Annotated in this window: 41 protein-coding genes (2 of these 41 only partly in view); 16 read left to right on the forward strand and 25 right to left on the reverse strand. The window is 45.7% G+C overall.

Features of this window, described 5'->3' with window-relative positions:
* Positions 1–553, reverse strand: the 5' end (the start) of a protein-coding gene (locus QNI24_RS02355) for a serine hydrolase (RefSeq protein WP_283708470.1). 797 nt of this gene lie to the left of the window's left edge; only the first 553 of its 1,350 coding nucleotides appear in the window; its start codon is at positions 551–553; its stop codon lies beyond the left edge, outside the window.
* A gap of 198 nt (positions 554–751) precedes the next feature.
* Between QNI24_RS02355 and QNI24_RS02360 the strand changes: the two genes are divergently transcribed.
* From QNI24_RS02360 to QNI24_RS02370, 3 genes are read left to right on the forward strand one after another with little or no spacing between them, the layout of a single operon-like run.
* The gene (locus QNI24_RS02360; RefSeq protein WP_267175814.1) at positions 752–1,513 is read left to right on the forward strand and encodes a hypothetical protein; all 762 of its coding nucleotides are present in this window, start codon (positions 752–754) and stop codon (positions 1,511–1,513) included.
* 14 nt (positions 1,514–1,527) lie between these two features.
* Complete coding sequence (locus QNI24_RS02365; RefSeq protein ID WP_267175815.1) at positions 1,528–4,659, forward strand: VPS10 domain-containing protein; 3,132 nt, start codon at positions 1,528–1,530, stop codon at positions 4,657–4,659.
* Between the two features lie 42 nt (positions 4,660–4,701).
* Positions 4,702–5,160 carry a GNAT family N-acetyltransferase gene (locus QNI24_RS02370; RefSeq protein ID WP_267175816.1) on the forward strand — a complete coding sequence of 153 codons (459 nt, stop codon included), beginning with the start codon at positions 4,702–4,704 and terminating at the stop codon, positions 5,158–5,160.
* Here QNI24_RS02370 and QNI24_RS02375 read toward each other — a convergent pair.
* Genes QNI24_RS02375 through QNI24_RS02385 form a run of 3 tightly spaced genes read right to left on the reverse strand, consistent with a single transcriptional unit; the run spans position 5,140 to position 7,494 of the window.
* A complete protein-coding gene (locus QNI24_RS02375; RefSeq protein ID WP_267175817.1) occupies positions 5,140–6,360 on the reverse strand; it encodes a S41 family peptidase in 1,221 nt (406 codons plus the stop codon). The genes QNI24_RS02370 and QNI24_RS02375 overlap by 21 nt on opposite strands.
* On the reverse strand, positions 6,360–6,950 hold the full coding sequence (locus QNI24_RS02380; protein ID WP_267175818.1) for a hypothetical protein: 591 nt from the start codon (positions 6,948–6,950) through the stop codon (positions 6,360–6,362). The genes QNI24_RS02375 and QNI24_RS02380 overlap by 1 nt, the downstream gene beginning before the upstream one ends.
* The gene (locus QNI24_RS02385; RefSeq protein ID WP_267175819.1) at positions 6,943–7,494 is read right to left on the reverse strand and encodes a hypothetical protein; all 552 of its coding nucleotides are present in this window, start codon (positions 7,492–7,494) and stop codon (positions 6,943–6,945) included. The genes QNI24_RS02380 and QNI24_RS02385 overlap by 8 nt, the downstream gene beginning before the upstream one ends.
* A gap of 134 nt (positions 7,495–7,628) precedes the next feature.
* Between QNI24_RS02385 and ggt the strand changes: the two genes are divergently transcribed.
* Positions 7,629–9,269: a gamma-glutamyltransferase gene (gene ggt / locus QNI24_RS02390; protein WP_267175820.1), complete on the forward strand. Its 1,641-nt coding sequence runs from the start codon at positions 7,629–7,631 to the stop codon at positions 9,267–9,269.
* A gap of 365 nt (positions 9,270–9,634) precedes the next feature.
* Here ggt and QNI24_RS02395 read toward each other — a convergent pair whose 3' ends face one another.
* Genes QNI24_RS02395 through QNI24_RS02420 form a run of 6 tightly spaced genes read right to left on the reverse strand, consistent with a single transcriptional unit; the run spans position 9,635 to position 17,584 of the window.
* A complete protein-coding gene (locus tag QNI24_RS02395; RefSeq protein ID WP_267175821.1) occupies positions 9,635–10,273 on the reverse strand; it encodes a sulfotransferase family 2 domain-containing protein in 639 nt (212 codons plus the stop codon).
* Positions 10,270–12,795: a M14 family zinc carboxypeptidase gene (locus QNI24_RS02400; protein ID WP_267175822.1), complete on the reverse strand. Its 2,526-nt coding sequence runs from the start codon at positions 12,793–12,795 to the stop codon at positions 10,270–10,272. Before QNI24_RS02400 ends, QNI24_RS02395 begins: the two co-directional genes overlap by 4 nt.
* On the reverse strand, positions 12,792–14,042 hold the full coding sequence (locus QNI24_RS02405; protein ID WP_267175823.1) for a multifunctional CCA addition/repair protein: 1,251 nt from the start codon (positions 14,040–14,042) through the stop codon (positions 12,792–12,794). The genes QNI24_RS02400 and QNI24_RS02405 overlap by 4 nt, the downstream gene beginning before the upstream one ends.
* On the reverse strand, positions 14,039–16,024 hold the full coding sequence (locus QNI24_RS02410; RefSeq protein WP_267175824.1) for a transglycosylase SLT domain-containing protein: 1,986 nt from the start codon (positions 16,022–16,024) through the stop codon (positions 14,039–14,041). The genes QNI24_RS02405 and QNI24_RS02410 overlap by 4 nt, the downstream gene beginning before the upstream one ends.
* Before the next feature lie 2 nt (positions 16,025–16,026).
* Positions 16,027–16,683, reverse strand: coding sequence for an HD domain-containing protein (locus QNI24_RS02415; protein WP_267175825.1), 657 nt, complete (start codon positions 16,681–16,683; stop codon positions 16,027–16,029).
* Between the two features lies 1 nt (position 16,684).
* Positions 16,685–17,584 (reverse strand): recombination-associated protein RdgC, encoded by a 900-nt coding sequence (locus QNI24_RS02420; RefSeq protein WP_267175826.1) that lies wholly within the window; start codon positions 17,582–17,584, stop codon positions 16,685–16,687.
* Positions 17,585–17,746: 162 nt separating this feature from the next.
* Between QNI24_RS02420 and QNI24_RS02425 the strand changes: the two genes are divergently transcribed.
* Together QNI24_RS02425 and QNI24_RS02430 are read left to right on the forward strand one after the other, a co-directional pair.
* Positions 17,747–17,932 carry a hypothetical protein gene (locus QNI24_RS02425; protein ID WP_267175827.1) on the forward strand — a complete coding sequence of 62 codons (186 nt, stop codon included), beginning with the start codon at positions 17,747–17,749 and terminating at the stop codon, positions 17,930–17,932.
* 126 nt (positions 17,933–18,058) lie between these two features.
* On the forward strand, positions 18,059–18,226 hold the full coding sequence (locus QNI24_RS02430) for a hypothetical protein (protein ID WP_267175828.1): 168 nt from the start codon (positions 18,059–18,061) through the stop codon (positions 18,224–18,226).
* Between the two features lie 18 nt (positions 18,227–18,244).
* Here the strand turns inward: QNI24_RS02430 and QNI24_RS02435 are convergent, their stop codons facing one another.
* Together QNI24_RS02435 and QNI24_RS02440 are read right to left on the reverse strand one after the other, a co-directional pair.
* Positions 18,245–19,366, reverse strand: coding sequence for a saccharopine dehydrogenase NADP-binding domain-containing protein (locus QNI24_RS02435; protein ID WP_267175829.1), 1,122 nt, complete (start codon positions 19,364–19,366; stop codon positions 18,245–18,247).
* Positions 19,350–19,967 carry a DUF4166 domain-containing protein gene (locus tag QNI24_RS02440; protein WP_267175830.1) on the reverse strand — a complete coding sequence of 206 codons (618 nt, stop codon included), beginning with the start codon at positions 19,965–19,967 and terminating at the stop codon, positions 19,350–19,352. The genes QNI24_RS02435 and QNI24_RS02440 overlap by 17 nt, the downstream gene beginning before the upstream one ends.
* Positions 19,968–20,253: 286 nt before the next feature.
* Between QNI24_RS02440 and QNI24_RS02445 the strand changes: the two genes are divergently transcribed.
* The 4 genes from QNI24_RS02445 to QNI24_RS02460 all read left to right on the forward strand — a co-directional run bounded on the left by QNI24_RS02445 (position 20,254) and on the right by QNI24_RS02460 (position 24,339).
* Positions 20,254–20,802, forward strand: a complete 549-nt coding sequence (locus QNI24_RS02445; RefSeq protein ID WP_283708471.1) for an RNA polymerase sigma factor — start codon at positions 20,254–20,256, stop codon at positions 20,800–20,802.
* On the forward strand, positions 20,799–21,530 hold the full coding sequence (locus tag QNI24_RS02450) for a hypothetical protein (protein WP_267175832.1): 732 nt from the start codon (positions 20,799–20,801) through the stop codon (positions 21,528–21,530). The genes QNI24_RS02445 and QNI24_RS02450 overlap by 4 nt, the downstream gene beginning before the upstream one ends.
* Positions 21,531–21,540: 10 nt before the next feature.
* Positions 21,541–23,067 carry a HEAT repeat domain-containing protein gene (locus QNI24_RS02455; RefSeq protein ID WP_267175833.1) on the forward strand — a complete coding sequence of 509 codons (1,527 nt, stop codon included), beginning with the start codon at positions 21,541–21,543 and terminating at the stop codon, positions 23,065–23,067.
* 78 nt (positions 23,068–23,145) lie between these two features.
* Positions 23,146–24,339, forward strand: a complete 1,194-nt coding sequence (locus tag QNI24_RS02460; protein ID WP_283708472.1) for a HEAT repeat domain-containing protein — start codon at positions 23,146–23,148, stop codon at positions 24,337–24,339.
* Between the two features lie 133 nt (positions 24,340–24,472).
* Here QNI24_RS02460 and QNI24_RS02465 read toward each other — a convergent pair whose 3' ends face one another.
* From QNI24_RS02465 to QNI24_RS02475, 3 genes are all read right to left on the reverse strand, one after another.
* Positions 24,473–27,913 (reverse strand): efflux RND transporter permease subunit, encoded by a 3,441-nt coding sequence (locus QNI24_RS02465; RefSeq protein WP_267175835.1) that lies wholly within the window; start codon positions 27,911–27,913, stop codon positions 24,473–24,475.
* A gap of 15 nt (positions 27,914–27,928) precedes the next feature.
* The gene (locus QNI24_RS02470; RefSeq protein ID WP_267175836.1) at positions 27,929–28,930 is read right to left on the reverse strand and encodes an efflux RND transporter periplasmic adaptor subunit; all 1,002 of its coding nucleotides are present in this window, start codon (positions 28,928–28,930) and stop codon (positions 27,929–27,931) included.
* Positions 28,931–29,053: 123 nt separating this feature from the next.
* Positions 29,054–30,205 (reverse strand): GGDEF domain-containing protein, encoded by a 1,152-nt coding sequence (locus tag QNI24_RS02475; RefSeq protein ID WP_267175837.1) that lies wholly within the window; start codon positions 30,203–30,205, stop codon positions 29,054–29,056.
* Positions 30,206–30,379: 174 nt separating this feature from the next.
* On the opposite strand from QNI24_RS02475, the gene QNI24_RS02480 reads away from it, so the two are divergent.
* Positions 30,380–31,711, forward strand: coding sequence for an amidohydrolase family protein (locus QNI24_RS02480; RefSeq protein ID WP_283708473.1), 1,332 nt, complete (start codon positions 30,380–30,382; stop codon positions 31,709–31,711).
* A 52-nt stretch (positions 31,712–31,763) separates the two neighbouring features.
* Here the strand turns inward: QNI24_RS02480 and QNI24_RS02485 are convergent, their stop codons facing one another.
* The 8 genes from QNI24_RS02485 to QNI24_RS02520 all read right to left on the reverse strand — a co-directional run bounded on the left by QNI24_RS02485 (position 31,764) and on the right by QNI24_RS02520 (position 43,286).
* Entirely contained in the window at positions 31,764–34,514 is a 2,751-nt protein-coding gene (locus QNI24_RS02485) for an InlB B-repeat-containing protein (protein WP_267175839.1), read from the reverse strand.
* A 179-nt stretch (positions 34,515–34,693) separates the two neighbouring features.
* Positions 34,694–36,958 (reverse strand): winged helix-turn-helix domain-containing protein, encoded by a 2,265-nt coding sequence (locus QNI24_RS02490; RefSeq protein WP_267175840.1) that lies wholly within the window; start codon positions 36,956–36,958, stop codon positions 34,694–34,696.
* 156 nt (positions 36,959–37,114) lie between these two features.
* The gene (locus QNI24_RS02495) at positions 37,115–37,339 is read right to left on the reverse strand and encodes a TIGR02450 family Trp-rich protein (protein WP_283708474.1); all 225 of its coding nucleotides are present in this window, start codon (positions 37,337–37,339) and stop codon (positions 37,115–37,117) included.
* Entirely contained in the window at positions 37,336–39,747 is a 2,412-nt protein-coding gene (gene plsB, locus QNI24_RS02500) for a glycerol-3-phosphate 1-O-acyltransferase PlsB (protein ID WP_267175841.1), read from the reverse strand. The genes QNI24_RS02495 and plsB overlap by 4 nt, the downstream gene beginning before the upstream one ends.
* Positions 39,748–39,818: 71 nt before the next feature.
* Positions 39,819–40,655: a hypothetical protein gene (locus tag QNI24_RS02505; RefSeq protein ID WP_267175842.1), complete on the reverse strand. Its 837-nt coding sequence runs from the start codon at positions 40,653–40,655 to the stop codon at positions 39,819–39,821.
* 72 nt (positions 40,656–40,727) lie between these two features.
* The gene (gene hslU / locus QNI24_RS02510) at positions 40,728–42,044 is read right to left on the reverse strand and encodes an ATP-dependent protease ATPase subunit HslU (RefSeq protein ID WP_488192486.1); all 1,317 of its coding nucleotides are present in this window, start codon (positions 42,042–42,044) and stop codon (positions 40,728–40,730) included.
* Positions 42,045–42,063: 19 nt separating this feature from the next.
* Positions 42,064–42,615 carry an ATP-dependent protease subunit HslV gene (gene hslV, locus QNI24_RS02515; protein ID WP_458368000.1) on the reverse strand — a complete coding sequence of 184 codons (552 nt, stop codon included), beginning with the start codon at positions 42,613–42,615 and terminating at the stop codon, positions 42,064–42,066.
* Between the two features lie 155 nt (positions 42,616–42,770).
* The gene (locus QNI24_RS02520) at positions 42,771–43,286 is read right to left on the reverse strand and encodes a DUF1232 domain-containing protein (RefSeq protein WP_267175845.1); all 516 of its coding nucleotides are present in this window, start codon (positions 43,284–43,286) and stop codon (positions 42,771–42,773) included.
* Positions 43,287–43,382: 96 nt separating this feature from the next.
* Between QNI24_RS02520 and QNI24_RS02525 the strand changes: the two genes are divergently transcribed.
* Positions 43,383–44,054 (forward strand): M48 family metalloprotease, encoded by a 672-nt coding sequence (locus QNI24_RS02525; protein WP_267175846.1) that lies wholly within the window; start codon positions 43,383–43,385, stop codon positions 44,052–44,054.
* 104 nt (positions 44,055–44,158) lie between these two features.
* On the opposite strand, the gene QNI24_RS02530 is transcribed toward QNI24_RS02525, so the two are convergent.
* Positions 44,159–46,327, reverse strand: coding sequence for a malate synthase G (locus QNI24_RS02530; RefSeq protein WP_267175847.1), 2,169 nt, complete (start codon positions 46,325–46,327; stop codon positions 44,159–44,161).
* Between the two features lie 274 nt (positions 46,328–46,601).
* Here QNI24_RS02530 and QNI24_RS02535 point away from each other — a divergent pair, with 274 nt between their 5' ends.
* The 3 genes from QNI24_RS02535 (at position 46,602) to QNI24_RS02545 (ending at position 53,039) form a co-directional block, all read left to right on the forward strand.
* On the forward strand, positions 46,602–48,197 hold the full coding sequence (locus tag QNI24_RS02535) for an isocitrate lyase (protein WP_267175848.1): 1,596 nt from the start codon (positions 46,602–46,604) through the stop codon (positions 48,195–48,197).
* A 114-nt stretch (positions 48,198–48,311) separates the two neighbouring features.
* Positions 48,312–51,239, forward strand: a complete 2,928-nt coding sequence (locus QNI24_RS02540) for a serine/threonine-protein kinase (RefSeq protein WP_267175849.1) — start codon at positions 48,312–48,314, stop codon at positions 51,237–51,239.
* A gap of 93 nt (positions 51,240–51,332) precedes the next feature.
* Complete coding sequence (locus QNI24_RS02545; RefSeq protein WP_267175850.1) at positions 51,333–53,039, forward strand: autotransporter domain-containing protein; 1,707 nt, start codon at positions 51,333–51,335, stop codon at positions 53,037–53,039.
* A gap of 43 nt (positions 53,040–53,082) precedes the next feature.
* Here QNI24_RS02545 and QNI24_RS02550 read toward each other — a convergent pair whose 3' ends face one another.
* The gene (locus QNI24_RS02550; RefSeq protein WP_267175851.1) at positions 53,083–55,656 is read right to left on the reverse strand and encodes a phosphoenolpyruvate carboxylase; all 2,574 of its coding nucleotides are present in this window, start codon (positions 55,654–55,656) and stop codon (positions 53,083–53,085) included.
* 348 nt (positions 55,657–56,004) lie between these two features.
* Here QNI24_RS02550 and QNI24_RS02555 point away from each other — a divergent pair, with 348 nt between their 5' ends.
* Positions 56,005–57,671 carry the 5' portion of a M3 family metallopeptidase gene (locus QNI24_RS02555; RefSeq protein WP_267175852.1) on the forward strand. It continues 520 nt past the right edge of the window, so only the first 1,667 of its 2,187 coding nucleotides appear in the window; the start codon lies at positions 56,005–56,007; its stop codon lies off the right edge, out of view.

The following is a 57,671-nucleotide window of genomic DNA, read 5'->3' on the forward strand; positions in this document are numbered from 1 at the left end:
CCGCCATGCTTTCGCCCAACAGGCCGGCACCGAAATTAGAGTAAGCATAGCTGCTACCAGCTTGTTGTGGTTTGCTGGCCATGACGCCGTTGATCAAATCATTGCGGTCATAGCTGGCATAAGGGTCGGTACTGAATAAGTTGAGGTTGCTGGGTAAGCGGGGTAAACCTGATGTGTGTGTGGCCAAATGTTTAAATGTAACTGGTTTTTCAGCCTGGTCAATCAGCTGAAAGGGTTTTGGCCAATGGTCTTGTACGGAATCATTGATTGTAAAGCCATGGGTTTGGCTCAAACTGGCCAGCAGCAAACTGGTAAAAGTTTTACTGATGGAACCTATTTCGTAAATACTTTCTCTGGTTGCAGGAATCTTCGCGGCTCGGTTTTGCCAGCCATTGACATAATAGTGCGACTTACCCTGTTCGAACACACCAATCACAACAGACGCATTGAGTCCGTGTTGGACGCGCAAATCGACTTCTTTCTTCACATCATCAGGGATTTGAGCCAGACCCAATTGAGTGACTAATAATGCAATGAAAGTGATTGTTTTCAACATATATGCTCCGACTGGATTTGTTATTTTGATGATTTTAAATAAGTTTATTTTATGGCTGTAATGGCTCAATTGATATAGCCCATTAGGCAGTTTTACATACAGTAGTTGAAAGACAAATGTGACCAACAGCACTGTGTTTTGGCCTTGAGGTGGTTAAAATGTTTGTTTTCTTTGAATTGAAGTGGAGTGTAGAAGATGAAATTTAAATTATTAACTGCGGTAGCATTGTTGGGTACTTCAATGATGAGTTTAGCTGAGGACTTGAAATTAGATGATGTCTTGGCTGAATACATTGAAGCAAAAGGTGGTATGGAAGTGATTCAAAGCATGAAAACCATGAAAACCTCAGGAAAAATGATGATGGGTGTGATGGAAGCACCTTTTGAGTTCACTTACAAGGCACCAGATAAAGTGCACACCACCTTTGAGGTGCAAGGCATGAAGGGCATCCAAGCCTATGACGGTGAAATGGGTTGGCAAGTGATGCCCTTTATGGGCAAGGATGATCCAGTGGCACTATCAGCTGATGAATTGAAACAAGTCAAAGAGCAGTCAGACATCGAAGGCCCATTGGTCAATCATGAGGCCAAGGGAATTAAATTGGAATTGGTTGGATTAACTGAGATTGAAGGCACGCCAGTGATAGAAATCAAAGCAACTAAACCTTCAGGCGATGTGGTTGAGGTGTTTTTGGATGAAGAATACAAAATCGAAGTCATGACCCGATCAAAAATGAAAATGATGGGGCAGGAAGTTGAAGCAGAAACATATTTCAGTGATTACAAAGAAGTTGGTGAGGCCAGTGTGCCCGTGGCTCATTCGATGCTGGTAAAAATGAATGGTGTTGAAGCTCAAAATTTAAGCTTAGAACAAGTCGAAATCAACCTTGAAGTTGACGATTCACTATTTGAGATGCCGGTGGTTGCTGTCAAAGAGCCCGCTGAAAAAACTGAATAAGCGGAGTTGACCAGATGAAAATATCAACATTATGCTGGCTGGCGGGTTCCCTGCTGCCAGCTTCCTTTGTGGCGCAGTCTGCCAAAGTGGATTCATACACTTTTGGCGGACTACAAGCCAGGGCCATTGGGCCTGCTGTCATGAGTGGTCGCATCGCGGCACTGGATGCAACCAACAGTGATACCCCCGTGATTTATGTCGGCACGGCCAGTGGCGGGGTGTGGAAATCGAAAGATGGTGGCATTGGGTTTGAACCGATATTCGATGACTACAACCAATCAATCGGCGCCATAAAAGTCGACCCCAATAATGAGTCTAATGTTTGGGTGGGGACTGGTGAATCTTGGGTAAGAAATACGGTTTCAGTCGGTGATGGTGTCTATCTCTCGAACGATGGAGGCAATAAATGGCAGCATTTGGGTTTAGAAAAAACCGAACGCATTGCAGCCATTGAAGTCAGCAACCAATCATCCGACACGGTGTTTGTTTGTGCCACAGGTGCTTTGTGGAATGACGCCAAAGAACGTGGTGTATACAAAACATCTGATGCTGGAAAAACATGGCAACAAGTGCTTTATATCAATCAAAGCACCGGTTGTTCAGATTTGGTGATTGATCCCAATAACCCCAACATCATTTATGCGGGCATGTGGCAATTTCGTCGCTACCCTGACTATTTCACTTCAGGCGGTGAGGGCAGTGGTTTATACCGTTCTATCGACGGCGGTGATACATGGCAGGAAATGATCAACGGCCTACCGGCTGATGACAAAGGTCGAATTGCTTTGGCCATTGCGCACTCACAAAGTACGACGGTGTATGCCACGGTAGAGGCTGAGGAGACTGCCTTATATCGCAGTGATGACATGGGCCGATCATGGCAGCGCAAATCCGATGCGGGTATGGTGCAAATGCGGCCTTTTTACTTTGGTGAATTAAAAGTCGATCCCACTGACCCTGAGCGGGTCTACAAGCCCAGTTTCATCACGGTAACCAGTACCGATGGTGGCGAGACTTTCACTTCCATGTTTGGTGGTGGGTTCAATATCCCCATCCATCCAGATCACCATGCTTTGTGGATCAATGAGAACAACCCCAACCAACTGGTACTTGGAACCGATGGTGGCGTTTACATCAGCTACAACAAAGGTGGTAACTGGCGCATGGTGGGTACCTTGCCGGTCAGTCAGTTTTATCATGTTTCACACGATGATCAATGGCCGTACCATGTTTATGGTGGGTTACAAGACAACGGTTCTTGGGAAGGCCCGTCGCGCGCGGCTGGTGGTATCAAGCCTGGTGATTGGAATTCGATTGGTATGGGTGATGGCTTTTGGGCCTTTGTTGATAAACAAGATCACAACACCATTTACTCAGAATACCAAGGCGGCAAGCTGTTGCGTTTGAACCGAGAAGTGGGAGAGTTGAAGAACATTCCACCGGTGGCCGGTGACGGTGAAGAGGCTTTGCGTTTTAACTGGAACACGCCATTGTTGGTCAGTGAGGCCAATATAGGCACCATTTATTACGGCTCACAGTACCTGCATAAATCCACTGATCGTGGTGAGTCATGGCAAACCATTTCACCTGACTTAACCACCGATGACCCCAAGCGCCAGCGCCAAGCAAGTACCGGTGGCCTGACCATTGATAATTCAACCGCCGAGAACAACGCCACCATTTATACCATCGCAGAATCGATGCTTGATAAAAAATTGTTGTGGGTCGGTTCGGATGATGGTTTGATTCACGTTTCTAAAGATGCCGGTGACAGCTGGCAAAACGTCGGTAAAAACATCAAAGGCGTACCCAAAGGTACTTGGGTATCACGGGTCACAGCCAGTCCACACGAGGTGGGAACGGCTTTTGTTACCTTTGATGGGCATCGCACCGGTGACATGAAAACTTATACTTACCGCACCGATGATTTTGGTAAAAGCTGGCAAAAACTGGCGGCTGATGATTTGGGCTATGCTTGGGTGATAAAACAGGACCGAGTCAACCCAGACTTGTTGTTTTTGGGCACGGAATTTGGTCTGTATATCAGTTTAGATGCCGGTGCCAATTGGTCTCGTTTCAAAGAAAACCTACCTAAAGTCGCCATCCATGATTTGGTGATTCACCCCACTGAACATGATGTGATTTTAGCCACCCATGGTCGGGGTGTTTACATCATTGATGACATCTCACCATTGCGCGCATTGACCCAAGAAAACCTCACCGAGAACGTGGTGATGTTACCTTCACGTCCGGCTGTCATGGTTGAAGGTGGGGCGCTACAAAGCTTTGCTGGTGGCGATGATTTCATCGGCGCCAACCCTTCAGAGGTGGCAGTGATTACCTATTATTTGAAGAAGCGTCACATGTTTGGTGACATGAAAATCAACATCTTAGATGAAGATGATCAAGTCATCACTTCATTGGTGGCAGGCAAGCGCCGTGGGATCAATCGAGTGGAGTGGCCAATGCGGCTGAAGGCGCCTAAGTTTCCGCCTTCAACCTCGCTGGTGCCGGGTTTTGTCGGACCCAGGGTGGCAGAAGGCACTTACAAAGTCGAGTTGATAAAAGGCAAGAAGAAGTATTATTCAACGGTTGAATTGGTACCAGACCCAAGGTCTCAGCACACCCGCGAGGACCGCCAGGCACAACAACAGTTGTCGATGCAACTGTATGATGCCATCAACGATTTGACTTTCAGCTTAAGCCAACTCAAAGATGTGGTCAGCCAGTTAGAGTCACAGGCGGATCTTTCGGCTTCAGCACAGAAGAAAGTTGAGCGATTCAAGTTGTCCTATCAGGATTTGAATGCCCAGTTCACTGCCACCAAAAAAGGCATGATTACCGGCGAATCTAAGCTGCGCGAACAGTTGGGTACTTTGTTTGGTAACGTGGTGGGCTACAGCGGCCAACCGAGTCAGACGCAATACCAAACGGCAGCGCGTCTGATTGCTGAGGTTGCAACCGCACTTGATGCCGGACAAAACCTGTTAGATAAACAACTGCCAGGTTTGAATAAGTTGATGGATAAAGCATCACCTATTGAGTTGCTTGATCGAGCCACTTGGGATGAGAAAAATGGCATGGGATTGGCCACGCCACCAGTGAACAAAGCGTGGTTGGTCAATGGGGCTCATGTGCATCATTGATGATTGTTTGCACTTAAAAGGGGCCGATGGGTCCCTTTTTTTATGTCCTTAGTCATCCAGTCTGCCGACCCCAGCCAAAGCCGCTTGCTGAGTCGACTGGCACAGCGTTCTAAGGCTCACTGGGGTTATTCAGCCGAGTTCATTCAAGCCTGCAAGCATGAGTTAACTTACACCGCACAGTCCATCAACAAGGAAATAACTTTTGTGGCTTGGTGCGATGGGGAGATACTGGGCTTCTATCAGTTGGTGGGCATGAATCCATTAAAGGGCGAGCTGGAAGCTTTGTTTATTGAGCCCCAACAGATTGGTTCAGGTGTGGGGAAAAGGTTGTTTACGCATGCCATGAATCAAGCTGGACAAGCCGGTTTTAAACAGGTACTGATTCAGTCGGATCCTTATGCGGAAATGTTTTATCTCAAAATGGGTTGCGTCAAAGTCGGTGAAAAACCCTCTTTGAGTATCCCGGGGCGGGTTTTACCACTACTGATTTTTACTGTTTAAGTATGTGATGGCGGCAAGCAAAAGGTCATCGAATTCTTTCCCTTCGGCTGCTTGTAATATGTCTGGCTTGGCGGCCTCTCTTGGGGCGCCATCCACTTGGAATAATTGTTCTGTGGGCATTTGCATACTGAACCACACGCCGTGTAATTGGAATTGGTCAACTGCGCCTAGAAGGCCGGCCATCTCTGTGCCTATCCAAGTGGCCCTGCCCATGCCTTGTAGTCCAATGGTGATGCCTTCAGCCATGCTGCCGGTCCATGGGTTGGCTAATACCACCACGGGTTGGTTGTAATGGGGGGCTCTCGGTGAAACGTATTCAACCCAAGATCGGGTGACGCCCTCAGCATCGCCACGTTGTTCTATAAATTGGTGTTTCTGATAGGCTCTGGGCTGGTCTATCAAACGACCCATAATCGCTCTGGCCATGTAGGAATCGCCACCACTGATGGTGTTGCGCAAGTCCAGAATCAAACCGTTGGTATCCTGCATTTCATTGAGCGCTTGATCAAAGGCTTCAATCAAGTCTGTGTTGCCCAGAGCATCATTGATGCGGATGACACCGATGTGTTCTCTTATTTCATGATCCAATAAAGACTGGTTGGTCTTTGCTGTCAGTTTATCCAGGTCTACTGTGTAATAGTTGTTGTCTAGAAGGGTCAGCTTTCGCGTCTCAGCGTATACACCTGCCAGCGCTTTGTTGATAATCCATGTTTGATTTTTACGATTGCTTTTATCCAGGCAATTGGTCGGAAATTCAGTGATGATTTGTTGTGGTATTTTCTGGTTCAGCGCCACAAATTGAGCGCCCACTTTGATGGTCTTGGCCTTGTCTATTTGACTTTTCCTGACATCATACACCACATAATCATCGCCGTCAGCTCTCACCACAACAGGTGCGTCCAGCCGATAAGAATGGTTGTTATTGGTGTTTAATATCATGTGATTATCAGCAAACTCCAACATCAAATGTTCAAACGCCAGTAAGATGCTTTTGGCATCATTTGCTTGTGAAGCGCGCTCAAGATAAGTCTGTTCCAGACATGTCCATTCTAGTTTGCTTTCTTTCAGGTAGGCATGGTTTTGCTTAATCAAAGCCAAAGCCTGATGCATGGCTGCTTGGTAGTGATGGTTGTTGCTGGCTGTCACATGATTCCAATTGAGCAGTGCAAGTACAAGCCAGAAAAGAAATCTATTCACCATCAATACTCCAGCGCATCAAATTCTTGAATATTTTTCAGCAGAATCAACGTGTTCTTTTCTAATTTTTGGCGATCATTAGAGTCGGCCAAGTGGCGCATAGAATCCGTGATGGCAATCCACCAACGCATGTGGTTGGCACTGAGTTGAGCTGCCACCGGCACCAAATCTCTTACCAAGCCAAGAGAATGGATACAGGTTTTTTTCAAGTAAACCATACTCTCTAAATCCAACTCTTGGCTTTCTATTTGATTGATGAATCTTTGAATGATCTTGGGGTCTTTTTCCAGAACCACTGAAGGCATGGGCTCGGCATGTTGATCGAGAAAGCCAATGTCTAAATAAGACAGGAAGCTGCGCAATGATCCGCGCAAAGACAACCAAAGCTCATTTTTGCGTTGCATTTCTCGGGATTTTTGAAAGTAGGACAGCAGGCCAATCCAAAAAAAACCTTCTAAACAAAAACCAATCAGTTCTGGCACCAAGTTATCGCGAAAAGCAAACGGTTCATTTTGATGCATGAAGTATTGAAACAGGAAAAATGCGGTCAGGCCAAATACTGCCATTGGCGCATACATCAAGTATTTATTCATCGGCCGCTCCATCATCGCTTTGCACGTAGGCTTTGACCACGTTGACGATTTTATTGGCCTCGGTCTGGGTTAGGTTCAATGGCAGGCCTTGTAAATAAACAATCAACCCTTCACGCAGTGGTATTGGGATGATGTCATCTTGGGTGCCGGCATGGTGTAAGGCAATGGACTCAAGGGCTTTTTGTTCCTCGCTGTCGCGCTTTTGCACCTGCTTGACCGGTGCTAGATTACTGCCAGTAGAGGTGAATGATTCAGGACATTGGAGGTAATTAAAATAATCATCAAGGGCTGATTTTAAGCGGGCATTGTAGAGGTTCATGGCTTCTTCACGTATCGATGAGTCTTCGATTTTATGAATCCGTGAACACAACTCATCCACATCCAAGACCCTCAAGTTGATGCGCTCTTCTGCTGTGACATGATCCAACAGTTTTTCAGCGGCTGTTTTGCGGCTTCTGGCAACACCAGGATTCATGATGCCTGATACTGCTGATTCCTTAAGAAAATTCAATAGACCGTCTTTGCTGTAATTTTGCTGGGTCATCTTCACACTGCCTTTTAAATTCTAGATTATAATCTTAACGAATCAGATGAGCAAAAGTAACAGACAACATCATGCACAAACACACACACAAACTATTGATATGCGTAATTTTTATTCAATTCACGGTAGCAGTCATGGCTGCTGATCGAGTCACTGGCTTTGATTTTGCCACCCGTTCACCCGTTCTGGCCACTGAAGCCATGGCCGCAACTTCACAGCCATTGGCGACCCAAGTGGCTTTGGATGTGATGCGAAAAGGCGGCAATGCCATTGATGCAGCGATTGCTGCCAATGCCATGTTGGGTTTGGTGGAACCGACTGGAAACGGCATCGGTGGTGATATATTTGCCATTGTTTGGGATGCCAAAAGCAAACAGCTTTACGGTTTGAATGGCTCTGGCCGCTCGCCCAAGTCATTGTCCTTACAATGGTTCAAAGACAATGGCTATGACAAAATCCCATCTCATGGTCCGTTACCAGTCTCCGTACCGGGTACCGTAGACGGCTGGTTCATGCTCCATGATAAGTTTGGCAAATTGCCAATGAAGGAGGTATTACAGCCGACCATCGATTATGCCAACAAGGGCTTTCCGGTCTCGCAGTTGATTGCCTATTACTGGAACCGTTCAGTACCTATCTTGAGCAAATGGCCAGGATTCACTGAACAGTTCACCACCGATGGACAAGCGCCTAAAGAAGGTGAAGTTTGGAAAAATCCACATTTAGCCAAAACCTTAAAAGCCATCGCTGCAGGTGGTCGTGAAGCTTTTTATGAAGGAGAGATGGCACGAACCATTGCTGATTACATGCAATCCAACGGTGGTTTTTTAAGTTATGAGGACCTGGCTTCCCACCGTGGTGAATGGATCGACCCAGTGAGCAGTAATTACCGTGGATACGATGTGTGGGAATTACCACCCAATGGTCAAGGCATTGCCGCTTTACAAATCTTGAACATCATGGAACAACATGACGTGGCTGCCATGGGCCATGACTCCCCAGAATATGTGCACCTGTTCACCGAAGCAAAAAAAGTGGTTTTCGAAGACCGTGCCAAGTACTATGCCGATCCGGCATACAACGAAATTCCAGTACAACAGCTGATCAGCAAAGACTATGCCAAAAAACGAGCTGCGCTGATTGACCTCAATCGTGCTGGAAGTCATTACCCTGCAGGCAACCCTGCTTTGGACCATGGTGATACCATATACCTCACCACAGCGGATAAAGACGGCAACATGGTGTCCTTGATTCAAAGTAATTATCGCGGTATGGGTTCAGGCATGACGCCACCGGGTTTGGGATTTATTTTGCAGGACCGTGGTGAAATGTTTTCTTTACAAGAAGGTCACTTCAATGTGTTTGAGGGTGGCAAGCGACCTTTCCACACAATCATTCCGGCATTTGTCACCAAAAATGAAAAACCATGGATGAGTTTTGGCTTGATGGGCGGTGCCATGCAGCCTCAGGGTCATGCGCAAATCATCATTAACATGATTGATTTTGGAATGGATGTACAAGCTGCTGGTGATGCCCCAAGAATTCACCACACGGGTTCATCTGAGCCGACGGATGAGGTGATGAATGACGGTGGCATACTGAATTTAGAAACCGGTTTTTCCTACAGCACCATCCGCGCATTGATGCGCAAAGGCCATAAGATTCAATTTGCCAACGGGCCTTACGGTGGATATCAAGCCATCATGCGGGCTGAAAACGGTGTTTACTGGGGCGCCTCTGAATCACGCAAAGACGGCCACGCCGCTGGTTATTGATTGGTACGTAAGCTGATAAATGCGAATGGCACATGTGTTAAATCATTCGACTTGTCTTTAATGGTGTGACCAAAAATACCGTAAAACAGCCGTTTTGGTTGGGTTGAAGCCAAACCAATCCGACAAAGTTAATGGTTAGTTGGGTGATAAAGGATTTTGATTAAGATGCTGAATATTAAAAATAACTATATATATCAGTTATATAGGGCGTTTATCTAAAATATTTATTAAAATATTTGATTTAAAACTTGCATTAAGAATATTCTGTATGTTATTGTTTTACTTATCAAATGTGCCCTATAACCGATTTCTCAAACATTCGGTTTATACCTCTTAATCCCAAGTCTTCTGATTTGGGATTTTTTTTAGAACTCATAACCAAAAGCATCCAAGTCAGCGGCAAAGTGTTGTTCGATGATTTGTTTGGCACGGTTATCATAAAATGTTTGATAGGACACCGGTTTAGTAGGTTTTAAATGCGGCAAATCAGCGCTCAGGCCAAATTTCTTTTTGATGGTTTGGAAGTCTTCTTGCAATGACTCAAAGTGGTAAACCGCATCAACCATAATTTGTCCTTGTTCATCGCACAACCAATCAGTTTGTGGCATGAACATGCGTGGCTGATCATAATAAAAAGGTTTTTTTTCACCATAGCTCAAGGCGACCCAGTCACTGAAGGACAGTGGTTTGTCTTTCAGCTGAGTTTGGTTGGTCTTGACGCGGTAACGGTAGTGTGAACACACTTTATCAAAGGGGTTGCGCACGAATGAGAAAGTAAACTTATCTTGCCATTTTTGCATACCCACCTCAGCTTGCTTTTCCTGTGCGGTGAGGTGTTCAAATGGTAAATTAAGGGCTTTTTCAACACTGCTGCCGGCGGTTTTATTGATGTGGATAAAAATAAAGTCCGGCTCGTCATACCACAGCGGTAATGTATGTGACTTGCGTTTCAGTTTCCGTCGGCCCTGTTTGAGCGTCCTGAGAGCACGTTTGGCCCAATTCATCGTGCCGTTTTTCTGATCAAATCGGCCATGAAGACGCTGTTTATCATCCACCTTTGAGTGCCATACCAAAAAGCCCGAAAATTAGGATTAAAGCCAAACTTGATGAGGCTGCCATTGCCACTTCTTTCGGCCACCACCAATGGTGCCTCCTGTAACTTTTCCAGCCAGTAGTCAGAGACAAATCCAGCCGCTTTGATCTCAGCCGATACTTGCAAGGGGATGTTATAAATCTCTTGGTCATTTTTTGCATCTGGTTTTGATAACACAGAACTGCCTTTCATCAGCACGTGCTGGGTGTTTAAATGTGTACCAAAGGCCAATGGATGAGTGAGGTCTGCATCCGCACTGATGATGGCGCCGCCCAGTACTTTTTGTGCCCGATCGGCCTCAAAATCACCATAGGCCTTGCGCTTGGCTGTTGCTTTTTCCTGTTCATCGCCTGAGGCTTTTTTTGACTCATCAGTGGCTGTTTTTTGTAGGTTGTTCTCTACCCACGTGGCGGCACTTTGAATCGCCACCAAATGCCCACCCTTTTTAACCCATGTATCGATCTTTTTGGTCATGCGCTCATCAAATGCCGACTTGTAATTACCACTGGGCATAATGATGTGAGTGTATTGATTCAGGTCAACTCGACTCAAATTTGATAAACGAACTTTAGTCAGTGGCAGGTAAACTTGGGTATCAAACAAGTGCCAGAGACTGCCTGCTTGATAGGCATCAATGCCCATACCGACTAGCATCATTACTTTAGGTGTTTTGAGTTTTTGCACCGCTGGAGAACCCAAATCAACGCCTTTATCGGCCATCGAAGTACTCAAGGCATACCATTTGACCGAAAAAGCGTCGGTGATGGTGCTTAACAGTGAAAACAGTTCGTCTTCATTGGCGTTATTGGCAATTGGCAGAATGAAACTACCGGCTGGTACTTTGACCCCATTTATATCCAATGATTTACCCGTGATGAAAATTTCTTTGTTTTGTTGGGTCAAGTACTGCAAGGCAGCTGGTGCATTGCCACTGTGCCAATCGAACACATAGGCTTTGGCATTTTTGTTATAACTGTTTTGTGGGCGGTATGAGGGTATTTCATTGTTGCTGCTGGGCCTTGAACTGACCTTGGTCCAATTCAGCCCCCACGCCATGCCCAAATTCCATGCCGAAACGTCATAAAAAGTGTTGTTTTCAAAAGTAGTATCGGTGTTGAATAAAGACTGTACCAAAGTGGTCTGGTCTTGATTTAATGGAATGTACAGCGCTTGGTTCTTTGAGTACTTGTGGCCATCAACCGTTTTATCTGCGGCTAAATTTTCGAACTCAATGCGGTGTTGTTGTAAGTAGTCTCTTAACTTTTTAGCGGTCAGTGGGTTGGCGCCGACATCGACTAAATAACCACTGTAAGAAAGTTTTTTGGCATTTTGTTTGGCTTGGGTAAAGAAATTCTTTTTGTAGTCAATAAAAGCTTGTCGATTGGCCTGTGCGCCGGCCAGAGTTGAACGTGCAGTCAGGAACTGGTTGCGAATGCCATTGGCCAATGTGGTTTGGCCGTTGCGGGTATCAATCACACCGCCCATGGCACGTGCTTGTTCAAATAAAATACCAACACTGCCTTGTAAGTCGGGATAAGTGGAACCCTTGCCTGGATAAAAATCATCAAATGATTCTTCGTTGTAATAACGTTGTCCCACAGCATCCAAAGCCTTGCCATGAAATTTGGCCAATTCATTGGTTAATTCAACGTTTTTAGCAGATATCAGCGGGTTTTTTCGGCTCGGTACACCGGGCTGGAAAAAGAAGGTGGCGGCTGAACCCATTTCATGGTGATCGGTGAGGATGTGTGGTTGCCATTGGTGGAATTGTTTGATTCTTGCTTTAGATTCGGTCTGGGTTAACAGCAACCAATCACGATTCAAATCAAACCAATAATGGTTGGTGCGACCGCTGGGCCATTGTTCCACATGTGACATGTCGTTGGCATCGGTTACGGTAGTCAATGAACGGTTGTTATTGACGTAAGTGGTGAATCGCGAAAGGCCATCAGGATTGAAACTGGGGTCAATCAATACCACGGTGTTTTCCATGGCGGCTTTGACCTCTGGGTTATTGGTCGCCAATAAGTACCAAGCGAATAAAACCGAAGCGTTTGAGCCACTTGATTCGTTGCCGTGAACACTGAAGCCATTGAGTATTTTCAACACATCCGGGTCGGCTTTCACCTGTTCTATATTTTCAATGTTGGCAGCCGAACTGATGGCCAGCATAACCAAGCGGCGGCCTTCATTACTGCGGCCATAATCTATCAATTGGGCATTCGGTCGTGATGTAGACAAGACGCTCAAATAGCTGATCAATTGGTCATGGCGCAGGTGTTTATCTCCCAGCTGTTGGCCCAAAATGGCCTCAGGAGATGGAACACTGGCATCATACATTTCGCCCTCAGGTAAATAAAACTCAAGCGGTTTCGCCACCAGTAACGGCGCCAGTATGAGCAGGGAAATTAAGGTAAGGGATTTTTTTATCATAAGTTTTCCATCAGTTCTTTTTTCTTGGATTGTATGGCAGAAATTCGCAGTTGTCTAATTTGCTGGCCCAATGCTTCGCCTTCATAACCGCGCTCAAACAGCGGTTTCTTGTCGACATGATAGGCCGCCTGAAAAAGTTGGCGGATGAAGTCAGCTTGTGGGTATTGTTGAAACTCTTCGCCCCAGCGCCCAGTGGCATCGGCCTCACAGGCCAAGACAAATTTTTCTAACAATTGTGGTTGGCGGTAGGCCTGTAGGCGCGTGAATAATTTTTCGATGCTGGCGGCTTTTAATTCCATGATGGTGTGTGCATGTAAATGCCAACGACACACCAAGAGTGCCAGTTTCTTGTAGTGATTGGGTACCTTTAAGCGTTCGCTGACGGCCTCAACCAAGGGCAAACCAGCAGCCTCGTGACCGCGGTGACTGGGCAACACGTCTTCGGGTGTGATGCCTTTGCCCAAATCATGTACCATCACCGCATAAGCCACATCATTGTCCAAGTCCTTGGCTTGATCAATGGCCAACATGGCATGCAAGCCAGTATCTATTTCAGGGTGCCAGCGTTTGGTTTGTGGGATGCCGAATAAGCAATCAATTTCTGGCAGCAGTTTGACCAATGCACCGCATTCACGCAAAGTCAGGAAGAATGCCGAAGGCTTGGCTTGGTTCAAGGAATTTTTGATTTCTTGCCAGACCCTTTCAGGCACCAAGTTTTCTATCTCACCGGCATCGACTAACTGCCGCATCAGTGCTTGAGTTTCGGAATGTATTTTGAAACCTAAATCGGCAAAACGGCTCATAAAACGAGCCACCCGCAACACCCGCACAGGGTCTTCCGCAAAAGCCGGCGAGACGTGTTTGAGTAAACCATTTTTGAGGTCCTCAACACCGCCGTAGGGATCAATCAACTTGCCTTGTTGGTCTTGCGCGATGGCGTTGATGGTGAGGTCGCGTCGCAGTAAGTCATCCTCTAATGTCACAGTGGTGTCAGTATTGAAGATGAAGCCGTGGTAACCAACACCTGATTTGCGCTCGGTTCTGGCCAAGGCATATTCATCTTTGGTTTCAGGGTGTAAAAACACTGGAAAATCTTTACCAATGGGTAAAAAGCCTTGTGCCGCCATAGCCTCAGGGGTTGCGCCGACTACCACGTAATCTCGGTCTTTGACTGTTAGGCCCAGTAATTGATCTCTGACCGCACCGCCTACCAAGTAGGTTGTTACTTGAGAGTCAAACTCAGTCATGGTGCACAAGTGGCATTGACTTGTTGTTGGCTGACCAATTTATTTGGCCAGGGTCTGGGTACGGTGCCATCGATGGGCATGGTGGGCATCCAATTTGAGATGCGCTTAGGTTGTTGGTTAATTAACCAGTCGTAGATGGTCACGTTGGAAAGGATTTTAGTGATGTAGCCTCTGGTTTCTTTGTAGGGAATGGTTTCAATCCAAATGTCGGGTGATTGAGAAAAGCCGGTGCTCCAATCAATTGACTTGCCCTCACCAGCATTGTACGCCGCTGCCACCAAGATGGGATGATTGAATTGTTTGTAGAGGTTTTTTTGGTATTGCACGCCCAGTTTGATGTTCAAAGCGGGCTGGTGTAATTCTCGGTTGTTGTTGAGGTTGAGGCCGAGTTGTTTAGCAATCGATTTGGCTGTCGGTGGAATCAGCTGCATCAAGCCATGGGCGTTGGCATGGGATACCGCATCTTTGGCCCAAGCACTTTCTTGTTTGATGATGGCCATGACCCACTGCGGCATCGGGTTGTTGCTGTTGGCTTCGTTTTTAATGATTTGTTCGTGGGCGATTGGATAACGCCAATCGTAATTGTGCCACAGGCCCAAGTCGGCCATGGTGGTGATGACTTTGGCATACCAGCCCTCATCCTTGACCAAGGCAGCCAAAGCAATTTTTTCATCCCGACCCAAGGCTTTGTACTGGGTGTTCCACTCACGTCTGGCAGCCGTCATCAAGCCCGCATGATGTAATTCAATGGCGCGAACGATGGCTGGTGGTGGGGTGAAATTGGCTAAATTCGGTGTCACCGGTTTTTTGCACATGTGGTAGGGTTTGCGTAGGTGATCGGCAGCCAAAAAGCCATAGTAATTGGTTTTCAAACTCAAAGCTTCGAAGATTTTTTTGGCCTCTTTTTGTTTACCGGTTTTAGCCAGGGCGCGGGCGGTCCAGTATTGCCAGCGATCTTGTGTCAATTGGCGCAATGACATTTGTTTCAGGGCATCTAGGACACTGTGCCATTGTCCTGCATTTAAGTAATAACGCACAATCCATGCCAAGATTTGATCATCCTTCATGTTGCTGGGTAATTGTTGCATGGCATTGATAGAAAAAGGTTCATAATCAGTGGCAGCAAACAACGCCATGGTTCGTTCAATTTGGTGACGGTGCTCTTCTTCTAGGGCATGTGATGCCTTGATGTTGGGCCACATTTGATACAAGCTTGCAGGCTGTTTCTTGGCCATGCGCATGCTGGTTTTGAAAATTAACCATGGCAATTCAGCTTCACTGGGCCATTGAAACGAACTTTCGATACCGGTTTTAGGATTGCGCATCAGTTCAATGGCATAATCAACCCAATGCGGGGCATTATTCAGTTGTGTCTTGAGGTGTTGTGCCAGTGAAATGTTGTTGCTTTCAAATGCCAGCTTGATTCGTTTTAGTAACAACTTATCATTTAAATGACCTTGTTGTTGCCACCATTTAAAAGCCGCATTACAACTGTCAGGTGCTGATAAGCCACTCATCCACATGGCCTGAATCAGCGCAGGCAATCCTTGGGTTTGTTGTTGGTTGATTCTGGCCCGTAAGTACCAACATTGTCGATTGCCTTGATCAAAGCCATTGTGGTAATTGAGGTAGGTTGACCACTGTTTTTGTCGGCCTAACTCATTCAATAAATGCCGTTTGAGCTGTTTATTCAGCGGGCTGTCTGGGTGTTTCTTTTTAAAATCTGCTATGGCTTGTTCTGGTAGCGTTTTTATTTGGCTCCTGATTAAGGCATAGTCCAAATAATGGTCGATGGGGTAATTGTTCAGTGCCGCGCGTTTTTGGGTCACTTCTTGTGTTTTGCCTTGTAATGCTTTGGCATACAAAGACCTGAACAGTTTTCGTTCAGCATCGCTGCCAGCCATGAGCGGTGATGAGACCCACAGCAAACACATTACGGTGGTAATAACCAAAGTCAATGAGTGACTGAGTTTGTGGCTCATAATTAACTGATTTCCTGTTCTAGTTGTTGTAAGAAGGACCGCATGTATTGGTCTCTTTGAGTGGCTTCCTGTCTTCCAGATTTGGTCTGAAAAGTATCTCTCAAGGTCAATAGCTTGGTATAAAAATGATCAATGATGGCGGCCTGATCGTCAGCTTTCCTATGATAACAAAAAGGGTCTTCATGAAATGTTAAAGGATTGCCAAATTGTGCGCCCACCAGCAATGTTCGGGCTATGCCAATGGCACCCAATGCATCCATTCGATCGGCATCTTGTACCACTTTAGCCTCCAAGGTTTCGCAAGCTATGTTGGCTGAGAAACTGTGGGCAATAATGGCATGGTGAATGGCTGGCCAGTCGGTGTGCGGGTATTGCCACTGTTGCAGTAACTCAATGGCTTCATCGGCTGCCATTTTCGATGCTTGGTTGCGCAATGGTGACGACTTTTCTACTTGCACACAATCATGCAGCCATGCCGCGGGTAGCACCACCCAGAGGTTGGCTGCTTCGGCGGCACAGAACTGTTTAGCAGATTTAACCACCCGTTTGATGTGAGCAATGTCATGACCCGCATCAGCTGCTTCAACTGTGGCAATGTGCGATTCAAACACAGCCTCCCAATGATTCAGTTGTTGATCTGTCATGGTTGTTAAAGTCATATCAATGGCTACCAAACACCTCGAATAAAGCTTTCAATAAAGCCCGTAATTCTAGACTGAACAAAGTGAAGCGGCTGTCTAATAACTGCCATTCTGACTCGATGGATTCATCATCCAGTTGGTCTAGCACGATGTCAGTGAATTTGATTTTCTTGATGCCCATGTCATGCGCCAATACCAACTCAACCCGGTCATGGTAGGCCAGTCCCAACTCAGTGACCAGGTAGCCGTTGTCAATGTGCTGTTTCATCTGGTCATCTAAATGTGCAATGTTTCTGCCTCTGACCACGCCTTTGGAGTCATCTAAAGTTTCCAGCACAATCTCGCTGTCCAATTCAAAGCCACCATCACCCTGTGCTTTGATTACCCACTGTGTCAGCACTTGAGCCATGGAAGAAGAGGGGCCAAATGCCGCAGCTTTGAACGAGCCCAATGTTTGTCGTAATTGGGATACCAAATCCTCGGCAGCATTCTGACTGGCACAATCGACCACCAGTAAATTCAGCTTGAGATCGATGTAAGCGCTGACGGTTTTGGGTTTGATGAAAGCTTGCGGCAACATCTCTAACATCAATTGTTGTTTCATGTCAGTTTGTTGTTTGCGTCCTGGTTTTTGTCCTGATTCAGCTTTGATCGAATCAAGTTGTTGGTTCAGTTGGTGGTTGACCACCGCAGCAGGTAACACTTTTTCTTCAACTCCTAAGGTAAATAACAAAGCATCACCGCTTTGTAAAACAAACAATTCACTGCCAGAGCCAAAGGGTGAAACCCAGCCTTTTGAAACCGCCTCCATTGGCGCACAAGACTTCAATGCATCATTTTTCAGCGCATCTGAGAGCTGTTCAGCATCCATTGAAAAAGCTTCGTTGAGTTGAAACAAACGGGCATTTTTAAACCACATAAATCATCCAAAATTAAAAACCTCCATTTTAGTCAATTCTGTGAACGAAGATTGACAAAATGTGAGAAATTGTGGAGGAAAAAATCTGCTTATGGTATTTTAATGTTGGGTACAAAAAAAATCATTGTACGTAGCAGGACAATAAATAATCAAGGTGATGGCATGTTTGGGTTTTTTAAAAAAAAGAAAAAAGCAGTAAAAAGGGTTGATAAGCGAAAAAGGCAACGGCGTTCAGGTCAGCAAAGACGAGAGGAATTTCGTTGGGAGGAAGATAACAAGCAAGACCGTCGGTCTCATGTTGACCGCAGAAAAGGTAATGACACGTGGGATGAAACCAATACCAAGTAGAACAAAAACAGCACAATAGCGCAAAAAACCAACGGCATTTACTGTATTTTGATTGGCCTTATGGTATTTTGGTTGGGTGTGAATCCATTGTTGGATGAATCATTAACAATGTAAAAAGGTATAAATATGTTTGAGACCAGAACCGCCTCACAAAGTGGCAACAAGAAAAAAATTCGCTACGAGCCGATTGAAAGAAGGCGCAAAAGCCGCCGCGATGCTTCATCTGATCGCCGCACTGAACCCAGAGATGATGGTTCCACAGACCGTCGACAAAAGCACGACAGACGCAAGTAGACCTGACTTTTAAATTTGTCAGGCTGTGGTTGTTTTAATCTCACAGTCGGTTAGCTCGCGCAAGTATTCTTCCAAGCTGATTAAATTGACACAAGGCAACACCCCAATCTGATAGTCGCCCGTCAGTATTTTATCGGCCATGACAATGGCTGGAACGGCAGGTATTTGTGGGCCGTGGTTGTTAAAAGCCTCAATAAACCAAGTCTTCTCTAACAGCTGATCACTTCCGTCTTCTGCCATAACATGCACATGCATGCCACCATCACAACTACCAAACCGATCGAACCACCGGCTCATTTTGAGCAGTCCTTGGGCATGTTTTTCAGGTTTAAGCGGTACCCCCAATCTGATTAACCAAGCCAACAAACCGATACACCTGTGCAGTGACTTACTTTCCATGCCTGCAGCGAAAGACAATTTTTTTATGTTGAAATAACCGGGTAATAAGTCCAAGTCTGGTGCTTCGCAATTACTCATCAACCGCTCCTTTACATTCGGATAAGTTTGTAGATAGGTATCCATCCAACCGTATTTTTTAGTTGGGTTGCCTTGCCATGAACGCATCGGTTTACCCAGATAGGAAAGTACCGCTTGGGTTGTAGCCAGCCCCCTGGGAGTGCGCTGACCGGGAGAAATGCCGATGTCGACCTGGTTAAAATGTTGGATTTTGAACTTGTTTTTTAGGTAAGTTAAAGCCGCAGAAGACAAAGCCGGAACGGTACTGGCAGCGGTGATGGCCGAGACCTGTTTGGATTGGGCCAAGGCATCCAATTCACTCATCTGATTAACGTAATCACGCGAATCAGCCAAATCGATACAGTGCGCCCCTGTTTTGATGATGGTTCTTGCAATGGTGGTGTCTTGACCTTGAAATGGGCCACAGGTATGTATCACTAAATCAGGTTTAAGTTTATTTAAATGCACTTTCAGCTGCTGACCGACATCAAAACAAGAGACCTTAACCCGCGCATTGATGTTGTGCGCCAAGATACTGAGCTTGAGGTTTTGAGCTTGGTGAAAATGACGACCATTGATGGTCACCAGATAACCCTTGTCACACAAAGCACGCACAATGCGACTGCCAAAGGTGCCATAACCTCCCAATACCAAGACGTGCTTGCTGTCAGTCGTGGTGTTCATGAAAAATTCCTGTTTGGTAAAAAGTCCTTTTCAACACAGGGTGATCCATGGTGATGCTGAAGCGAAAGTTCCCTTGTCCTAAATCTTGGTGTATGACGTGGGTTTTACCTGGGCTGAGCCAATGGGGCAGGGGCAGATACCAGCGCATAAATTTCCACACATAGCGGCTGCTTACAAAGTGTAGTTCGCCGCTTTTAGCAAACACATCCAAGAACATACCAAAACCACCACCGACCATTTCCATCATTTGGCCTTGATCATCTTTTTTCACCGAGGTTACACTGAATGGTTTTTTATTGGGAAAATAATAGGTGCGGCACCAATAAACCCCAGGGCGGTCCGGGCGGGTGGTCAAAACCACATCCATGGGGATGTTCTTGCCTTGGTATGGGCTCAATGGGTTACCAATGATTTTAGTCAAAAAAGCAAACAACCAACCCGCTTTTGAACAAGCCACCACTTCCATGTTGCCTTTGTAAACGATGGGCTTGTCAGCGGTGGGTAAGCGATTGAAACGACGTTGAACAGCGGGATGAAGCCGGTGCCAATTTTTACCCAAATGCCATTTGATGTGGTTGTTTCCTTGGTTTTGCTTGTGCACAGTCGTTGGCCTGCAAATCGATGGTTACTATTATACTACAGCACCCTGTTTGGTGGGCTGAATTTCACTTGCAAAACAAACGCTAACCACGCCTGAGGCTTGCTTGGAGACTTTCAACAACAAGACAAAACATATCATTTGGAACATAGGTTTCATCAAAGCAGTATAGGGTTTCATTTTAAAGCTAGCAATAGGCTGACATTCAAATGGCTGTAGCAAACTTTAATCACAAAAATTTCAAAAAAATTATAACCAAATTAATCTTAGCTGCGTTTAAGCTGACATGATGAACGAAATCGACCAGCAGATCGTACAGCGCGCCGCTCAAGGTGATAAACAAGCCTTTCGCTTGATTGTGTTGCATTATGCGACAGCTGTTAATCGATTGGCATACCGATATACGGCTGATGCCAGTTATGCAGAAGACATTGCACAAGAAACATTCATCAAGGCATTTCAAGCGATAAATCGCTACCAAGCCAACGCCAAGTTTTCAACCTGGTTGCTCAGAATAACCACCAACAGTGCCATTGACTATTTGCGTAAATCTAATCGGCTATTAGCAGATTCGTTGGATACAGAAGACCTGCAACAAGACATTCCAGACCACGGCATCAACACTGAAGATCACTTGGATTTGAACCAACGGCTGAGCCAAGCCATGTCTGATTTAAGTGATGTGGAAAGGTTGGCGGTGACCATGAAGCATCACCAAGGCTATTCGATTAATGAAACAGCTCAAGTATTGAACATTAAAAGTAATGCCTGTAAACAAACCATATTCCGCGCGGTACAAAAACTGCGTAAACAATTGACCACAGGGGCAAATGTATGAAACACATTGATGATGAAAAGCTATTGATGGTTTACTTAGGTGAAGCCAGTCAAGAAGAGACTGATGCTGTTTTGCAATCAAAACAAGCCTGTGAACAATTGGACCAACTGGAGGCTGATATGCAAGCCATAGAAAACGCATCTAATGCACACAACCAGAATCCATTGCCAGCTGATTATGGACAACAATTGTGGCACCAGATTGCCGACCAATTAGAAAGTCCTGCTGAAAATAAAGTGAGCTGGTGGCATAAACTTCAGAGCTACATGCTACAGCCACATTATTCCCTGGCCAGTTTTGTCTTGGTTGCAGGTTTGGTTATGGTGGCATTTTGGGCTGGTAGACAACAAGTGAATGGTGGCATTGATGGGCAACTACAAGAGCAGTTATTGGCCCAAAATATTCAGTTACACCTGACACAAAGCGAAATTTTTCTGACCCAAGTCAGTAATGGCAATGGCACCAGTACTATGCAATCAACAGCACAACGCTTGCTGACATCGAACCGCATTTTTAAACAAGCTTTGGCCAATTACGAGGGCCAGTTTACCCAACAAATTTTAAAGAATTTAGAACCGGTGTTGCTGGAATATGCCAACAACCCGGCCAACCAAATCCATGGCCAACAACCCGCTGCCAACTGGGTCAATAACTCAACCTCGAATGACCTGATGTTTCAAATCAAAACAATGAAGAAACAATTGGCAGAGAAAAACGACATTATTTAGGAGCAGAACCATGCGTGTATCAATAAAAAAAATTACCATGCTGATTTTATTATTCAGTACCCCAGCCATTTATGGCGCTGATAAAGAGGCCACAGAAGCTTATGAATTCGGTCATGCCGCCATGATGAGCAAAGACTGGAATGATGCCATTGGAGCCTTTGAACAAGCTGCCAAAGAACGCGAGCTGAAGGCGGCTGCAAAGTATTGGCAGGCTTATTCACACTATAAGATCAAACAAAAAGCCCAAGCCAAAAGGTTGCTTGAACGTCTGATCAAGAACCACCCTGAAAGTGACTGGGTTGATGATGCCCAAGTGCTGTTGTTTGAACATGGTGATGGCGGTGAAAACTCAAGTCACCAAGCAGCATTGGATGAAGAGTTGAAGCTGTTCACTTTACAACAAATCATGTTCAACAACCCAGCAAAAGCCTTGCCTAAAATCCAAGCCATGCTAAAAACTTCTGAGTCAATGCGCGTCAAACAAAACGCGATTCAGTTACTGGGCTTAAGTGACAGTGATGAGGTGGTTGATTATTTGTTCGGATTCGCCACGTCTGAAACCAACAGAAGTCTAAAGCAACAAGCCATCCAAATGCTCAGCTTAAGAGACAGTGATAAGAGTCGTGAAAAATTGAAAAAGCTCTATGAGAACTCGCAAGACAAAGAAATTAAATCAGCGATTATTCAAGGGTTTATTCACCATGATGACAATGATGAATTGATCTCGATGTTGAAACAAGAAACGGACCCTGAACTTAATCATTATTTGATTCAAATGTTGGGTATCAAAGGAGAATCAGCTGCACTGAAAAACCTCTATAAAAAGTCTATAGGAGACAGTAAGCGAGCCATCATGGAGGCATTGGCTTTATCAGGTGATGCCAGTTTTTTGTATGAGGTGATTGATAGTGAAACAGACCAAGAAATCAAAAACCAAGCGATCCATTCTTTGATCATGGTTGATGATGACAACATGGGTGATTACTTAGCAAAATTATATAAAAAAGCAAAGAATGAATCTGAAAAAGACGTCATCAGCAGTGTGTTCATAGCCACTGATGTAGATGCGGATGTGATAGTTGATATTCTGAAATCTGAGAGCAGCCAAGGTCGAAAAGCGCACCTGATAAATACCTTAATGGCGATGGATGAAGTCAAAGCGTTGCAGTCAGTTTATGTGGATGAGACAGATGGTGAAATTAAAAGTCAGATTATAAGACACTTGGGGATTATGGATGCCACTGATGTTTTGATGAACATGTACAAAGACGATCCATCTTTAGCGAATGACGATGCTTTTTTCGAAGCCTTTGGGATGTCATCTACTGAGTTGGATGAGGACTTTTTAATGGCCAGATTCAAAGAAGGCGACCACCAAGTTAAAGACGGCGTACTCAATGCCCTCATGATGCAAGATAATTCAGAAGTCATGGTGAAATTGCTGAAAACAGAAACAGACCATGAAATCAAAAAGAAAATCATTCAAATGATCGGCATGACCAACCCTGATGCATTGATTGATGCCATAGAAGATTGAAATAAACAATTCCCCCGAACACTGATTAATTATAAAACCATGCGCTCGTCAATTTTGACGAGCCTACAGGAGACTATGATGAAAAATTTATTGAAACTTACACAAATAGCAGGTATCAGTTTGATGTCTGTTGGCCTGGTAAACGCACAAACTTTTTTAGATTTAGAAACAAACGCTGTATCTGAAAACTTGTCTTCATATTTAAAAAGCGCCGATGATGGTTGGTTCGCCTACAGCATCCCTGCCGCCGCAGGAACCCATTCCATGTGTTGTTATAACCAAGGTGAAAAAGCCGCTTGTGATTTAACCAAGAAACAATATGGTTTTGGTTCATCCAGCGACAGCCTGTACACCGATAATATCCATGTGTTTGTTCATTTAGACAATGGCGGTATTAAGCGAGTGATGCCCATGGGTGATCATTGCCAAGTTAAGGCCAAAGGCTTGACCGTAGATTGGTTGACGGATGTGAGTAATAATGAAAGCATCAACTGGTTGAAACACGAGGCCTCTCAGAATGCCCATGACTCTAACAACAGTCTGTATGTCTTGAGTTTACATCAAGGCGATGCCGCACCAGAGGCGTTGGTTGATTTAGCAGCAGACAATGCCGGCGAATATTCAGAACAAGCGGTGTTCTGGTTGGGTCAGCGCCAAAGTGATGGGTATGAGTACTTGGCAGAATTATATGACAGCTTGCCGGTGGGTGAGGTGCGTCGCAAATTGAATTTCGCATTAAGCCAAAACAAGACCAAAGATTCAGTGGCATTGTTAAAAGGTATTGCATTGGAAGATCGAGATTCTGAACAACAAGCCGATGCCATCTTTTGGTTGAGCCAAACCGATGGCGTGACAGATTTACCAGAGTTTTTGATCGAATTAATGAGCACGACTGAAAGTGATGAAGTACAGGAAAAAGCCATCTTCTCTTTGTCCCAAATCCAAACATCAGAAGCCAATCAGGAGCTGGCTAAATTGGTCAAAGACCACAAAGACGCTGAAGTGCGTGAAAAATCATTGTTTTGGTTGGCCCAAAACAGCCCTGAACGCGCCCGCGTTGCGGCCATGGATTTATTGAAAACATCAAGCCGAGAATCGGAACAAGAAAATGCCGTATTCGTCTTATCACAGCTACCCAGCGAACAATCATCAGCCGCTTTATTCAGTGTGATTAAAGGCGACTACAACCGTAACATTAAAAAGAAAGCTTTGTTCTGGCTCAGCCAATCCGACAATGAAGACACCATCAGTCAGTTGGAAAAATTGCTCTAAAAGTAAGCAAAAGCAAGCCGAAGTCTGAAATATATTAGGCTTCGGCCATCATCGTTATTCATAGAATGACAGGCGTTGGTTTTGGTGGGCAGAGCCCACCTTACGATGCTGATTTTATCAATAACATGCCCAATCACCCTAAATCATTCAATGGTAAATGACCATGTTCATACAGGTGGTTGATAGCCACTTGCTCCGCGGCCATTCGCGCGGAGTAACCATCAAGGTATTTGCTCTGGTGGGCATTGGAGCTGTCGATGATTGTGTTGTGCTGATCGTATACAGCCCACCACCAATCATTCTCCGCTAACATTTCAGCATGCAAACGCAAACCATGGAACTCAGCACCACAATCATCATTCAAGTTGCCGGTCCAGTTGAAATGCATGCCATTTTTTTCAATGCCGTGGTGCTTCATGAACTGGCGGTAGAGTACCGGAATCATAAACAAAGTCAGCAAGGATGAAAAAGCCAAACCAAACACAATAGAGGAGGCCACAGGCCCCCAGAGTAATGATTTACCACCCAAGCCAGCGGCCAAAGAGAACAAACCAGCGATGGTCGTGGTGGTGGTCATGATGATTGGCACCACGCGGCGACGTGCGGCATAGACTGTTGCCAATAGAGGACGCTTACCATTTCTGATACGTTCATTGGCGGCATCAATCAGTACGATGGCACCGTTGACAGAGATACCTGTTAAGGCGATGATGCCATATAAGGTGTACAAACTCAGTGGGTTGTTGGTAATAAATAAGCCAAACACCACGCCAGTAAAAGCCATCGGTACGGTGACGAGAATCAACAATGGCTGGAAGTAGCTTCGCATTTGTGTGGCCAAGATCAAATAAATCAAACCCAAACCGAGCAGGAACAGGGCGCCCATGGCACCCAGTGATTCATTGACATCATCTAGTTCACCGGAAAAATCCAAGTCGGTATTGGGGTATTGGCTGCGGATCTCATTCCAAGCATCGACAATATCAGCATTGATGCGTGCGGTGTTGGTCAGTTCTGGATCGATTTCGGCCTCAACCGTGATGGCTCGGCGCAAGTTATAGTGACGAATGGTACTGCGCCCCACGCTGGTGGTTTGGGTGAACAAATTAGCAAAAGTGGTTTGGCCACCACCAGGCAAGGCCACTGGATCATTCATGATTTCATCAATGGCTTGAAGGTTGCGTTTTTTTGCGCGCACCCGCAGTTCAACTTTCTCGCCTTCATCGCGCATCAAAGCCACCACTTCGCCATCCAAATGTAAACGCAACAAGCGCGAGACGGTACCGGGGTCCAGGCCTAAGTTACGGATGTTCTGGTGGTTCAATTCCAGCACCAATTCAGAGCGGCCTGGCACGTCGTTGTCATTAACGTCTTTGGCACCGACCCGGGTTTCAACAATTTGTTTGACGGCGGTGGCGGCAGCACGCAGTTCAACGAAATCATCGCTGCGAACCTTGACGCTGACGGGTTTGCCAGCCGGTGGTCCGCCAGAGAGTTCTAAGAAAGAAATGATGCCATCACCTGGCGTATTGACTAAAGTCTCACGCATTGCTTCGACCACTTCAGCCACTGAACGCATGTCGCCTTGCTTTGGTAACAAAGCCACTTGGATTTGACCATACTGGTCACCGAACAGAATTTCCAGCTCAGTGAATTTGATGCCAGCCAATGAGGTGATGGCTCGAATTTCTTCGTCCTCAACAAATCCTCGCAAACGTTTTTCAACTTCGATGGTGTGCGCCAATGTCTGTTCTAATGGGGTATTGGATGGCATGTCCACATTGACATAGAACAGCCGGAACGGATCGAAAGTAAAGAATTCGGTTTTAACCTTTTCTTGTTGCATGATGCTGATGGCACCGAAGAAACAGAGGATTCCGAACACGATAATGACATACGGGCGCCGCATCATAAAACACAGGGCCTTGGTGTACTGGGTGCGCAGTTTTCGGGTCCAATTATTGCGCCAGTGCTGGGTTCGATCGGCGCCTCGGCCCAATGCCCTTTTTAACGGTTGTTGTAGGTGCTTCCATCCGGCACTGAGGTGTTTCACCGGGTTGTATTTGCTGCGAATTTTAACTGGCTTAATGTGTTGTTTGCCCTCACTGCCAATCACATGCGCTGGTAGGATCCAAAATGCCTCAATCAAACTGATGGCCAATCCCAGCGTCACCACAAAAGGAATCACGAACATGAAAGCACCTAAGATTCCTGGTAACAGCATCAAAGGCAAGAAAGCCGCAATGGTGGTCAACACACCTGCGGTGACTGGGGCACCCACTTCACGCAACGAATCAACCGCAGCCGTTAGGGCATCGGCACCTCGTTGCATGCGATAATAAATTGCCTCTACCACCACCACGGCATCATCCACCAACATACCCAGTACAATCACAATACCGAGCAACACCGAAACATTCAAGGTGTTACCGGTCATGTTCAATACCCACAAGGTGCCGGTGATCGAAAAGGCAATGCCCAAGGTCACAAAGAAGGCAATCTTAAAGCCCAAAAACAACCAACAGACAAACAGCACCAAAATCATGCCCAGGGCGGCATTGGTTTGCATGATGGATAAGGCATTGCGTGTCATGATGGTTTGGTCATCGGCCAGGATTAACTCAATACCCATGGCGTTGACCTGCTGGTTTTTATCATTGATGTAGGCATTGATGCGATCGACCAAGTCCAAGGTATTGACCATAGACACTTTAGTCACAGCCATGGAAACGGCTGGTTTGCCGTTGTAGGCAGCCAGTTGGGCGGCGTCCTCTCGTCCTCTGGATATTGATGCGATGTTATCCAGTGTAATGGCTGAATCGCCCACTGCAGGGAGCTGTATTTGTGCCACCAAGTCGGGTTGGTCGGTGGTGCCAGCCACCCTGACCAGCCATTCGTTACCGGCCACTTGGGCGCTGCCAGCTGAAACATCACGAAACGCACCGCGGATGGTTTCAGCCAATTGCACCGCGTTCAAGCCATGCGCAGCCAACAAATCAGGATCGAATTCAACATGTAATTCAGGGTCATGTAAGCCCGAAGGTGTGACTTGATCAACGCCGCGTAAGCCTTCTAAATCCTCTTTGATTTTGCGCGCTTGAGCGCGCAGCACTTCGTCATTGGCTTGGCCGGTGACCACCACCAAGGCGGTGGGGAAACCATTGGAAGTGGTCAACTCAATGATCAATGGGTCATCGGCATCATCGGGTAACTCGGCACTGGCCTTGTTTTGAATTTCTCGCCTCAGGTCATTGATGCGTTTGTCAAAGTTTCGTTCTCCTATGTCACGAAAGCGCACCAAAATATTAGACACCGACTCCCTTGAGGTGGAGTTGGTGAAACTGATGTCTTGGACGTTTTTAATCGCATCTTCTAAGGGTGAAGTAACCAGTTTTTCGACATCTTCAGCTGATGCACCTGGTAGGATGGTGTTTATGTTGACCCAATAAAAGTTGATTTCGGGGTCTTGTTCACGCGGCATGATGAGGTAGGAAGTGAGGCCCATCAGCACCACCACGGTAAATAAGATATTAACCAATGGATGGTTGGTGAGCATGCGTGAGAAGAATTTCATAAACAAGACCAGCCTTTATCTAACTGAGATGAGGTCGCCATCTTGCAGCCGTTCACGGCCACCGACAATGACCTGCCAGTTGTGATTTGCCTCAATGGCCACTGGCCGGCCTTCCTGCGCACCTGGCAAAGGAATGAATTTGGCTTGGTTGTTTTCTGCCACGAATACACCCAGTTGACCGGCTCGCTTGGTGATTAAATCAGCCGACAGCGATCGACCTGATAAGTACCACACCAGTTGGCCGGTTTGCCCCACCAGAGGGGCTCCTTCACTGGCCCTGAAACGGGCGTTTTGCATAGCTGCCTGGGTTTCTACCACCGGTGTCAGCTGAATCAATGTGGTGGGGTATGAAGCATTTTGTGTGACCAGTTCCATGCGACTGGCGCGACTCAATTGGTTGGCCAAATGACTGGGGATCTTGGCGTGAATTTCAGCATCAGTGGTTTGCACCAAACTCACCACTGGCCCACCTACTGCCATCAACTGACCCAGTTGGGCTTGACGCGCGCTAACAACGCCATCAAAGGGCGCTGTGATGGTGGTTTTTTCAAGTTGGCGTCTGGCGGTTTTTTCAGCCACTTTGAAGCGCATTAAGTCGGCTTTTAACACCGCCACATCGGTGTCTCTGGCTAACAAATCATCGGCCGAAATGTACTGACTGGTCTCTAATTCTTTGGCCCGATCTAAACGAACCTGAGCCTGTTTCAAGCGAGCTTGAGTGGCTGCTGTATTCGCCACTGCTTGATCCAGTTGTAATTGCCAGTCTGTGACATCCAGCTGCACCAACAAATCACCCTGTTTAACGGCGTCGCCGATATCGACGTTGATGTTGGCGACCGTTGCTGTGACTTCTGCGGCAATTTGTGCTGCATTTTTAGCCACCACTTGGGCATTGGCGCTTAAGCGTTGTTCAATCAAAACCGCTGCCAGCGGCTTGGTGGTGACAGGAATGGCAGCTGGTTGGTTGGTTTGTGCGCTGACTGAGAATGTGAACAGCAGTACTATTAAAAATTTCAAGTTGTTTTACTCCAGCAGTTCGATGCCATGATGGCTGTTTGGTGCAATTGGTCTATTTTAAAACATTGTGGGTTTAATGTGGGTTAATCATGGGCACAAAAAAACGCCTAAATTACCAGTCATTTAGGCCCTGGTGTGCAGGCGATTGCGGCCTTTTTTCTTGGCTGTGTACAAAGCTTGGTCTGCGGTTTTGATGGTGTCAGAAGCATTGGCGTGGCCGATTGAATCGGTCACACCAATGGAGACGGTGACCTGTACGGCCTTGGGTTTTTGGCCTTTGCGACGGTTGACCACAAAGGGTGTGGTGGCCACATCATCGATCACAGCTTGCAGGTGTTGTTTGACTTCACTGGCGCTGTGGTTGTTGAAAAAGATGGTAAATTCTTCGCCGCCATAGCGGTAAGCAACACCGCCCCCAGCGACTTCCCCAATCTTAGCTGCTATCATGCGCAGCACATCATCACCAACATCATGCCCATAGGTGTCATTGAAGTTTTTAAAATGATCAACATCAACCATGGCCAGCGCATAAATACCTAAACTGCGCTGTAACCGTTCTTCTAAGGCCCGCCTACCGGGTAGTGCTGTCAGCTCATCGACATAAGCCAAGTGCCAAGCATTTTGTAGTGCACTGAGCAACAGGATCAACAAGGCAGCAATGGCGGTTAGGGTGTTGATCAATGCACCATCGGTGATAAACAAAGACAACAAACCCAGTAGTGTGATCAAGGCATTGAAGGAGCCCCTTTGTTGTTTGAAAAACAGCCACAGTGATGTGATTGCACAACATAACAACCACAGCAACACCAGTACCTGTGGCAGTTCAGTGGCGACCCAATAGTCCGCCAACAATAAATTGTATTCAAATAACTCCGATAACCAATCGGGCTGACGGGTAGCCAGTCCTTGAGTCAGACCCAACAAGGATAAATTAATGATATGCACAGGCAAAGACGCCCATCCGAACAAGCCCCTTTCTGGTAGCAAGCTCACAGCCAAAGTCATCAAACAACAGACCACAAACAGTAACTCTATTGAAATGGCCCATAAGCCCTTGTCATCACCAAACAACGCCAGCATGATGATTAAACCCAAGTAAAACAGGGATGAAGTATTGAAATACAATGCGACCACTGTCACAAACAGCGCCAAAAAGTAGGGCAAATAAGGCACCATCAGCTGTAAGTTTTCAGGCAATTTTGAAAAATAAAAATAGCCAATCACCAACAAACCAATGATAAAAAAAGCAGGTATGGATGTTTTCAGTAACTTCAAAGTCTGTCAGTGGGTAAGGATTAATCAATGATAATCACTGGCGCCAGAAAATGCTATGATTATGGTTGTGAAGAGTGAAACGCTGCCAGATTGGAGTTGAATCAGATCCTGTGAATGATGGCAGTAAAAAGGCTCAAACACCACAAAATAAAAAACAACAAAAGAGAGAAAGCCATGAACAAACTAACAGTTACCTTGCTGGCACTGCTGCTGCCATTCATCATTCAAGCAGAAAATATCAAAGCCTTGGTCGGCGGGGTATTGATTGATGGCTTCAAAGATCAGCCGATTCAAAACTCGGTGGTTATTATTGAAGGTGAAAGAATCAAAGCAGTGGGTGCCATGGGCGATGTTGAGATACCCGCAGGTGCTGAGGTTATTTCCACCGAGGGCATGACTGTGCTGCCCGGGTTGTGGGACATGCATGTGCACTTACAAATCAATGGCCATGCGGATTACAAGCACTGGCACAGCACCTACCCGCCGCGTTTTGAAAAAGAAATCATGCCGGCATCAGCCCATCAATTATTGATGGCGGGAGTGACATCTGCCAGGGATTTGGGCGCGCCACTTGAAACGATCATCAAGGTGCGTGATGCCATCAACAAAGGCGAAATACCCGGCCCTACCATGTATGTTTCCGGCCCCTTCATTCAAAAAGCACCCTACCCAGGTACGGAACTCTACCGTTGGGGTGTGGACGGTGCAAGTGATGCCAGAGCCAAAGTGAAAAAATTAGCCGATGCCGGTGTCGATGTGATCAAACTGATTGACCAAGACCAAATGACTGAAGCAGAATTGATGGCTGTGGTTGATGAGGCTCATAAGCATGATTTGCCGGTGGTGGCCCACGCACACCGACCCAAAGAGATTTTATTGGGCCTGAAAGCGGGAGTTGATAATTTTGAACACACCGGGTTATCAACCGCGCCGGAATACCCGCCTGAAGTGATTGCCGGATTGCGCGAACGGGCGGCACAAATGAACATTGGCCCATTGTTTTGGACGCCAACCGTAGAAGGGTTGTTTAACTATGATTATGTCAAAAACAACACCGAAAAGTTTGATAACAGCAGCTGGCATTTGGACATGCCAGAGGACATCATTGATGACATCAAACAATCCATCACCCACCCAGAACGGTTACCTTATTTTCAAATCACCAGCAAACGCAAACCCACCTTGAAACGCAAAATTCAGCAGTTACGCGATGCGGGGGTGGTGTTGATGATTGGAACAGACAGTGGTATCCCGCTGAAATTCCACAGTCAATCAACTTGGAATGAATTGGATATTTGGGTAAGAGAAATGGGTATTTCACCCATGGAAGCCATACGCGGTGCCAGCTACTGGCCATCGGTGATGATGAAAGTGGACCATGAAGTGGGTACCATTACCGAGGGCAAGTATGCCGACATCATCGCCGTTAAAGGCGATGTGCTGCGCTATATCAACCTGCTACAAAATGTTGACATGGTGATTAAACACGGCGAACGCGTCAAATAACAGTTGAGCAATCACTGACAACCATTCCGTTGGTTGCCAGTGATTGTGGTGATTACTCAAAACCAGTGCTGAATATCACGTCATTTTCAGGAATGAAAATGGCGTTTATTTGTTTGTCTCTGTCCATGGTCAGCAAGCATGGGTTGGTGGCATCAACACATTGTCCTTGGCTGCTTTGCCAGCGATTGAATACATAGCCTGCATCGGGCACAGCCACAAGTGTCAAATTGGTTCCCAGTGGGAAGTCAAAATCACAGGTTCCCATACAACTCACGCCCTGGCTACCACTCACTGAACCCAATCCACTGACAGCCACGTCCAACAGGATGTTGGGCCCGCCCTGCTGGTACAAGAAAGCTTCATCATAGCCAGGATGTTCTGCCAAGCCGGTGAAACCCCCTTGGGCAGTAAAGACAATGCCCAGACGTGAGGGTGTGACTGACATATCCTCTGTCACACTGGGGTATCGGGCATTGCCACCAAATTGCTGGTTGTTGGTTTGTTTGGATATCAAACTGGTGGTGCCCTGATCAAAGTCGTACAAGTACACATCTTCTCTGAAATCATTATCCTCTGACAACGCCACTTCGCTGGTGGAGTAGGCTACATAACGCCCCGCATTAGATAGGCTGAGATAGGACAGACCATTGTTGGACTGCAACGGATTGCCGTTGGTATCTTGGCTGACTAAATGCAGCAATTGCGTGGAGCGCTCGTACAGCAGCGCTTGATAAGTAAAGGTGTTCTCCAAATAGGTGTCGTTGGTCAAATTGGTGGCCAAAGTCAGAAAAGTGATGACGTTCGCATCATCATCGATTTGAGGAAAAAATGATTCTTGGTTGCCTTCTACCAGGGTTGGCGTTTGACTGACGCGGGTGATATCCCCCGCTGGCCAATCGACCACGAATACATCGTATGTGAGGTTGGTGTCTGTATTGACCAGGTTATCAGCCAATGAAGCAAAAACAATACTGGTATTGTTGGCCGATCCATTGATTTGTGGCTGAAGGGAATCTGCATTGCCGGCCACACCACTTTCATTTTGGCTGACCAGGCTCAACGATGAATCCACCGGATCATAAAGGTAAGCATCAGAAAACGTATTGGTGTCTTCGTTGGTCAAGTTGACTCCGGATTGAAACACCACCATACCAGCGTCATTGACGCTGGGAAAAAACCCGGCGGCGATTTGTGTGTATTGTTGATTGATGCGATCATATAAAAACACCTGAAAATCACCCAAATCAACTGTGGCATTGGGTTGAAAAAATCGTGAGGTGAAGGTGATGTATTGGCCAGAAGGTGAGATGTCATGTGAATTTTGAGCCACATTGAAACCTACCTTTTGGTGTAGGTTGGTGTCTCTGTTGAGCAGGAACAAGTCATTGATGGCGTCCTGGTCGTTGGGGGTTGTGAGGTTGGTGGTGGTACTGTCATAGATGACCCAGTTGTGATCGTTGTTCATCTTCGGAAGACCCACATTGGCAATGATGGTGTTGGGATTGAAAGCCAATGGATTAATCAGTGAAGTTTGTTGTTGTGGCAAGTCATGAACATACAGCTTGCTGTAAGGTGAAAAATCTGATTCATTCAGTAGGTTGGATGACGTGATTAATAACAGTTGGTCACCATCGGCAGAGAGGCTGTAAGGAAAGGCCGATACTGTGATGTCTGGAAACTGCGGGTCAGGTGTGAATGCCAGGATGTCTAAATTCTCGCTCTGAGTGTCATAGATATAAATATCATTCTGGCTATTGGTGTCCTCTGTTAACAACACATTGGAAGTAGAAAAAATGATTTCACTGCTGTCGGCTTTGAACAGCACGCTGAACACATTGGGTGAAGTAAACTCTTGCCCATTCGGATCTAGGTTGATGCGGATGTTTTGAGTGCCATTGAAATAAAATAAATCACTGCGGTCATTGTTGTCATTGGCGACCAGGTCGTTATTTCGAGATTCATGCACAACCATGCCGCTGTTACTGACACCCAACTCCGATGCACCACTGAATTGGCTGTCTGCGGTTGGGTTGCCATTGGGTTGCACAGTGACCAGTGTCGTTGAGCCAGTGTCTCTATCCAGTAAATAAACATTGCTGCCGACTACGGATGCATCGATCAAATTATCGGCTCGTGAGGCGAATGTAATGTACCTGCCGTTGGCCGACACACTGAAATCCCTGATGTCGTCTTCGGCTTCTTCAGTCTGATCAAATGACAGACTCAACAAGGTATAGCTGTCATTGTCCAGATTTTTGAGGTACAGGTTTTCTCTGAAATTATTATGTAAAGGATCAATTTCTTCCCGAGTTAAAAATATGATTTGATCTCCCGCATCACTGAGAAAAACATCAGACTCCACTTCAAAAACGTCTCCTTGATCATCAACACTCACTATTTCCAATTGTCCGGATTGCATGTTTTTTAAATACAGGTAAGTGTCAAAGCTGTCCAAGCTTCGTGCTGTGAATGCCACCAGGGTACCGTCCGAGGTGGGTCGGGCTGGCGAGATGCTGAGAAAATCCAGTTGTTGTCCATTGGTCTGTTTGTTGACCATTTGCACCGTGTCCATTAATGTGTCATAAAGGAACAAGTCGGAGCTCTGATTGGTGTCATCGGCGACAATGTTGGACGCACTGCTGGTGAAAGCGATGAAACGTCCGTTGGCTGAATACACTGCGTCATTGACACTGGCATTCTGAATGGAAGGACTCTGTGCTTCTGGTTGACTCAACCAATGTATGGCTTGAGCATGGATAAATTGGCTGACACACAGTGACAGAATAAATACGACTGATTTCATGGTACGCTCCTACTAATTAAACTTGAATCGGCAACCCCGATTAATGGTTCGAGTTTAGGAGATGTGATTTTTTTAGGTTTGAAAAAAAAATGAAAAAGTTCTGAAATTTGTTTTTTAAGACTTCAGACTGGTGATTTCAAGCCATCCCAACGTTCATAAATTTCATGAAACGAATGCTTTCAGGGGTTGCCTTGATAGAGGGTATTGAGCCATTGTTGGTCCTCTGATTGCCAAAATTCATTGGCATTTTTTTGACTTTTTAAAGCTGCTTTAAGCGCTTCTTGGGTTTGCCCTGTCGCGGCCAACCATTTTGATTTTAATAACAGGAATGGGTAATCCGCCGGCGATTTTGGTAGGTCATCAACCGCATTGATGATGCTTTGAGCGTGCGCATAATTTTGCTTTTCAATGTGGAGCTCCAACAGTTTATTGTTGATGTCGTGAATGGTTTCGTAATCGCTGGTTTGTAAAGCCAGCGCTTTGGTTTGGTGGAGTAAATCTAGTGCTTGTTGGCTGTTATTTTGGTGCATTAAAACCCGTGCGCGTTGCACATTCAGTCTGGGTTGTAGCCTGACTTCATGGCTGTCATTGATGTGGGTTTGAATGTTTTCGATGAGCGGTTGTGCTTTTTCAATCTGTCCTTGGTCCAAGGCCAGGTCCAAGGCCAGTAGTTGGTGTTTAAATAGGCCTCTCTGAAAATTATTATCGGAGGACAGGCGCAGGTATTCACTCAATGCAACTTCAGCTTGAGGCCATTGTTTGCGTTTTCTGGCAATTTCTATTTCAAATTGTTGGGCAGCCATCAGCATGGCGAAATAGTCAATTTCAATGGCAATTTGTCGCATCTCACTCATGTGTTCCCATGCTTGACTGAGTTGACCGTTGGACATTTTGACATAGGCCAGCTCATTCAGTGCAGCACCCACACCGAGGCGGTAATCAGCTTCGCGATAAATGGCAATGGCACGCATCAAGTAATCACTGGCTTGATCATACTCTGCTTCGTGATTGGCAATGCGAGCCAGCAATGAACTGGTCATGGCAGCACTCATTAGATCAGACATGTTGTTGTAATGCTGGTAGGCCAGATCAGCTGCCTGTTTGGCTTCCTCAGTTCGCCCCACTTGTAACAGTACACTGCCTTTGCGGTGCCAGGCCTTAGACAACATGTCCAGATCGTATTCATCCTGTAACTCAACTATCACTTCATCCAGTAATTGTAATGCATCATCGTAGCGATGTAGGGCTGTTAATGGATAGCTGATTCCAATTTTAATCGGCAGCAACTGGCCGTTGTTTTCTTCAGGGAATTGATTCAATAAAGATTGGTAGACGCTGACAGATTCATTGTGTAATCCCATGGTGTCAAGAATATCTGCATAAAGAGATTGGGCGGCGATTTGTATCGTGGGGTAGGCTGCATTATTTTTCAACAGTTCGAGGGTTTCCAAACTGGTTTCAGTATCGCCCATTGCATTTTGAACTTCGGCCAATTGCAGTTGGCCGAGTACAAATTCAGGGCTTTGCTCAATCACCAATTGAGTATAGTTTTGTGCCTGGTCCAGTAATCCCTGATCCATTGCATCCAAACTGCGCAGGTATAATTCCAATACATGCACATCTGCTGGCAACATTTGAGTGATGCGCTCGGCTTTGCTGTTCAGCTTCGAGTTTTCAAATAACCATTGATGACCGTCTATCATCACCGCAGTCAGGTCATCAGAGGTGAATGATTGTTGTACTGTTTGTCCAGCTTGTTCCACACTGAGGCTCAGGAAGTAGCCGTTCTCTAACTGCAACAATTCACTGTTAATCACCTGTAGTTCTGGATTGATACGCTGGTAATTGGCCACAAACTGATCAATGTCCAGGTGCCGAGGTTTGTCTTTGATGCCTATGATGCGGTTGTTTCCAGATTGTTTGAATAGTTTTTGCAGCAGTTGTTGGCTGCTGTTGTCTAGCCAGTTTTGTTCTTGATTGTTGTTATCGGTTTGTAGCCACAACACCGGTTGAGGTGGAACTTGTTCGGCCATAGATGTTTCTTGATTGAAGAAAAACCAAGTCAATAGGGCCAGAACAGGAAGTATGGTGGCCCATTTCAAGCCCCTGTTCTCTTTTTGTTCTGGTTCACTTGATGTCACTAAAATGACCTCTGGTATCCATTGAAAGCCCTTGCCATAGGCTGTTTTAATGATGGTTCGATCATCATGTTCTGCAAAGGTTTTACGGATTTTGGAAATGGCTTGATCGATTGAGTTTTGGGTGACGATTTTATCGTTCCACACTTCATCGATGATTTGTTCTTTGGTAATAACCTCACCTTGTTTTTGTAAAAACAACAGCAAAACCTGGTAGTTGGTCTTGGTGATTTCAATCTCTTTGCCCTGAAAGAACAGTGCTTGTTTTTTTGAATCCAGGGTAAAGCCCAAAAATTGGTACTTCATGGTGGGTCGTTTATTTGGCATATTTAATTCTATTATTTTAGCAGGTTATCGTTTAACGGGTTGTTTTTTTGACCGTGGATTGTTGCAAGTTTTAGCGTTATTTTAATCGCCACAAGGTTTGAATTGGCGGTTGTTGGTGGACTCAGATAAAGACCTTCAAAGCCAACCGTGACACCACTTTCTCTTATCATTCAATTCAGAGACATTGATTAAAAACGTTCTTTTGGTCAACACTGCCTGAATTTGGCAATGGTTAATCTCACCATTTTTTTGTTGTTCAATGCGGGTGATGAGAAAATGCTTTTCGCGATTTTCAGGGTGCAATGAGGTCCATTTGCTGTTGCGTAATTTTTTGGGGTTGGTGGGGGTTATGGGGCTCACAACAAATACAAAATGCTGTGACGGATGCGCCTGGATAAAATGTTCTTCGCGCCTAAGTACATCGGCTCTAAATTATCTGAGTGGATGATTTTTCCGGCTGGATCGGTCTTGATGATTTGTTCTTCTTTCAGCACACTGATGAATTGTTTGAACAGGTTTTTGTCAAAGAAATCAGGTGAATTGAACTCATAGAGCAAGGATAACTGACTGGCCACTTGTTGACACAAGGATTCAAGCTCGCCACTGGTCAGGGTGCCTGAGCCACGTTTTTTCAGCAAGGCAATCACGATAAAGAATCGTTCGTAAGTTTGCATCAGCGCATTGGCTAAAACCCGCAGTTGTGCGGCTTGTAATGAGCCGCCTTTGTGGCGCTCTAAATTACGCCCCACCGATACCAGCAGGTCTAAATCCTTCAGCAGTTTCAGTGTTTTCCTGCCATATTCAACAAATTCTTCTCGGGTCCATTTGAGAAAAAGTTCATTTTTGATGAAGGGGTAAACAATCGCCATTAAACGCAAAATCTCACGGCGGGGTTGTTTTAAATCATTAACAAAAAACATCGCTATGAATGAGCTGGCAGCAAATAGGTGCAGCACGTTGTTGCGGTAATAGGTCATCAACACGCCCATTTCGTCTTTGACTTGAACAACATCACCCAATGGATGCTCAACGCGTTGGATGAAGCCTAAGTTCACGCCCTTGGCAATGATTTCATCCACCGTTAATTCAGTGACGGTGGTGCGTTCAGAATATGGCAGATTCAGAATAATCTTTCGGTACAGTTCAATTTGTGCTCTCAGGTTCTTCTCAGATGCAGCACGGTTGGGTGTTGATAACAGCGTCACAGCCAATAGGTTTATGGGGTTGACGTGTGAGGCCTTGTTGATGTTAGTGAGGATTTCATTGCCGGCCTCTGACACCACATCTTTGAACCACTGTGGTTTCTCTTTCACCCCAAGCTTAATTTCACGCCAATTGGGTTGGTGTTTGTCCAATAAACGGTCCAACTCAATGTGTTCAGAAAAATTAACCGTCAATCGCCCATAGTCTTCTTTCAGTAACTTCCACGTTTTGAACAAACCACCGATGGACTCTTTCTTCTTGCCTTTACCACCCAATTCATTTTTGTAGGAGGCACCTTCCATCAACTTTTCATAGTTCAGTGATGAGGGCACAAACACCAAAGGCTTGCTACGCTCATTCAAATAACTGCGCACTGTCATCGCCAACATGCCTGCTTTGGGGTGCAACAAACGGCCAGTTCGCGAACGGGTGCCTTCAATGAAATATTCAATTGATACACCGTGCGCAATCAATGAACTTAAGTACTCAGAAAAAATGGTTGAGTACAGTGCCGAATTGAATGAACGCCGCAGAAAAAACGCACCTGAACCGCGCAAAATCCGACCGACTACAGGCAGGTTTAAATTGATACCTGCCGCTATGTGCGGTGGCACGATGCCCCGCTCATACAAGGAATATGACAGGATCAGGTAATCGATGTGGCTGCGGTGACAAGGAGTATAGATGATTTCTTTTTCAGTGGCCAAGTTCCTCAACTCATCAAAAAAGTTGAGTTTAACGCCGTCATAGACCTTGGTCCAAAACCAGCGGAAAATGCCACTCATGAATTTGATGGCTGAATAGGAATAATCCGCGGCTATTTCACGGATAATTTTCTCTGCCTCCTTCTCAGCAATTTCCGGCGCCAACTTACGCCGTTCCGCATAATTCCGGATTTCTTGCTGGACAATGGGTCTTTTAATGATGTTCTTAGCAATGGTGCGACGATGCGATAAATCGCGGCCTACCACGGATGTTTTGACGCGGTTGTTGTGTAAGCGCAAAACCCGTGAAAGCTTGTGAGTCATCCTCACAGGGTCATCTTGGGTGTCTAAATCTTTGTTGACTAAAATCGGTTGGCTGAGCCTGACCAAAGTATGCTTGCCATGAACCAACACCGAGAAAAATTTCCTGAAGCGGCCTGTGATGCCCCACTTCTCGGAGAAAATGACTTTAAAGAAACCATGGTCTTTGTCTGGTGCTCGACCTAAAAAAACCGAGATGGGTATCAACTGCAGTTGTTTGTTTTGGTCGTTGCGGATTTGAACAATCAGGTCTTCTAGTTGTGTTTCAAAGTCTTTGAAGTCCAGTTTTTGGTTCCAAAAACCAACTGTTTTCTCTGATGCCAAAATGCTTTTTTTCAACCCAAACTCGGAGTCTAATTTGAATGGTTTGGGTAAATTGCCTCGATTGATTTCTTCCCACAATATGCTTCTTGATATGGTTGATTCGCTTGAGAGCACATATAAAAAAGGAATGTCAGGGTTGATTCCCAGGCTTTTCAGCTTGGTAGGAGAATATTCTACTTTGACCCGCAGGTAAAGTAATTTACTTAACAGTGACATCAGCGCGTGGTAGCATCAAAGCTGAAAAAGGGCCGCAACGCGACCCTTTCGCTGTGAAATGAATGGGTTGATTACTGTTCGCCAACCCAAACGCCGTCTTTCTTAACCATGTTCATAACTTGTTTGACTTCTTCACCGAAAACATCAAATTTGACATTCATGGTGGCTTTATCGCCTTGCACGTCAACCGTTTCGACTTCCACTGAATCCAACATGTCATTCATGGAGATACCGTAGGCACCCAAAACATCTTTAACACCACCGAATACCACCGAACCTTTTTCTAAGGCTTGGTCGAAACTCAGGTTTTGTACTTCATCCAACGAAGTCATGTTCAACGATCTGGCTGTGCTGACCACGGCAGCAATGGCTGCTTTGGTTTTTTCTTCACTCAAAATGTCATTTTCACCAGCCCAATCCATCGCCGCGCCAACTACAGTAGCGGCTGAATCGCGTTGTGCTTCTGGCAACATGGGGTTGGTTTTGATGCCTTGGATGATTTGGTCTTTACCCATCATCAACATCATTGGCAGCATGGCACGCGCTTGTTCGAGTTGTGGTGCAGCCATAGCGTACAACTGGTCTTCAGCGCCTTCACCGGTCAACATGCCGATGGTGGTAGCAAACTGAGCTTTATCAGCTTCTGAAAAACTGGTTGATTTATTGTTTTCAAATTCAGTCACCAGTTCGTTGTACTGCTCTTCGCTCAATGAATTTTTAACCAAGGAGGCCAAATCGTTGGACTTCATTGCCGCAATTGAAGCCATGAAGGCGCCATCTGGGCTGCTGGTGTCCAATTTAGCAATTTCACTGGCTGCAGAGTTTGTGCCTTCATCATTGCCACCACAGGCAACCAATCCAACGGTTGCGATCAACAGCAGTGCTATCAGTTTAATTCGTTTGTTCATGTGTTCCTCTTCTCTGTATTTAAATGTAAACCAGCTATTATCCCTTGAATAAAGCCAATTCACAAGATTACTCTACAAAATGTAGCGACTTAAGTCCTCATCTTGGGCCAATTCACCCAATGCTTTATCAACATGTTCGGCATCAATCACATATTCTTGGCCTGATTTATCTGAAGCATCAAAAGCCACTTCATCCAAAAGATTTTCCAGCACAGTATGTAGTCTTCGGGCCCCAATGTTTTCGGTTTTTTCGTTCACCGACCAAGAGATTTCAGCGATGCGCTTGATGCCCTCATCAGTGAAGCTCAGGGCGACGTCTTCGGTGCCAATCAAGGCTTTGTATTGTTCGGTCAGTGAATGCTCAGGTTCGGTTAAGATGCGTTCGAAGTCATCACTGGTCAATGCCCGCAGTTCAACCCTGATGGGCAAGCGGCCTTGTAGTTCAGGGATTAAATCAGAGGGTTTGCTCAAATGAAAAGCGCCTGAAGCGATGAACAATATGTAGTCGGTTTTGATGGTGCCGTACTTGGTGTTAACCACCGAGCCTTCAATCATGGGCAACAAATCACGTTGCACGCCCTCACGTGAGACCTGTCCTGAGCCGCCCATGCCACCACTTTTGGCGACTTTGTCAATTTCATCAATGAATACAATGCCGTTTTGTTCGGCTTGGGCCAGCGCTTGTTGCCTGATCTCATCTTCATTGATCAGTTTCTGTGCTTCCTGCTCTGCCAACACAGGCAGTGCTTGTTGCACCGTCATTTTTTTGCTTTGTTGTTTTTTCTTGCCCAAATTTTCGAACATGCTTTGTAGTTGATCAGTCATTTCCTCCATGCCGGGAGGGCCCATGATGTCAACACCCATGTTCATATCAACTTTGATTTCTATTTCTTTGTCACCCAGTTTACCCTCACGCAATTTGGTTAGGAACTTGGCTCGGGTATTTGAATCGTCAACAGCCTCACCCGGAATCGGTGATTCTCTTTTCGGCAACAGATAATCCAACACGCGCTGCTCAGCCGCGTCTTCGGCCTTTTTGGTGACTTGTCGCATGGCCGCTTCACGGGTTCTTTTCATGGATGATTCAACCAGATCTCTGATGATTGATTCCACATCTTTACCGACATAGCCAACTTCGGTGAATTTGGTGGCTTCCACTTTAATAAAAGGCGCATCAGCTAAAATTGCTAAACGCCGTGCAATTTCAGTTTTACCTACACCCGTGGGGCCAATCATCAAGATGTTTTTTGGTGTGATTTCTTTCGCCATGGCATCATCCAACTGCATCCGGCGCCAGCGGTTTCGAAGGGCGATGGCTACCGAGCGTTTGGCTTTGTGTTGACCAATGATGTGTTTGTCCAACTCTTGGACGATTTCTCTTGGAGTCATGTTTGACATAGTGATTCCTTTATAATTCCAGTGTTTCTATGGTGTGGTTGCGGTTGGTGTAAATGCAAATATCGGCAGCGATGTTCAAGGACTCTTTGACCAACTTTTCAGCTGGCAATTTCGAGTTTTTGATCATTGCCAAGGCAGCAGCTTGGGCAAACGGCCCACCTGAACCAATAGCGATCAAACCGTGTTCGGGTTCAATCACATCGCCATTGCCTGAGATGATCAGAGAGGTTTCTTTATCGGCTACCGCCAACAAAGCTTCCAAGCGACCCAGTCGTCGATCGGTACGCCATTCTTTGGCCATTTCAACGGCTGAACGGACCAAATGTCCTGAGTGTTTCTCTAAGTTAGCCTCAAAAACCTCAAACAGGGTAAAGGCATCAGCGGTGGCGCCAGCAAAGCCAGCCAGCACTTCATTGCGATAAAGCCGTCTGACTTTACGTGCATTGGATTTCATCACGGTGTTGCCCAAAGTGACTTGACCGTCACCACCAATGACCACTTGGTTTTTGTCACGGTAACTGACAATGGTCGTTCCGCGGTAGTTATGCATGGATTCTTTCATGAATGATTTGTTTGTAATTATGTGTTGCTTAAATGGGTTGTAACTGAGAAAAATCAATCACTTGATGGTTACTTTGTTATCGCCAACATTTTTTGGCAAAAAAAAACACCGCCTGAATCAGCGGTGTTTCCCACAGCGTTAACTGTTCAGTTGAATTACCAGCCGCGCTTGCGCTTGGATTTACGGAAGCGGCGGTTTCTTGCTCGACTGACGGCTTCTTGATCTTTAATTTCTGCCCACTCTTCCAAACTGAATGGACCATTTTTGGCGTATACCAATCGGGCCCTACAAAAATCTTTGTATTCCATCATTTCATCTTCAACGGCATCCATGGTGCCGTCAATCACAATACAGTCATCAACATAACCAATGCCAGGAATATGATCTGGTATGACATCATTGTCATCGATGAAGTATTTGATGGTGGCATTGATTTTTTCTTTGTTGCTGTCTTCTATGACCCAAGTTTGGTCTTCAACCATGCTCAGCATCATTTGCAAACAACCCACTTGGTCAATAACATAACCGTCATTGATGCTGTTGCGCACTTCACGGACTTTCTCTAATGCCTCTTTGACATCATTAGAATCGATGTTGGTGCCATGCTCTTCTATGAATTTATTAAAATGTGCTTTGACTTGATCATCAATATCTATCGAAACTGTTGCCATGAGTTTTCCTCTGTCAAAAATAAGTTATTATAAACAGCCTGAATGATAAATCAAATGGCTGAAACGAAGCATTTATATTATCATTGCTGTGCTTTATTGCGAGTATTAAATATCAAAAATATTTACCTCATCTACATTTACTACGTTTTATTCGGTGTTTTGTTACTGACCCCTGACTCTTCTTTGTCTCAATCTGACATGGAAAAAACAGCACTGTTTGAAAGCGCTAAAAAGCAAGAAGCTCAATTAATCAAAACATATGGCTTTTATAAGAACCAGCTGTGGCAGCGGAAATGCAATGAGTTACTGAGTGATTTAGAACTCAAACAATTCAAACGCTGCTTGATAATCGGCGCTGACTTTGCCAATGCTTATTCATTGGCTCACGGTCATGTTGTGTTAACCAAAGGGCTGCTTGAGAACATCCGAAATGACGATCAATTGGCACACATTCTGACTCATGAGCATGCTCATATGGTACTAAATCACCACCAACAAGCACAAGCACTGGTGAATGATCCACCCAAATTTTTTACCAAATCAAGAATCAAAAAGTTTTATCGCCAGCTAGAGCAAGAGGCTGATGATCACGCTGACAGGTGGTTGAGTGAAAGCCACAGAGACCCGTTACAAATTCAACACTATTTGCTGCGTATCAGTAAACAAGTTAATGAACGTTCAGCTGATCATGTGCAGCTTAAACACAGAATCAAACCCAAAAATTTACCAGCTGAAGTGGTCGAAATGGAATGGTCAGGCCGTCGTTGATATCTCTGGCCTGATTTGAAGTTAATGTTTGATAGATACTGAATAAAAAGGGTGTCTTTAAAACAGGGTAATCCAGAAAAGGATTACCCTGGCTTTGGCTGTTGTTATTTTTTGGCTTTGAGTTTGAGGCGGTAGGCGTGCAACAATGGTTCGGTATAGCCTGAGGGCTGTTCTTTGCCTTTGAATACCAAGTCCAGAGCCGCTTGGTAGGCGGTGCTGTTGCTGAGGTCATCAGACATATTGGTGTATGCCGAGTCACCGGCGTTTTGTTCATCGACCACTTTTGCCATGCGTTTGAAAGTGTCTTTTACTTGCTCTGCATCACAAATGCCGTGTTCCAGCCAGTTACAAATGTGTTGGCTAGAAATACGCAAGGTGGCGCGGTCTTCCATCAGGCCGACATTGTTGATGTCGGGGACTTTGGAACAGCCCACGCCTTGATCAATCCAGCGCACCACATAGCCTAAAATACCTTGGGCGTTGTTATCCAGTTCGTGTTGAATCTGCTCAGCTGTTAACGCACTTGGGTCTTGACACAAGGGTATTCTCAGGATGTCATTGATGTCAGCGCGTTCACGTTTTTTCAATTCAGCTTGCACATCAAACACATTGATTTGGTGGTAATGCATGGCGTGTAGGGTGGCGCCATTGGGTGAAGGCACCCAAGCACAGTTGGCTCCTGCTTCAGGATGTTCTGATTTGATTGCCATCATTTTGGCCATCTCATCGGGCATGGCCCACATGCCTTTGCCGATTTGGGCTTTACCGGTGAAGCCACATTCTAATCCCATATCAACGTTCCAGTCTTCATATGCTTTGATCCATGGCATGGTTTTGATGTCCGCCTTGGGTGCCATTGGCCCCAGTAACATGCTGGTATGAATCTCATCACCGGTGCGGTCTAAGAAACCCGTATTGATGAAAACAATGCGGCCCTTAACCTGACGGATGCATTCTTTTAAGTTAACTGTGGTGCGACGCTCTTCATCCATCACACCAATTTTGATGGTGTGTCTGGGCAGTCCCAATTCATCTTCAACCCGGTTGAACAAGCTGTTAGCAAAAGCCACTTCTTCAGGGCCATGCATTTTCGGTTTCACGATGTAAATGCTACCGGTTCTGGAGTTTGATAATTGACCCAAGTCGCGCAAGTCGTGCATTGAAATCAGTACGCTGATCATGGCATCCATGATGCCCTCGGGCACCTCTTGGTCGCCTTGGTACAAGATGGCAGGGTTAGTCATTAAGTGTCCCACATTGCGACAGAACAGCAAGCTGCGGCCAGGTAGGGTGATTGTTTCACCACTGGCTGTTGAAAAGGTTTTATCCGGTGCTGCCACACGGGTCACTTGTTGGCCGCCTTTTTCAAAGCTGTCTGACAAGTCACCACGCATCAATCCCAGCCAGTTGCGATAAACCCCAACTTTATCCTCGCCATCGACGGCAGCCACAGAGTCTTCAAAGTCTTGAATGGTAGTCACGGCTGCTTCAAAAGTCAGGTCTTTGACGCCAGCCTGATCGGTTTTACCAATGGCTGATTCGGCATCAATTTCAATGATGACATGTAAGCCATTGTTGCGCAGTAAAATTTGTGTTGGTGTTTCAGCAAGGCCATTGAATCCAACCCATTGTGCTGTGTCTTTGAGGCCTGATGTTGCATCGCTGAAGCTGACCTTCAAATGACCGCCTTCAATGGTATACGCAGTTACATCGCGGTGACTGCCTTGTTCCAACGGGAAGTTGGCATCCAAAAAATCACGACCATAAGCAATCACTTTCTGCCCGCGCACTGGATTGTAGCCGCCTGATTTCTCGGCACCACCGGTCTCTGGAATCACATCGGTACCATAAAGCGCGTCATACAAGCTGCCCCAACGCGCATTGGTGGCGTTCAAAGCGAAGCGTGCATTGGAAGTGGGTACCACCAATTGTGGCCCTGCTTGTAAGGCGATTTCATCATCGACATTGGCCGTGTCAATGCTGAATTTCTCACCTTCTTCCACCAAATAACCAATTTCCTTCAAGTAACTCACATATTTTAAGTGATTGAATTGCTCGCGGTTTTTTGTTAGCCATTGGTCTAGGTTTGCTTGCAATGATTCCCGCTTTTTGAGAAGTTGTTGGTTAATAGGTGCCATGTCATCAATGACTGTAGCCATTGATTGCCAGAAATCGGCTGCTGATATGTTCAGTTCCGGCAGGACTTCATGATCAATGAAATTGGCCAAAATGGTATCAACTTTGAGGGTGTTTTTGTCACTGTATTGGGTCATCAAGATTCCTATTTAGGTGAAAGATGAAAGAATAAAACCTTTTTATTTTATAACAGCTTTTTAGACTAAAAACTCTAATTTTAGAGAAAATAAGACAAAAGTATAAAAAAAATTAAATTGCTTAAAATACTTCAAAAAACAGTTTAAAAGTGACGAAAACGTGCTTATCATGCCTGAAGTTGTTATTCAAACGTTTGTTTGAATGGCTTTCAAAGAGCGAGATTTATTAACCAAAGGTGTCTGACACCCAAATTTATACAACAGGATTTTAACCATGTTAAATTACCAATCAGAAGTGAATTCAGCCGACGGAGTGATTAAAGAGAACCAATCACCATGGTCTTCCATTAACCCCGAATTCGTGGCTCGAATGAAGTTGCAAAATCGTTTTAAAACCGGTTTGGACATAGCCAAATACACGGCAAAAATCATGCGCAAGGACATGCAAGATTACGACCTTGATTCATCAAATTACACCCAGTCTTTGGGTTGCTGGCATGGCTTCATCGGTCAACAAAAAATGATCGCCGTAAAAAAACACCACGGCACCACAGCCAAACGATATTTGTACCTTTCTGGTTGGATGATTGCTGCCCTGCGATCTGAGTTTGGACCTTTGCCTGATCAGTCCATGCATGAGAAAACCAGTGTACCTGCATTGATCAAAGAGTTGTATGACTTTTTGAAACAAGCCGATGCCCGTGAATTGCGTCATTTATTCAAAGCCCTGGATGATGCCAAGGCGGCCGGTGATGAAGTCAAAGCACAGCGCGCTCAGGAAGCCATTGATAATTTCCAAACCCACGTGGTACCCATCATTGCTGACATTGATGCGGGTTTTGGTAACGAAGAGGCCACGTACTTGTTGGCCAAGAAGATGATTGAAGCAGGCGCCTGTGCCATTCAAATCGAAAACCAAGTGTCTGATGAAAAACAATGTGGTCACCAAGACGGCAAAGTCACAGTGCCACACGCTGACTTCTTGGCAAAAATCCGCGCCGTGCGTTACGCCTTTTTAGAATTGGGTGTGGATGATGGTGTGATTGTTGCCAGAACCGACTCGTTGGGTGCTGGTTTGACCAAACAAATCGCGGTGACCAATGAACCAGGTGATTTAGGCGATCAGTACAATGCTTTTTTGGATTGTGAAGACATTTCCTTGGAAGACCTGAACAACGGTGATGTGGTGATCAAACAAGAGGGTAAATTATTGAAGCCCAAACGTTTGCCCAGTGGTTTGTTCCAATTCAAAAAAGGCACCGGAGAAGACCGCTGTGTGTTAGACAGTATCACCAGTTTAGAAAACGGTGCTGACTTGCTGTGGATTGAGACATCAACGCCACATGTGGGCCAAATTGGCGGCATGGTAAAACGCATCCGTGAAGCGGTGCCCAATGCCAAATTAGTCTATAACAACTCGCCATCGTTTAACTGGACATTGAACTTCCGCCAACAAGCCTATGACTTGATGGTTGAAGCCGGCGATGATGTTTCAGCATACGACCGCGATGGCTTGATGGACAGCCAATACGATGAAACTGAATTGGGTCAGAAAGCCGACCAAATGATTCAGTCTTTCCAAAAAGACGCTGCACAACAAGCGGGTGTGTTCCACCATTTGATCACATTGCCTACTTACCACACCGCTGCATTGTCAACCGATCAGCTGGCCAAGGGCTACTATGGAGAAGCGGGCATGTTGGCCTATGTGCAAGGTGTTCAAAGAAAAGAAATCAGAGAAAAATTGGCTTGTGTTAAACACCAAGACATGGCCGGTTCAAACATCGGTGATGACCACAAAGAATATTTTTCTGGCGATGCTGCTTTGAAAGCTTCAGGTGAAGACAACACCATGAATCAGTTTGATTGATTTGATTTAACGCCAAGTAACATCGAAAAGCCTCACTTATGTGGGGCTTTTTTTTGCGCTGTTGTTTCTGCCTTTGGTTATAATCATATTTATGTTATTTGATTCAACACGACTTTGAGTCGTCGAAAAGACACCACTGAGTTACTCAAACAGGCCTTGGACCTGGATACCGAAGCACGCACTGAATTCTTACAACAACTGGATGACAGCCAAGTCAGAAGCCAACTAGAAACCCTGCTGGGTGATGAACAACAATTAACTGCCTTCCTCAAGCAAAACAAACCAGCGGTTTCTGATGACCACATCAAGCCGGGTACCATGATCAAGCGCATCCGCATAGAAAAACTGTTGGGCGAGGGCGGTATGGGCTCGGTTTACTTGGGTTTTGACGAGAAACTGGAACGGCAGGTTGCGGTCAAAGCGATTCGCGCTGAACACCTCAAAAGCCCAGCCACTCATCAACGGTTTGTGCGTGAAGCACAGATCATGTCAAAGATCAATCACCCGTCTATTTGTCAGCTCTATGATTATGTTGAAGATGATCTGGGAGACTTTCTGGTGATGGAGTTCATTGATGGTGAGCCCTTGTACAAAACGCCCTTGGATGAAGCACAAAAATTGGCCGTATTGGCAGCTTTAGCTGGTGCCCTTGAAGTGGCCCATGAACACGGTATTGTGCACCGAGATTTGAAGCCAGACAACATCATGATCACGCGCAGTGGCCAGGTTAAGGTGTTGGATTTTGGTATTGCACAATCACTGACCAGTCACCCGATTGAGGCTGCGGGCACTGCATCAAAACAAAACGCAGGTCTGACCCAACATGGTTCCTTGGTGGGTACCATTCGCTACATGAGTCCGGAACAAGCCATGGGCAAAAGCATAGATACTGCCAGTGACATTTATGCCATGGGAATCATTGCGCAAGAAATTTTTGCCCACCAAGCGGCTTATGAAGTTTTGGAAACTGAGCAGTTGTTGTGGGATGTGCAACAAGGCAAACGCCAAGTCATGACCGGTGTGGCTGAACCGGTGGTTGATTTGGTTGCATTAATGACTCAAATTGATGCCGACAAAAGGCCCACAGCCACTGATGTGCTCAAGCGCATTGGTGAAATACAAATGGCCCCAGAGATCAGGCAAAAGCGCCGCCTCAAAATGGCTGCCGTGGCGCTGGCATGTGTGTTTTTGTTGGTGCTGATCTGGCAATGGCTGGCAATGGGCAACCAAGCCAACCGCAACGAATTAATCAAATCTTATGAGAACCAAATTGATGATTTGGTTAATCAAAGTGAACAAATATATGTTCTACCGATTCATTCAGTCAGCGAAGAGATAAACCAAATTCTGGCCCAAGGCGAGGCGCTGTATGCCACCATTGAGGCAGAAGATGGCCTCAACGCGGTGGATAAATTGCGCCTACAAGGCATCATCATGTTGAAAGCTGAGTATTTTGATGAAGCCATTGAATTGTTGGAGCAAGGACAAGCGGAAGCGCATTTATTGGCCGACGCTTGGATTGGCAGTTACATTGATCAAGCGATTGAATATTCTGATCAGCACGGTTTTGATTTAGCCATGAGCGATCAAGCGTTTCGGCAAAAATACCTTGAACCTGCGCTAGAGTACATCAAAATAACACAACAACAATCAGGTCCAAAACCACTTTATCAGGCTTTTGTGATGTCACAAAATGAATCATTGGAAACGGCCCTGTCAGCAGTTGATGAGATATTAAGTAACGAACGTTGGAACAAAGATGCGGTGAAATTAAAGGCCCTGATTTTATCAGCCATGATGCAGTCAGCGCGACAAAACGGCCAGTGGGAAAAGGCGCAAAAATTCGGTGTTATGACCGCAGAGACTTATCAGCTATCGGCACAGATGGCCAGAAGTTATCCGCCCACTTACCAAAGCCTTTGTTATCAGCAGTTGAATTTGATGGCAGATGCGGTTCAGCGAACAGGCGATGGGGTTTTGAATTTCGCTGAAGAGGCCAAACAGGCTTGTGAAAATGCCTTGATTACCATTCCATCTGATCCGTACCCCAAACACTTGTTGGCCAGAATTCATATGCTGCTGGCTCAGTGGCAATTAAGCCAGGGTTTAGATGCCACTGATAGCCTCAAAACAGCTGCACAATGGAATGAGCAAACCAACAACCTGAATAATGTATATGACTTCAATTGGAACCAAGCATTGTTGTTGGTGATTGAAAGTAAACATTTGGCGCTGTCTGGCCAAGACGGTCGACAACAAGTCAATGCTGCCGTGGCAATTCTGGAAAAATTGATGTTGGTTGAAAGTGCTTATAAACCTTATTTGATTGGTGATGCCTTGTATGCTATGGCGCAACAAGCACAACTAAAAATTGCTCATGGAGCGGATGTGACGGCTTTGTTTGATTGGGCGCAACGGATTTATGATGAGGCCAAATTAACCCAAGACTTGTTGGTCAGTGAACAGTGGGGCTTGGTCACCAACATGGCAGAAATTCATTGGATGCGGTTGTTATTGGCTGATTTAAAGCAACAAGATATCTTGCCATTGGGTGAACAGTTGCTGGCTTTTTTAAAACCTGCTGACAATGTCATCAAAAATGAGCCACACCAATTGATGAAGCTGGCCAATACCCACGCCATGCTGGCAGAGCACTTACACCAAAATCGTCAGCCGATAGCCGACCACTTACTCAAAGCGCAAGAAAACATCCAACAAGCCATGGCTATCAACGCCAACAGTTACCCTATTTTAGTCAGTCACGCCAACATCACTTCCATCAGCGCCGCCATCACTGACCAAAACTTTGAGCAAGCCAATTTACTGTTCAGAGACTTGGCAGAAGCCATCGAAAACAACCCTTATGGTTTATTGGCACTGGCTGGTCATAACTTGCGCGTAGCACAAAGTGAGGTGTCTGCTGAACAGCAGAAAATCGCCAGAGAGCAGGGTTTGATTTATATCAGAAGAGCCTTGGAAATCGATCAAGACAACCGCTTTTTTACAGTCGTTGAGTCGGCTTTATTGGCATTGGTTAGGTAGCACTTGGCTCATGTGCCGGTCATTAAATTGTCGTTGGTATGAATTGACAATTGGCTTGCTTGGCATAACAATAAAAAGAAAAAGGGACAGAAGATGAGAAAGCATTGTTGGTTGTTTTTATTACTGAGCGCCACTGGGCTGATGGCACAGGAGGCGGATGTAGGTGTTGATGTCAGGCTATTTCAAGCCAGAGTAATCACCGGTGATTTAGCCAAAATGGAAATCACAGTTCGCAACGCCGGGCCCGACATTGCGCAGGGTGTGAAGTTGCGAATGGAAGTGGCTCAGGGTTTGTTCTCAGATATTGCTACCACTGCATCTGGCCCATGCGAGGTCAATGTTGAGGCCGGTTTGATTGTTTGCCAAAACATCGGTGATTTTGCAGCTGGTTCACAAAAAATCATCTTGCTGCGGGTGCAGCTGGAACAACAAGAACAACCCGATAACCTCATCATTAACTCAGAAGTCAGTTCCAACGCCAACGATCCCAACCCAAGCAACAACACCGCCACTGCCGTGTTCCAAGTACAACCTTTACCGACCATTGATAATTATGCTTTGGGCATGCTGACTAACATGCCTGAGAACCGCAAAAAACGTTTTGAGCGCGCTGCCAGGGTGCTGGGCGCATACTGTTCGGGTGACAACTTACACAATGGCTTGGATGGCTTGTGTGATGACTTATTGCAGCAAGCAGAACTGGGTGATTTTGAAACCATCACTCGGGTATTGAGCTGGATGCGACCCCGCAACGTGGTACACCAAGCCAGAAACTCAACCAAGCTGGTGGCATCACAACTCAGTAACATAGGCCAACGCATGGCGCAATTGCGCAGTGGCATCAGTGGTTTTTCAGTGGCAGATTTGAGCTTGAGTAATGGCAGCCAGTCTTTACCAGTATCGATGCTCGGTTACCAAGGTGATGATGCGGCCGCAGCCAGTTTTGTATCGCCATGGGGCTTTTTCATCAACGGCAACATCGCTGCAGGTGATTACCAATACGCTGATGAAATCAACGATGGATTTGATTTTGATTCAGACAGTTTAACCGTGGGTGTTGATTACCGATTTTCTAACCGCGTGGTCATCGGCAGCGCGCTGGGTTATAACCAAATGAAGTCCAATACCGGTTCTGGTGTGGCCATGGAGTCAGAGGGTTTGAGTTTGAATGTATTCGGTTTGTTCACTCCGACCGATAACATATATGTCGATACCAGACTGAGTTATGCTCGCCCGGATATCAAACAAACCAGGAATGAATTCTTTGAATTGATTGATGCCATTGTCGACATCGAAGCCATTGGTCGCACCCAATCTGAACAATTCACTGCAGCCATCAGTGCTGGTTACGGCTTTAATTTCGGTGCCTGGCAATTCTCACCTTATTTGGGAATTGAGTACGTGGATAATCAGCTGGATCAGTTCACTGAGTCTGGCGCGCGCGGGTTTAACATTTTTTATGCCGAACAAGACTTTGAGTCGACCAAATACAACCTGGGTTTTAACTTGTCCCGAGCCATCAGCACCCGCAATGGCGTGGTTTCACCACAGGTCAGTTGGCAGTACAACCGCGAAGACCAGGACGGTGGCATCATGGCCATGCGTTTGATTGGCATGCCAGTGGATGAACTGTTCAATGTCGAGACAAACTTCACCGAAAACACCTCCAGCCAAGCCAGCATCGGGCTGACCTGGGTCACCGCCAATGGCAAGATGTTTTACCTGCGCTACCAACAGATTTTTGGCTTAAGGAACTTCGATCAGTATGCCATCAGCCTCGGTGCGCGCTTTGAGTTTTAAACGGCAGCAGTGATTTCAGAACAGCCGCCTTATCAACGAGCTGTTACACAGAGTTTCTGCTGGCATTGATGTTGCCGTAGAGTGAGCGAATGACCAGTTTTTCATACACTTTGATTAGGTCCTCATCTCCACCGGATGCTTGCAGCTGATTGATTTTTTGTAAACTAAATTGTTGGATGGTTAACAACGGCAAAACAATCGATTCACGGGTTTGAATGGATTGTTTGCGCACCGGACTGTCGGCCAGTAAAGTCTCTACTTGAGCCACTTTTTTGATGCCAGATTCAGTGCTGGTGAACTCCTGAAAAATTTGTAGCCAGAAGGCACCAAATTCCTCATCTTCTTGCAGATAGGCGGTCAACGGCATAAAAGATTTACAGATTGACATCATGCTGTTATCGACCAAAGCCTTGAAGTAACCCGAGTGGGCATACAGTTTTTGTAGTTCAGCCAAGCGGCCAGCGGCCAGCATCTTATTCAATGCCTCGCCCATGCCGTAATAGCCCAAGACATTTTGTTTCAGTTGACTCCAAGCACCAACAAAAGGGATGGCCCGTAAATCCTCAAATACCAGGCCTTCGCCTTTTGATCGTTTGGTTGGTCTTGAGCCAACGTTGGTCTGTCCGTAGTATTTCAAGGTACTGATTTTTTCCAAATAAGGCACAAACTTGGGGTGTTGTTTGAATGCGGTGTAGTGGGTCAGTGAGACATCAGCCAGTTCTTGTAACAGTGCTTTGCTGTCATCATCCCAGCCTTGGTTGTGGTCTTTGATGTGACTCGATAAGCCGGCGCTGAGTAACTGTTCCAGGTTATATTGTGCGGAGTCTTGGTTACCAAAATTGGCTGAAATGGTTTGGCCCTGAATGGTTAATTGGGTTGCATGGTTGGCGATGTCATTGCTTTGTGAAGCATAGAACTTATGGGTTTCACCACCTCCACGTGCTGGTGGGCCACCGCGACCATCAAAGAAAATAACTTTGATGTCGTGTGCATCGGCGATGACTGATAACGCTTCTTTGGCTTGAACGATGGCCCAATTGGCCGCCAAGTAGCCACCGTCTTTGGTGCCATCAGAAAAACCCAGCATGATGGTTTGTTGCATGCCGCGTTGTTGCAGATGGGCGTGGTATGTCTCATCTTCGAACAACTGCTGCATCACTTGGGGCGCTGCCATCAGATCATCAATGGTTTCAAACAACGGCACCACATCGACTTTGGTCTGGTCTTTGCGCCAGCCTGCCAGGGTGAAAAACGCCAAAACCTCATGCACATTCAAAGCGCTTTGACAGTTACTGATGATATAGCGGTTGGCACCAGCCTCACCATTGAGCTGTTGAATGGTTTGAATTTCCTTGACGCATGACAAAGTGTCTTTGGCCAGCGCAGAATCCAAGCTTTCAAATTCAATGGCAAGGTTTATATTTTTTAACGCCGAAATTTGTTCATTGACCGCCAGTTGATGGTAGTTTGCACTGAGCGCTTGGGTCTCGGTGGCAACGTCTTGCATCACCTGGTGATGAATCCTAGAGTCTTGTCGCACATCCAGACCCGCAAAATAGAAACCAAAGGTTTTGACTTGTTGAATCAAAGCCTCGATGGCATCAACAAACAAGCCTTGGTGCTTATCCAATACCTGTTGTCTGATGGCCTCAAGGTCAGCGATCAGCGACTGTTGGTTGAAAGTGTCAGACTGGCGATTCAAAAAAGCCGCATCGTAGAGTTTGTGTTCAACCGCTTCCAGTAACAGATCGATGCCCGGAAAAGTCAGGCGTCTTTTAAGATCACGCACATCCTGGTGGTAACATTTTAAGATGCTGCTGCGTAACCGTGCGGCCACATCAAGGGTGGTTTGGGTGTTAACAAAAGGGTTACCATCGCGGTCGCCACCGGGCCAAAAGCCCAACTCAATGAGGGTGTTATCAGGCAGCGAGTCACCGTTAAAAACATGATCCTTGATGCGCTTCAAAATGGTTTTGGTGGTGGTATAAAAAACATTTTCTAAATACCAGATGAGACTCAATGCTTCATCAAAGGGGGTTGGTTTTTGTTTGTTAAACAAAGGGGTTTTGCCCAACTGTTGTAACAGTTGTTCGACAAAAGCAGTGTCGTTTTTGGCAATGGAATCACTTAAATCGGTCATGATGCCTAATACCGGACCCGGGTAGAACTGGGTGGGGTGGGCTGTGAGTACCACTCGAACAGCATAAGTTTCCAGTGCCTTTTTTAACTCAGGTTTTTTGTCTTGGTAATCAGCCTGTTTGGCCAGAAAGGGCACACTGCCTTGGCCGTTTAAATCATGGTTCTCGGTGAAAGCTGATTCTTCGACAGAGTCATACAACACAATTTGTCGTTCTATGTATTGAATAAAACGAAACAGCACAGAAATCAGTTCATCCTCGTGGGTGATTTGGATGTGTTGTTCTATGAAAGCTGTGAGGATTTGTTGTGGGCTGAGGTTTTTTTCAAAGCCTTGCACACATGCTTTGGACAACAATGGCAACAACATGCCAGTATGTGTCACTGCATCGAAAGGCAAATTCAGGAATAAGCCGTTATAGATTTGAAATTTATTAAGGACCGAATTGCGGTACTTTGCCAATTGGTTTTTGTGCTGCATGAAGGTTTTGCACCAAGTCAAAATTAATATTTTACGCTGAGAGTATATGGACTGCAATGAGACCTTGTAACAGGGAAATCTGAGGGTTGTTTCAATTCAAGGCTTGGCAGGGGGATAACAAATAAGCGCCCAATGCAGTTCAAAACTGAACTTCTCAGTGTGGGTAAGAAGCCGCAGTCAAACTTGCATTGGACGTAAAACATATTAATTAAGCCACAGTGAATATTATGTCAACAGTAGGAAATGACTCAAATTTAGGTATAGAAACGCACTAAAAAGGACTTTTGGCACTATTTTTACAGCAGCATCCTTAAAATAATGACCCTAATTTTTATACTGAGAACAACCATGAACTTAAACAGAAACCAAAACTGGCTACAGCGCACCGCTTTCGCCGTGGCTTTGGGTGTTGCATCCATTGCGCCAGCTGTGTCACAAACAGCCGCGAAACAAACCCAAGAAAACCCCTTGTTGGCAGAATGGACTGGCCCATTTGGTGGCGTGCCTGCTTTTGATAAAATGGACCTTAAATACGTACCTGAAGCATTTGATGTGGCCATTGCTGAAAACTTGGCAGATTATGAAAAGATTGCCAACAACCCAGAACCGGCTACTTTTGAGAACACCATCGTAGCAATGGAAAAAGCCGGCGAAAAACTCGGCCGTGCTTTCACCTATTTTGGTATTTGGGGCAGTAATTTATCATCGCCAGAAGTGCGAAAATTACAGATGGAGTACTCACCGAAGTTCTCAGAAATGAGCTCTAAAATCTCACAAAACAAAAAACTGTTCGAACGCGTCAAGAAAGTCTATGATGATGCCAAGAAAAATCCACTCGAGCAAGAAGCACAAAGACTGGTTTTAACTACCTATGAAGGTTTCGCCATGAACGGTGCCAACTTAGATGACATCTCAAAGAAACGTTACGCGGCGATCAACAAAGAATTATCCAGCTTGTACACCAACTTCGCCAACAATACTTTGAATGACGAAGAAGGTTACGTGACATACTTGAACAAAGACCAACTCAGTGGCCTACCAGAATCATTTGTTAAAGCGGCAGCCAATACTGCGGAACAAAAAGGCAAGCCTGGTCAATATGCTGTTACCAATACCCGATCTTCAATGGATCCATTTCTGACCTATTCAGATGAGCGTGCTTTGCGTGAGAAAGTCTGGAACAATTACTACTCACGTGGTGATAACGGTGATGAATTTGACAACAACGAAAACATCGCCAAAATCCTCAAACTGCGTCGTGAACGTGTAGAACTTTTGGGTTACGAGAACTACCCAGAATGGCGTTTACAAAACCGCATGGCCAAAACCCCTGAAAATGCCATGAAATTGATGGAAGCGGTTTGGCCAGCAGCCATCGGTCGGGTCAAAGAAGAAGTCGCTGACATGCAAGCCGTGGCTGATGAATTAGGCCATGACATCACCATCAAACCATGGGATTACCGCTACTATGCTGAGAAAGTACGCAAGAAAAAATACGACCTGGACTCAAATGAAGTGAAGCAGTACTTACAGTTAGGTAACCTGACTGAAGCCATGTTTTATGTCGCAGGCGAATTGTTTAACTTCAAATTCACCGCTTTGCCTGAAGGTAAAGTGCCGGTGTACCATCCTGATGTGAAAGTTTGGGAAGTGAATGATTTAACTTCTGGTGAACACATTGGCTTGTGGTATTTGGACCCGTTTGCACGTCCAGGTAAGCGTTCAGGAGCTTGGGCCAGCCAATACCGTTCGCATGAATCACATGCCGGTAAACAAACGGTCTTATCATCAAATAATTCCAATTTCATCAAACCTGCGCCAGGTGAGCCTGTTCTGGTTTCGTGGGACGATGCGACCACTTTCTTCCACGAGTTTGGCCATGCTTTACACTTCTTGGCCTCCAATGTGAAATACCCATCATCTAACTCAGGTGTGCGCGATTACACGGAATTCCAGTCGCAGTTGTTAGAGCGTTGGTTATCGACCGATGAAGTGATTAACAAGTACATGAAACA

The sequence above is a fragment of the Marinicella marina genome, from assembly GCF_030065545.1.
Lineage (GTDB): Bacteria > Pseudomonadota > Gammaproteobacteria > Xanthomonadales > Marinicellaceae > Marinicella > Marinicella marina.

Bases quoted from the DNA above. Each gene is read 5' to 3' on its own strand.
- QNI24_RS02410 (WP_267175824.1), bottom strand. From the start codon at position 16,024: ATGAGCCACAAACTCAGTCACTCATTGACTTTGGTTATTACCACCGTA.
- QNI24_RS02520 (WP_267175845.1), bottom strand. From the start codon at position 43,286: ATGGCAACAGTTTCGATAGATATTGATGATCAAGTCAAAGCACATTTT.
- QNI24_RS02465 (WP_267175835.1), bottom strand. From the start codon at position 27,913: ATGAAATTCTTCTCACGCATGCTCACCAACCATCCATTGGTTAATATC.
- QNI24_RS02535 (WP_267175848.1), top strand. From the start codon at position 46,602: ATGTTAAATTACCAATCAGAAGTGAATTCAGCCGACGGAGTGATTAAA.
- QNI24_RS02385 (WP_267175819.1), bottom strand. From the start codon at position 7,494: ATGACCCAGCAAAATTACAGCAAAGACGGTCTATTGAATTTTCTTAAG.
- QNI24_RS02365 (WP_267175815.1), top strand. From the start codon at position 1,528: ATGAAAATATCAACATTATGCTGGCTGGCGGGTTCCCTGCTGCCAGCT.
- QNI24_RS02530 (WP_267175847.1), bottom strand. From the start codon at position 46,327: ATGACCCAATACAGTGACAAAAACACCCTCAAAGTTGATACCATTTTG.
- QNI24_RS02455 (WP_267175833.1), top strand. From the start codon at position 21,541: ATGCGTGTATCAATAAAAAAAATTACCATGCTGATTTTATTATTCAGT.
- QNI24_RS02395 (WP_267175821.1), bottom strand. From the start codon at position 10,273: ATGAATTGGGCCAAACGTGCTCTCAGGACGCTCAAACAGGGCCGACGG.
- hslV (WP_458368000.1), bottom strand. From the start codon at position 42,615: ATGAAAGAATCCATGCATAACTACCGCGGAACGACCATTGTCAGTTAC.
- QNI24_RS02425 (WP_267175827.1), top strand. From the start codon at position 17,747: ATGTTTGGGTTTTTTAAAAAAAAGAAAAAAGCAGTAAAAAGGGTTGAT.
- QNI24_RS02450 (WP_267175832.1), top strand. From the start codon at position 20,799: ATGAAACACATTGATGATGAAAAGCTATTGATGGTTTACTTAGGTGAA.
- QNI24_RS02415 (WP_267175825.1), bottom strand. From the start codon at position 16,683: ATGACTTTAACAACCATGACAGATCAACAACTGAATCATTGGGAGGCT.
- QNI24_RS02485 (WP_267175839.1), bottom strand. From the start codon at position 34,514: ATGAAATCAGTCGTATTTATTCTGTCACTGTGTGTCAGCCAATTTATC.
- QNI24_RS02480 (WP_283708473.1), top strand. From the start codon at position 30,380: ATGAACAAACTAACAGTTACCTTGCTGGCACTGCTGCTGCCATTCATC.
- QNI24_RS02505 (WP_267175842.1), bottom strand. From the start codon at position 40,655: ATGAACAAACGAATTAAACTGATAGCACTGCTGTTGATCGCAACCGTT.
- QNI24_RS02435 (WP_267175829.1), bottom strand. From the start codon at position 19,366: ATGAACACCACGACTGACAGCAAGCACGTCTTGGTATTGGGAGGTTAT.
- QNI24_RS02430 (WP_267175828.1), top strand. From the start codon at position 18,059: ATGTTTGAGACCAGAACCGCCTCACAAAGTGGCAACAAGAAAAAAATT.
- QNI24_RS02380 (WP_267175818.1), bottom strand. From the start codon at position 6,950: ATGAATAAATACTTGATGTATGCGCCAATGGCAGTATTTGGCCTGACC.
- QNI24_RS02360 (WP_267175814.1), top strand. From the start codon at position 752: ATGAAATTTAAATTATTAACTGCGGTAGCATTGTTGGGTACTTCAATG.
- QNI24_RS02375 (WP_267175817.1), bottom strand. From the start codon at position 6,360: ATGGTGAATAGATTTCTTTTCTGGCTTGTACTTGCACTGCTCAATTGG.
- QNI24_RS02460 (WP_283708472.1), top strand. From the start codon at position 23,146: ATGAAAAATTTATTGAAACTTACACAAATAGCAGGTATCAGTTTGATG.
- QNI24_RS02550 (WP_267175851.1), bottom strand. From the start codon at position 55,656: ATGCAGCACAAAAACCAATTGGCAAAGTACCGCAATTCGGTCCTTAAT.
- QNI24_RS02405 (WP_267175823.1), bottom strand. From the start codon at position 14,042: ATGACTGAGTTTGACTCTCAAGTAACAACCTACTTGGTAGGCGGTGCG.
- hslU (WP_488192486.1), bottom strand. From the start codon at position 42,044: ATGACTCCAAGAGAAATCGTCCAAGAGTTGGACAAACACATCATTGGT.
- QNI24_RS02545 (WP_267175850.1), top strand. From the start codon at position 51,333: ATGAGAAAGCATTGTTGGTTGTTTTTATTACTGAGCGCCACTGGGCTG.
- QNI24_RS02445 (WP_283708471.1), top strand. From the start codon at position 20,254: ATGAACGAAATCGACCAGCAGATCGTACAGCGCGCCGCTCAAGGTGAT.
- QNI24_RS02370 (WP_267175816.1), top strand. From the start codon at position 4,702: ATGTCCTTAGTCATCCAGTCTGCCGACCCCAGCCAAAGCCGCTTGCTG.
- QNI24_RS02490 (WP_267175840.1), bottom strand. From the start codon at position 36,958: ATGAAGTACCAATTTTTGGGCTTTACCCTGGATTCAAAAAAACAAGCA.
- ggt (WP_267175820.1), top strand. From the start codon at position 7,629: ATGGCTGCTGATCGAGTCACTGGCTTTGATTTTGCCACCCGTTCACCC.
- QNI24_RS02400 (WP_267175822.1), bottom strand. From the start codon at position 12,795: ATGATAAAAAAATCCCTTACCTTAATTTCCCTGCTCATACTGGCGCCG.
- QNI24_RS02420 (WP_267175826.1), bottom strand. From the start codon at position 17,584: ATGTGGTTTAAAAATGCCCGTTTGTTTCAACTCAACGAAGCTTTTTCA.
- plsB (WP_267175841.1), bottom strand. From the start codon at position 39,747: ATGTCACTGTTAAGTAAATTACTTTACCTGCGGGTCAAAGTAGAATAT.